At 58.4% G+C, this 56735-nt stretch carries 52 protein-coding genes and 1 tRNA gene (2 of these 53 only partly in view); 35 read left to right on the top strand and 18 right to left on the bottom strand.

Annotated features, from left to right (window positions below; all coding sequences use genetic code 11):
- Positions 1-98: the start of a LysR family transcriptional regulator gene (locus tag JFU37_RS02625; RefSeq protein WP_201112546.1), read on the bottom strand. 796 nt of this gene lie to the left of the window's left edge; the window shows 98 of its 894 coding nt (coding positions 1-98); its start codon is at positions 96-98; the stop codon falls past the left edge of the window.
- Between the two features lie 121 nt (positions 99-219).
- Here JFU37_RS02625 and JFU37_RS02620 point away from each other — a divergent pair, with 121 nt between their 5' ends.
- From JFU37_RS02620 to lldD, 3 genes are all read left to right on the top strand, one after another.
- A complete protein-coding gene (locus JFU37_RS02620) occupies positions 220-1866 on the top strand; it encodes a GMC family oxidoreductase (RefSeq protein ID WP_201112544.1) in 1647 nt (548 codons plus the stop codon).
- 198 nt (positions 1867-2064) lie between these two features.
- A complete protein-coding gene (locus JFU37_RS02615; RefSeq protein ID WP_201112542.1) occupies positions 2065-3687 on the top strand; it encodes an MFS transporter in 1623 nt (540 codons plus the stop codon).
- Positions 3688-3888: 201 nt separating this feature from the next.
- Positions 3889-5031, top strand: a complete 1143-nt coding sequence (lldD, locus tag JFU37_RS02610) for an FMN-dependent L-lactate dehydrogenase LldD (protein WP_201112541.1) — start codon at positions 3889-3891, stop codon at positions 5029-5031.
- 36 nt (positions 5032-5067) lie between these two features.
- Here the strand turns inward: lldD and JFU37_RS02605 are convergent, their stop codons facing one another.
- Positions 5068-5436 carry a DUF427 domain-containing protein gene (locus JFU37_RS02605; protein WP_201112539.1) on the bottom strand — a complete coding sequence of 123 codons (369 nt, stop codon included), beginning with the start codon at positions 5434-5436 and terminating at the stop codon, positions 5068-5070.
- A gap of 412 nt (positions 5437-5848) precedes the next feature.
- Here JFU37_RS02605 and JFU37_RS02600 point away from each other — a divergent pair, with 412 nt between their 5' ends.
- From JFU37_RS02600 to JFU37_RS02575, 6 genes are all read left to right on the top strand, one after another.
- Positions 5849-8077, top strand: a complete 2229-nt coding sequence (locus JFU37_RS02600) for a C1 family peptidase (protein ID WP_201112537.1) — start codon at positions 5849-5851, stop codon at positions 8075-8077.
- 209 nt (positions 8078-8286) lie between these two features.
- Positions 8287-10236 carry a DNA topoisomerase III gene (locus JFU37_RS02595; protein ID WP_201112534.1) on the top strand — a complete coding sequence of 650 codons (1950 nt, stop codon included), beginning with the start codon at positions 8287-8289 and terminating at the stop codon, positions 10234-10236.
- A 274-nt stretch (positions 10237-10510) separates the two neighbouring features.
- Positions 10511-10954 (top strand): potassium channel family protein, encoded by a 444-nt coding sequence (locus JFU37_RS02590; RefSeq protein WP_201112532.1) that lies wholly within the window; start codon positions 10511-10513, stop codon positions 10952-10954.
- A 170-nt stretch (positions 10955-11124) separates the two neighbouring features.
- Positions 11125-11628, top strand: coding sequence for a GNAT family N-acetyltransferase (locus tag JFU37_RS02585; RefSeq protein WP_201112529.1), 504 nt, complete (start codon positions 11125-11127; stop codon positions 11626-11628).
- 519 nt (positions 11629-12147) lie between these two features.
- A complete protein-coding gene (locus JFU37_RS02580; protein WP_201112526.1) occupies positions 12148-12477 on the top strand; it encodes a hypothetical protein in 330 nt (109 codons plus the stop codon).
- A 139-nt stretch (positions 12478-12616) separates the two neighbouring features.
- Complete coding sequence (locus JFU37_RS02575) at positions 12617-12919, top strand: hypothetical protein (protein ID WP_201112523.1); 303 nt, start codon at positions 12617-12619, stop codon at positions 12917-12919.
- Here JFU37_RS02575 and cynR read toward each other — a convergent pair.
- Positions 12905-13792, bottom strand: coding sequence for a transcriptional regulator CynR (gene cynR / locus JFU37_RS02570; RefSeq protein WP_201112521.1), 888 nt, complete (start codon positions 13790-13792; stop codon positions 12905-12907). The genes JFU37_RS02575 and cynR overlap by 15 nt on opposite strands.
- 122 nt (positions 13793-13914) lie before the next feature.
- On the opposite strand from cynR, the gene cynS reads away from it, so the two are divergent.
- The 6 genes from cynS to JFU37_RS02540 all read left to right on the top strand — a co-directional run bounded on the left by cynS (position 13915) and on the right by JFU37_RS02540 (position 20749).
- A complete protein-coding gene (cynS, locus tag JFU37_RS02565; protein WP_201112519.1) occupies positions 13915-14382 on the top strand; it encodes a cyanase in 468 nt (155 codons plus the stop codon).
- Positions 14383-14582: 200 nt separating this feature from the next.
- Entirely contained in the window at positions 14583-15242 is a 660-nt protein-coding gene (locus JFU37_RS02560; protein ID WP_201112517.1) for a carbonic anhydrase, read from the top strand.
- Between the two features lie 290 nt (positions 15243-15532).
- On the top strand, positions 15533-15736 hold the full coding sequence (locus JFU37_RS02555; protein ID WP_201112515.1) for an HvfA family oxazolone/thioamide-modified RiPP metallophore: 204 nt from the start codon (positions 15533-15535) through the stop codon (positions 15734-15736).
- Between the two features lie 58 nt (positions 15737-15794).
- On the top strand, positions 15795-16310 hold the full coding sequence (locus JFU37_RS02550; RefSeq protein ID WP_201112513.1) for an HvfX family Cu-binding RiPP maturation protein: 516 nt from the start codon (positions 15795-15797) through the stop codon (positions 16308-16310).
- 54 nt (positions 16311-16364) lie between these two features.
- Entirely contained in the window at positions 16365-17063 is a 699-nt protein-coding gene (locus JFU37_RS02545) for a dienelactone hydrolase family protein (protein ID WP_201112511.1), read from the top strand.
- Positions 17064-17260: 197 nt separating this feature from the next.
- Positions 17261-20749, top strand: a complete 3489-nt coding sequence (locus JFU37_RS02540) for a hypothetical protein (RefSeq protein WP_201112509.1) — start codon at positions 17261-17263, stop codon at positions 20747-20749.
- A 767-nt stretch (positions 20750-21516) separates the two neighbouring features.
- Here the strand turns inward: JFU37_RS02540 and JFU37_RS02535 are convergent.
- Positions 21517-22137, bottom strand: coding sequence for a cell wall hydrolase (locus tag JFU37_RS02535; RefSeq protein ID WP_201112658.1), 621 nt, complete (start codon positions 22135-22137; stop codon positions 21517-21519).
- Between the two features lie 201 nt (positions 22138-22338).
- Here JFU37_RS02535 and JFU37_RS02530 point away from each other — a divergent pair, with 201 nt between their 5' ends.
- Together JFU37_RS02530 and chrA are read left to right on the top strand one after the other, a co-directional pair.
- Complete coding sequence (locus JFU37_RS02530) at positions 22339-23190, top strand: CAP domain-containing protein (RefSeq protein WP_201112508.1); 852 nt, start codon at positions 22339-22341, stop codon at positions 23188-23190.
- Positions 23191-23390: 200 nt separating this feature from the next.
- Positions 23391-24749 carry a chromate efflux transporter gene (gene chrA, locus JFU37_RS02525; RefSeq protein WP_201112505.1) on the top strand — a complete coding sequence of 453 codons (1359 nt, stop codon included), beginning with the start codon at positions 23391-23393 and terminating at the stop codon, positions 24747-24749.
- A 50-nt stretch (positions 24750-24799) separates the two neighbouring features.
- Here chrA and JFU37_RS02520 read toward each other — a convergent pair whose 3' ends face one another.
- Positions 24800-25588, bottom strand: coding sequence for a DeoR/GlpR family DNA-binding transcription regulator (locus JFU37_RS02520; protein ID WP_201112502.1), 789 nt, complete (start codon positions 25586-25588; stop codon positions 24800-24802).
- Positions 25589-25918: 330 nt separating this feature from the next.
- On the opposite strand from JFU37_RS02520, the gene JFU37_RS02515 reads away from it, so the two are divergent.
- Both JFU37_RS02515 and JFU37_RS02510 read left to right on the top strand, forming a co-directional pair.
- The gene (locus tag JFU37_RS02515) at positions 25919-26728 is read left to right on the top strand and encodes a DUF2092 domain-containing protein (protein ID WP_201112501.1); all 810 of its coding nucleotides are present in this window, start codon (positions 25919-25921) and stop codon (positions 26726-26728) included.
- Positions 26725-26937 (top strand): hypothetical protein, encoded by a 213-nt coding sequence (locus JFU37_RS02510; RefSeq protein WP_201112498.1) that lies wholly within the window; start codon positions 26725-26727, stop codon positions 26935-26937. The genes JFU37_RS02515 and JFU37_RS02510 overlap by 4 nt, the downstream gene beginning before the upstream one ends.
- A gap of 68 nt (positions 26938-27005) precedes the next feature.
- Here the strand turns inward: JFU37_RS02510 and JFU37_RS02505 are convergent, their stop codons facing one another.
- The gene (locus tag JFU37_RS02505; RefSeq protein ID WP_201112495.1) at positions 27006-27674 is read right to left on the bottom strand and encodes an ATPase; all 669 of its coding nucleotides are present in this window, start codon (positions 27672-27674) and stop codon (positions 27006-27008) included.
- A 178-nt stretch (positions 27675-27852) separates the two neighbouring features.
- Positions 27853-27927 (bottom strand) — tRNA-Gln (locus JFU37_RS02500).
- A gap of 254 nt (positions 27928-28181) precedes the next feature.
- Here JFU37_RS02500 and JFU37_RS02495 point away from each other — a divergent pair.
- Entirely contained in the window at positions 28182-28565 is a 384-nt protein-coding gene (locus JFU37_RS02495) for a hypothetical protein (protein ID WP_201112493.1), read from the top strand.
- 98 nt (positions 28566-28663) lie between these two features.
- On the opposite strand, the gene JFU37_RS02490 is transcribed toward JFU37_RS02495, so the two are convergent.
- The 3 genes from JFU37_RS02490 to JFU37_RS02480 are packed head-to-tail and all read right to left on the bottom strand — an operon-like array spanning position 28664 to position 31728.
- The gene (locus JFU37_RS02490; RefSeq protein WP_201112491.1) at positions 28664-29761 is read right to left on the bottom strand and encodes an extracellular solute-binding protein; all 1098 of its coding nucleotides are present in this window, start codon (positions 29759-29761) and stop codon (positions 28664-28666) included.
- Position 29762: 1 nt separating this feature from the next.
- The gene (gene aguB / locus JFU37_RS02485) at positions 29763-30671 is read right to left on the bottom strand and encodes an N-carbamoylputrescine amidase (protein ID WP_201112488.1); all 909 of its coding nucleotides are present in this window, start codon (positions 30669-30671) and stop codon (positions 29763-29765) included.
- 4 nt (positions 30672-30675) lie between these two features.
- On the bottom strand, positions 30676-31728 hold the full coding sequence (locus JFU37_RS02480) for an agmatine deiminase family protein (RefSeq protein WP_201112656.1): 1053 nt from the start codon (positions 31726-31728) through the stop codon (positions 30676-30678).
- Positions 31729-31875: 147 nt separating this feature from the next.
- On the opposite strand from JFU37_RS02480, the gene JFU37_RS02475 reads away from it, so the two are divergent.
- Positions 31876-32748, top strand: coding sequence for a LysR substrate-binding domain-containing protein (locus JFU37_RS02475; RefSeq protein ID WP_201112486.1), 873 nt, complete (start codon positions 31876-31878; stop codon positions 32746-32748).
- On the opposite strand, the gene JFU37_RS02470 is transcribed toward JFU37_RS02475, so the two are convergent.
- The 3 genes from JFU37_RS02470 to JFU37_RS02460 form a co-directional block, all read right to left on the bottom strand.
- Positions 32741-33754, bottom strand: a complete 1014-nt coding sequence (locus JFU37_RS02470) for a GlxA family transcriptional regulator (protein ID WP_201112483.1) — start codon at positions 33752-33754, stop codon at positions 32741-32743. The genes JFU37_RS02475 and JFU37_RS02470 overlap by 8 nt on opposite strands.
- 196 nt (positions 33755-33950) lie before the next feature.
- A complete protein-coding gene (locus tag JFU37_RS02465) occupies positions 33951-36530 on the bottom strand; it encodes a bifunctional diguanylate cyclase/phosphodiesterase (RefSeq protein ID WP_201112480.1) in 2580 nt (859 codons plus the stop codon).
- Between the two features lie 268 nt (positions 36531-36798).
- Positions 36799-37179 carry a RidA family protein gene (locus JFU37_RS02460; protein WP_201112478.1) on the bottom strand — a complete coding sequence of 127 codons (381 nt, stop codon included), beginning with the start codon at positions 37177-37179 and terminating at the stop codon, positions 36799-36801.
- 192 nt (positions 37180-37371) lie between these two features.
- Here JFU37_RS02460 and JFU37_RS02455 point away from each other — a divergent pair, with 192 nt between their 5' ends.
- The 7 genes from JFU37_RS02455 to JFU37_RS02425 all read left to right on the top strand — a co-directional run bounded on the left by JFU37_RS02455 (position 37372) and on the right by JFU37_RS02425 (position 44351).
- Positions 37372-38682, top strand: coding sequence for a flavin-containing monooxygenase (locus tag JFU37_RS02455; RefSeq protein ID WP_201112476.1), 1311 nt, complete (start codon positions 37372-37374; stop codon positions 38680-38682).
- A gap of 21 nt (positions 38683-38703) precedes the next feature.
- Entirely contained in the window at positions 38704-39120 is a 417-nt protein-coding gene (locus JFU37_RS02450; protein WP_201112474.1) for a RidA family protein, read from the top strand.
- A 163-nt stretch (positions 39121-39283) separates the two neighbouring features.
- Entirely contained in the window at positions 39284-39961 is a 678-nt protein-coding gene (locus tag JFU37_RS02445; RefSeq protein WP_201112472.1) for a DUF1028 domain-containing protein, read from the top strand.
- Entirely contained in the window at positions 39958-41109 is a 1152-nt protein-coding gene (gene argE / locus JFU37_RS02440; protein ID WP_201112470.1) for an acetylornithine deacetylase, read from the top strand. Before JFU37_RS02445 ends, argE begins: the two co-directional genes overlap by 4 nt.
- Before the next feature lie 334 nt (positions 41110-41443).
- Positions 41444-42859 carry a purine-cytosine permease family protein gene (locus JFU37_RS02435; RefSeq protein ID WP_201112468.1) on the top strand — a complete coding sequence of 472 codons (1416 nt, stop codon included), beginning with the start codon at positions 41444-41446 and terminating at the stop codon, positions 42857-42859.
- Between the two features lie 323 nt (positions 42860-43182).
- Positions 43183-43419, top strand: a complete 237-nt coding sequence (locus JFU37_RS02430; RefSeq protein WP_201112466.1) for a hypothetical protein — start codon at positions 43183-43185, stop codon at positions 43417-43419.
- A 191-nt stretch (positions 43420-43610) separates the two neighbouring features.
- On the top strand, positions 43611-44351 hold the full coding sequence (locus tag JFU37_RS02425) for a hypothetical protein (protein WP_201112464.1): 741 nt from the start codon (positions 43611-43613) through the stop codon (positions 44349-44351).
- 34 nt (positions 44352-44385) lie between these two features.
- On the opposite strand, the gene JFU37_RS02420 is transcribed toward JFU37_RS02425, so the two are convergent.
- The gene (locus JFU37_RS02420) at positions 44386-45189 is read right to left on the bottom strand and encodes a hypothetical protein (RefSeq protein WP_201112462.1); all 804 of its coding nucleotides are present in this window, start codon (positions 45187-45189) and stop codon (positions 44386-44388) included.
- Between the two features lie 601 nt (positions 45190-45790).
- Between JFU37_RS02420 and JFU37_RS02415 the strand changes: the two genes are divergently transcribed.
- The 3 genes from JFU37_RS02415 to JFU37_RS02405 all read left to right on the top strand — a co-directional run bounded on the left by JFU37_RS02415 (position 45791) and on the right by JFU37_RS02405 (position 47368).
- Positions 45791-46081, top strand: a complete 291-nt coding sequence (locus JFU37_RS02415; RefSeq protein ID WP_201112460.1) for a fructose-bisphosphate aldolase — start codon at positions 45791-45793, stop codon at positions 46079-46081.
- Between the two features lie 203 nt (positions 46082-46284).
- On the top strand, positions 46285-46647 hold the full coding sequence (locus tag JFU37_RS02410; RefSeq protein ID WP_242485691.1) for a hypothetical protein: 363 nt from the start codon (positions 46285-46287) through the stop codon (positions 46645-46647).
- Positions 46634-47368: a zeta toxin family protein gene (locus JFU37_RS02405; protein ID WP_201112458.1), complete on the top strand. Its 735-nt coding sequence runs from the start codon at positions 46634-46636 to the stop codon at positions 47366-47368. Before JFU37_RS02410 ends, JFU37_RS02405 begins: the two co-directional genes overlap by 14 nt.
- A gap of 335 nt (positions 47369-47703) precedes the next feature.
- Here the strand turns inward: JFU37_RS02405 and JFU37_RS02400 are convergent, their stop codons facing one another.
- From JFU37_RS02400 to JFU37_RS02385, 4 genes are all read right to left on the bottom strand, one after another.
- On the bottom strand, positions 47704-48252 hold the full coding sequence (locus JFU37_RS02400; RefSeq protein WP_007895886.1) for a cupin domain-containing protein: 549 nt from the start codon (positions 48250-48252) through the stop codon (positions 47704-47706).
- Positions 48253-48526: 274 nt separating this feature from the next.
- Positions 48527-49810, bottom strand: coding sequence for an NAD(P)/FAD-dependent oxidoreductase (locus JFU37_RS02395; RefSeq protein WP_201112456.1), 1284 nt, complete (start codon positions 49808-49810; stop codon positions 48527-48529).
- Positions 49811-49862: 52 nt separating this feature from the next.
- Positions 49863-51353: an aldehyde dehydrogenase gene (locus JFU37_RS02390; protein ID WP_201112454.1), complete on the bottom strand. Its 1491-nt coding sequence runs from the start codon at positions 51351-51353 to the stop codon at positions 49863-49865.
- 178 nt (positions 51354-51531) lie between these two features.
- Positions 51532-52908 carry a glutamine synthetase family protein gene (locus tag JFU37_RS02385; protein WP_201112452.1) on the bottom strand — a complete coding sequence of 459 codons (1377 nt, stop codon included), beginning with the start codon at positions 52906-52908 and terminating at the stop codon, positions 51532-51534.
- Between the two features lie 280 nt (positions 52909-53188).
- Here JFU37_RS02385 and JFU37_RS02380 point away from each other — a divergent pair, with 280 nt between their 5' ends.
- The 4 genes from JFU37_RS02380 to JFU37_RS02365 all read left to right on the top strand — a co-directional run.
- Positions 53189-53950: a gamma-glutamyl-gamma-aminobutyrate hydrolase family protein gene (locus tag JFU37_RS02380; protein WP_201112450.1), complete on the top strand. Its 762-nt coding sequence runs from the start codon at positions 53189-53191 to the stop codon at positions 53948-53950.
- 369 nt (positions 53951-54319) lie between these two features.
- Entirely contained in the window at positions 54320-55462 is a 1143-nt protein-coding gene (potA, locus tag JFU37_RS02375) for a polyamine ABC transporter ATP-binding protein (RefSeq protein WP_201112448.1), read from the top strand.
- Positions 55463-55491: 29 nt separating this feature from the next.
- Positions 55492-56373 carry an ABC transporter permease subunit gene (locus tag JFU37_RS02370; protein WP_201112653.1) on the top strand — a complete coding sequence of 294 codons (882 nt, stop codon included), beginning with the start codon at positions 55492-55494 and terminating at the stop codon, positions 56371-56373.
- On the top strand, positions 56370-56735 hold the start of the coding sequence (locus tag JFU37_RS02365) for an ABC transporter permease subunit (RefSeq protein ID WP_201112446.1). The gene runs 519 nt beyond the window's last position; only the first 366 of its 885 coding nucleotides appear in the window; the start codon lies at positions 56370-56372; its stop codon lies off the right edge, out of view. The genes JFU37_RS02370 and JFU37_RS02365 overlap by 4 nt, the downstream gene beginning before the upstream one ends.

Raw genomic sequence — 56735 nt, 5'->3', positions numbered from 1 at the left:
ACCGTGGCGTGGGTCGTATTTAAACGGCGGGCAGCGGTCAGCAAACGCCCGCTCCGCTGTAATTCGAGAAAAAACCGCAGGTCATTCCAGTCAAACATGAACCGTCCTTAGGGCTGCGCTGTTTAAAAACGCACAGCAGCTGCGTAAAAACTAACATTCTTTTAACGAAAGCTAACAACTAGGATGACTGACAACAAGAACAACAAGACGAGGTCAGGGATGCAGACTTCACTGGATGAATACGACTACATCGTGGTCGGCGCCGGGCCGGCAGGCTGTTTGCTGGCCAATCGACTGTCGGCCAATCCGCAACACCGGGTGCTGCTGCTCGAAGCCGGCGGTCGGGACAACTACGCGTGGATTCACATCCCCGTGGGTTACCTGTTCTGCATCGGCAACCCGCGCACCGACTGGTGCTTCAAGACTGAAGCACAACCTGGCCTGCAAGGTCGCGCCCTGAGCTACCCACGCGGCAAAGTGCTGGGCGGTTGTTCCTCGATCAACGGCATGATCTACATGCGCGGCCAGGCCAGCGACTACGACGGTTGGGCCGCCGATGGCAATCCCGGTTGGCGCTGGCAAGACGTTCTGCCGCTGTTTAAACAAAGCGAAAATCATTTTGCCGGCGAATCGGCGTTTCACGGCGCTGCCGGCGAATGGCGGATCGAGCGCCAGCGTCTGTCGTGGCCGATACTGGATGCCTTCCGCAGCGCCGCCGAACAAAGTGGCATCGCCAGCATCGATGACTTCAACCAGGGTGACAACGAAGGATGTGGCTACTTTCAGGTCAATCAGAAAGCCGGGATTCGCTGGAATGCGGCCAAGGCGTTTCTTAAACCCATCCGTCACCGCTCCAATCTCACCGTGTTGACCGACGTCGAAGTCGACCGCGTACTGCTGGAAAATGGCCGTGCCTCTGCGGTCACCGCACGCTGGCAAGGCCAGGCGAAATCCTTCAAGGCGCGCAAGGAAATCGTCCTTTGCGCAGGCTCCGTCGGTTCGCCAACCATTCTCCAACGCTCCGGCATCGGCCCTCGCCCGCTGCTGGAAAAACTCGGTATCGGCGTGGCGCATGAACTGCCAGGGGTGGGTGGCAACCTGCAGGATCACCTGCAACTGCGGCTTATCTACAAGCTCGAAAACGCCCGCACCCTGAACCAGATCGCCAACAGCTTGTGGGGCAAGATGGGCATGGGCCTGCGCTACCTTTATAACCGCAGCGGGCCGCTGTCCATGGCGCCGAGTCAGCTCGGTGCCTTTGCCCGTTCGGGGCCGGAGCAGACCTCGGCGAATCTGGAGTATCACGTGCAGCCCTTGTCGCTGGAACGTTTCGGCGAGCCGCTGCACGCTTTCCCTGCCTTCACTGCATCGGTCTGTGATCTTAGGCCGTACAGTCGGGGCCGAGTGGAAATCCGCAGTGCCGACCCACAAGCGGCACCCCTTATCCAGCCCAACTATTTGAGCCACCCAGAAGACTTGCGCGTCGCTGCCGACGCGATTCGCCTGACCCGCCGCATCGTCGCCGCGCCGGCCCTGCAAGCCTTCAAACCGGTGGAATACCTGCCCGGTGACAGCCTGCAAAGCGAGGAACAACTGCACGAAGCCGCCGCGCGGATCGGCACGACGATTTTTCATCCGGTCGGCACCTGCCGCATGGGCCATGACGCGGGCGCCGTGGTCGATGCGCAACTCAACGTCCACGGCATCCCCGGCCTGCGCATCGCCGATGCCTCGATCATGCCGCGCATCACCTCGGGCAACACCTGTTCGCCTACGTTGATGATTGCCGAAAAAGCCGCGCAACTCATCCTCAACCCCAACACAAGAATCATCACCGAGAAAAAGGAACGGGTCACCCACACTTGAACCCGGACACGGAATCTGTAGGAGCGAGCTTGCTCGCGAAGGTGTGTCAGTTGACACCCATGCAGCTGACACACCTTCGCGAGCAAGCTCGCTCCTACAAGGAACAAGTACACCCGATACATTGAAGTAGCGGCGCCAACCCACAAGGCCGGCGCCGACAGTGGAACAACAAAAACAATCACTGTGAGGGATAACGATATGTCAGAACATGTTCAGCCTCTGGAAGCCGTGCGCAGCGCAGGCACCAGCCATGACACACAAAAAGTCATCTTCGCTTCGTCACTCGGGACGGTGTTCGAGTGGTACGACTTCTTCCTCTATGGCGCGCTGGCTGCGGTGATCAGCAAACAATTTTTTGCCGGGGTCAACGACACCACCGCGTTCATTTTTGCGCTGATGGCCTTCGCTGCCGGTTTCATCGTCAGGCCATTCGGCGCACTGGTGTTCGGTCGGTTGGGGGACATGATCGGGCGTAAATACACCTTCCTCGCGACCATCATCCTCATGGGTCTTGCGACGTTCTGCGTCGGGTTATTGCCGACCTACGCCAGCATCGGCATCGCCGCGCCGATCATCCTCGTGGTGCTGCGCATGCTTCAGGGCCTGGCCCTGGGCGGTGAGTACGGCGGCGCTGCCACGTATGTCGCGGAACACGCGCCGATCGGCAAACGTGGCTTTCACACCAGCTGGATTCAATCCACCGCGACCCTCGGGCTGCTGCTCTCGCTGCTGGTGGTGCTCGGTTGCCGCTACTTCACCGGTGACCAATTCGAAGTCTGGGGCTGGCGGATTCCGTTTCTGTTTTCGATCATTCTGCTGGGCATTTCGACCTGGATTCGCCTGAGCCTGCACGAGTCGCCTGCGTTCGTGAAAATGAAAGAGGAAGGCAAACTCTGCAAATCGCCACTGCGCGATTCCTTCGGTAAATGGGAAAACCTCAAAGTCGTTTTGATCGCCCTGTTCAGCATCAACGCCGGGCAAGCGGTGACGTTTTATGCAGCGCAGTTCTACGTGCTGTTCTTCCTCACGCAATTCCTGAAAATGGACCCGGCCCTGGCCAACAGCCTGCTGATCGTCAGCGTGATCATCGGCGCGCCGTTCTTCATCTTTTTTGGCTGGCTCTCGGATAAGGTCGGGCGCAAACCGGTGTTGATGATCGGCCTGCTGCTGGCCACTGCACTGTACTTCCCGATCTTCAAAACCCTGGCTCACTACGCCAACCCGGCCATCGACCAGGCGAGCCGTCAGGCGCCGATCACCGTCATGGCCGACCCGGCCACGTGCACCTTCCAGTTCGACCCGGTGGGCAAGGCTAAATTTGATAGCCCGTGCGACAAGGTCAAAACCTTCCTGGTGAAACAGGGCCTGCCCTACTCCAGCGCGGCCGCACCTGCCGGCAGCGGCGTGCAGGTCAGCGTCGGCGACGTCAAGCTCGATGGCTTTGACGAAGCGGCCCTGCGCGGCGCGGTGACATTGGCCGGGTATCCGTCACAAGCCGACGTGCAGCAGATCAACAAACCGATGATTGTCGCGCTGATTGTGGCGCTGATCATCATCTCCGCCATGTGCTACGGCCCGCTGGCGGCGCTGATGGTCGAACTGTTCCCGACCCGCATCCGCTACACCTCGATGTCCTTGCCGTACCACATTGGCAACGGCTGGTTTGGTGGGTTCCTGCCGACCGTGTCGTTTGCGTTGGTGGTGTACACCGGGGACATTTTCTATGGGCTTTGGTACCCGGTGGTGATTACCGGGGTGAGTCTGGTGGTCGGGCTGATCTGCTTGCGTGAGACCAAGAACGTGGATCTGGATACCAACTGACATCAACCGCCCACTGTACTGTAGGAGCGAGCTTGCTCGCGATGGACTCAAGAGCGCCGCGTTTAGCCAGTAAACACGCGTTATCGTTAACGACCATCGCGAGCAAGCTCGCTCCTACAGTGATCGGCATGATCGCAAAGCGGGCCATTTTCGCTAATCTGACCTGATACATCGCCCCGACACTCACCAGACCGAGGCACCATGATCATTTCATCCGCATCTGACTACCGCGAGGCCGCACGCCGCAAACTCCCCCGCTTCCTGTTTGACTACATTGATGGCGGCGCCTATGCAGAGCACACACTGAGGGCTAACAGCGCCGATCTGACAGACATCAGTCTGCGCCAGCGCATTCTGAAAAACGTCGAAACCCTGAGCCTGGAAACCACCCTCTTCGATCAACCCCTTTCAATGCCAATCATATTGGCGCCCGTTGGCCTGACCGGCATGTTCGCCCGCCGTGGCGAAGTGCAGGCTGTCAAAGCGGCAGAAAATAAAGGCATCCCCCTCTGCCTTTCAACCGTCTCGGTGTGTTCGATCGAAGAAGTCTCGACCCAAAGCCAACAGTCCATCTGGTTTCAGCTGTATGTGCTGAAGGACAGAGGGTTCATGAAAAATGCACTGGAGCGTGCAAAGGCCGCCGGTGTGAAGAACCTGGTGTTTACCGTCGACATGCCCACCCCCGGCGCCCGTTACAGGGATGCGCACTCGGGCATGTCAGGCCCTTTTGCGGCATCGCGGCGAATTTTCCAGGCCATGACCAAACCCGACTGGGCATTCAATGTCGGCGTCATGGGACGCCCACATGACCTGGGCAACATATCGAAGTACCTCGGCAAAGCCGTCACGCTCGAGGACTACATGGGCTGGCTGGCCAATAACTTCGATCCTTCGATCAGTTGGAGCGATCTGGAATGGATTCGTGACTTCTGGAAAGGCCCGATGATCATCAAAGGCATTCTCGACCCGCAAGATGCCAGAGACGCGGTCAGCTTTGGCGCGGATGGCATTGTGGTGTCGAACCACGGTGGCAGGCAGCTGGACGGCGTGCTCTCCACCGCCCGGGCATTACCGCCCATCATGCAAGCGGTGGGTAATGATCTGACGGTGCTGGTCGACTCGGGAATCCGCTCGGGGCTTGATGTGGTGCGGATGTTGGCGCTGGGCGCGAAAGGCGTATTACTGGGGCGTTCGATGGCCTACGCGCTGGCCGCCGATGGCCAACGCGGGGTCGAAAACATGCTGGACATTTTCGCCAGGGAAATGCGCGTGGCCATGACCCTGACCGGTGTGACCTCGATTGGTCAGATTGATGAGTCCACGCTGGTGAAAGCTGTTCGATAAGAACCGCAGCTTCTTTATCGGCTGAAAAAGCGAGTGTCAGACCTCCGAGTCGAGGAGCTCGAACTTCACCTGATCAGGGTAAAACGCCACGTAACCGCGAATCTGATCCACGGACACCTTGGGGTCCTCATAACTCCACACTGCATTGGCGCCTTCATGCCCCGGGACTTGCAAGCTGAAATAGGTGGCATCGCCCTTGTAGGGGCAATAACTGGTGTGATCGGTGCGGGCAAAGTACTTTTCGTCGATATCCTCCCGCGGAACGTAATACACCGGCGGATAGTTGGCCTCAAGCAACACCAGCGCCCGTGCAGACGCGGCCACCTGGATACCGTGAAATTTCACCAACAGGCAGCCTGGCTGCTCGGCGATGGTAATGACAGGACTAGGAGCGGAGGTTTTCATGGAATACGTTCCTCATGATGCTAATGAACCTGCAGGTAGGAGCGAGCCTGCTCGCGAAGGACTTGAGAGCAACGCGTTTATTCAGGAAGAACGCGTTATCGTTAACGTCCTTCGTCGGAACGCCGCCCGGAGCAAGCTCGCTCCTACACTCCAGGGTGAACAGACTAGAAGCAATGCCCGCGATGGCTGCGCAACAGCCCCAAAACCTGAGACCACGACTGTCAGGTATAACCCAGATTTCGCAATCACGACTGTTTCGCAGCCGAACGGGGTGGCACGCTCCTGGAAACCGGCGAAACACTCGAACCCGGTAAAACTTCGTCTACGATCTATAGCACCGTTGACACCCCTACTGGGCAGTTGAGCAGTCGTGGCGTGGGGGTACGAGTCTCAACAGCTTGAGGGACCCCACATGCCTGCCACACAGTTCGCTCTCGATCAAAAGATCATCACCCTCGACGCCCGTCCGGATCGCCTGGATCTGCGTGATCGCATTTTCACCCCGCGAGTCCAGTCACTGCCGCCCTCCTGGCCCGCCGACAAAAGTATTGCGACCGAGCTCTCGGCTTACCTGGGTAAAGGCATGGTGCTTTATCAGGGCAACGAAGGCGCGTGCACCGGGTTCGGGTTGGCGGCGGTGGTCAACTATCTGTTGTGGCGGCGGGACCGGGCCTCCACCCAAACCAGCCCGCGCCAGCTTTATCATTTGGCCAAGCTGTATGACGAGTGGCCAGGTGAAGACTACACCGGCTCCAGTTGCCGGGGTGCCTTGAAGGGATGGCATAAGCATGGCGTCTGCGCGCAGGCGCTGTGGCCGTATACCGTAAAACCCGACGGCTCGGTGCCGGATTTCGAAGCGCCGGCCGAGAATTGGGCAATTGATGCGATGACTCGACCGCTGGGGGTCTATTACCGCGTCGAGAAAGACGATATCACCGCCATGATGGCGGCGCTCTACGAAGCGGACGTGCTGTACGTTTCCGCCAATGTGCATCAGGGTTGGGCGCTGATGCAGCCCAAAGCCAAAAAACGTCCGCCCGTGGTGTTCAAGAGCATGTCTCAGCTTCCCGTCATCAAATGGCCGACAAAGCGACAGGGCGGTCACGCGTTTGCCTTGATCGGCTACACCCATCAGGGGTTCATCGTGCAGAACTCCTGGTCAACCGATTGGGGATTTTCAGGCTTCGCCATCCTCACGTTCGAGGACTGGCTGGCCAATGGCACCGACGCCTGGACCGTGGCCCTCGGCGTGCCGATCGAACACGGTGCGCTATCAAATAGCCCGTCGTCACGCGCCAGGGCCGATGCTCGATCGCCGTTTCGCAACGCGCTGTCGAGCGCCAGCGCCAAGCGCGAAGGTGTCTCGCTGTTCACCGCCAGCGCCCGCGATCTCGACCGCAAAGGCCCGCCGTTGTTGACCATGGACCAGGCCTATGGACTGACCATCGTGATGGAAAACAACGGCAGCATCGGCCCCCGACTCACCGACGTGGAAAACGTCCAGGCGGGCGTCAAGCGCATCGTCTACGAATCCCCGCGCGCCTGGTACGACAAGCTGCCGGCAGCCAGCAAACCGGTGGTGCTGAGGATCGCCGTCATTGCCCATGGCGGGCTCAATTCAGAGCAAGACTCCATCAACCGGATTTGTGCGATGGCGCCCTACTTCCTCGAGAACGGCATTTACCCGCTGTTTGTCACGTGGCGCACCGGCGCGCTGGAAACGTTCGCCGACATCGTTCAAGACACCCTGCCGGGACTGTTTCCCGGAGCAGGCAGCCTCAGTGATGTGTTGAAGAACATCAAGGACAAGGCCCTGGAAGGCCTGGACCGCACGGTGGAGCTGGCCACCAAGAAACTCGGCGGCGATCAGTGGAGCCAGATGAAACAAAACGCCGACGCCGCGTCCGTGGCAGGCTTCACGCCGCGCGGGCTGGTGGAAATGGCGAATAACCTGAAAACCCTCGTCGCCGACATGGGCAAGAAAAACGTCGAGTTGCACCTGATCGGTCACTCGGCGGGCTCGCTGATCAATGGCCATTTGATTCAACTGTTGTCGGCCAGGAGCTTGTCCATCGAAACGTCGACGCTGATGGCCCCGGCCTGCACCCTCGATTTCGCCAACCAGACCTATCGCAAAGTCATCGAGGCCGGTGGACTCAAGCGCGATGATTTCCACATCCACATGATGTCCGACAACCGCGAACAGGACGACAACGTCATCAACGTCTACCACAAGTCACTGCTGTATCTCGTGTCCCGAGCCTACGAAGAATTGCAACGCATGCCGCTGCTGGGCATGGCCAAAGCCCTGGATAAAGACTTCCAGGACTTCAGCGACCCGGATCTGTCCGAGTGGAACATTGCCGCGAAAAGCATGACCGAACAGTGGAATCAGTTTTACTGGGGGAACACCATTCCAGCCGGTTTTGCCGCAACAGGCCGCGGGCTGCCTGACAAATTCGCGAAAACCCTGCACATCTTCAACGATCCCAAAATGAACTATGGCGCGGGCACCAAGGCGGACACTTCCCACGGAGGATTCGACAACGACGTGAACGTCATTACCGCCGCGCTACTCACCATCCTCAGGCGCGAGCCCGACGCCAAGCTGGACCTGCCAGTGGTGAACCTCAACTATTAAACACAGGACCTTGTAGGAGCGAGCTTGCTCGCGATGAATTCGAAGGCGGCGCATTTTTCCAGACAGTACGCGTCATCGTTAACGACCATCGCGAGCAAGCTCGCTCCCACAAGGGCAAAAAACTGTACATCCATACAGATAAAGATTGCTCCTTCCTTCATCAGCCGCCATTCTGTCCGCCTCTCGACAGTTGATGAGCGATGGTGGTTATGCGGCTGTACCTCTGTGAAAAACCTTCCCAGGCCAAAGACATTGCGGCGGTGCTCGGCGCCAGGCGTCGTGGCGACGGCTGCTGGTTGGGCACGGACGTCACGGTGACCTGGTGCATCGGCCACCTGCTGGAAACCGCGCCGCCGGATGCCTACGACGCACGTTACAAGCGCTGGGTACTGGCGGATCTGCCGATCATTCCAGAAAAGTGGAAGATGACCGTCAAACCGCGCACGGCCAGCCAGTACAAAGCCGTCAAACGGCTGCTTGGCGAAGCCGATGAGCTGGTGATCGCCACTGACGCCGACCGTGAAGGCGAGATGATCGCCCGGGAGCTGGTGGAGCATTGCCGGTATCGCGGGCCGATCCAGCGTCTGTGGCTCTCGGCGCTGGACGATGCCTCCATCCGCAAAGCCTTGGCGGCACTCAAGCCCGGGGCCGAAACCTTCAGTCTTTATCATTCGGCGCTGGGGCGTTCCCGGGCCGACTGGCTGATCGGGATGAACATGAGTCGGCTGTTCACACTGCTGGGGCGTCAGTCAGGCTATCAAGGCGTATTGCCGGTTGGCCGGGTACAAACGCCTACCTTGCGCCTGGTGGTGGATCGCGACCGCAGCATCGCCGATTTCGTGCCGGTGGCTTATTGGGCCATCGACGTGCAATTGCGGCACGACGGCACCGCGTTCACCGCCCAATGGCGCGCGGCCTCCGAGGTTTGCGACGATCAGGATCGCTGCCTCAATCAGGCGCTCGCCCAACAGGCCGCTTCGGCGATGGGCGGTGCGACGACTGCCCGGGTGATCAAAGTGCGCACCGAGCGAATGCGTGAAGTGGCGCCGCTGCCGTTCGATCTCGGCACTTTGCAGGAAGTCTGCTCGAAGAAGCTCGGTCTCGGCGCGCAAGAAACCCTCGATATTGCCCAGGCGCTCTACGAAACCCACAAAGTCATCACCTATCCCCGCAGCGATTGTGGCTATCTGCCCGTGAGTCAACACAGCGAAGCGCCCAGTATTCTGGCGGCGCTGCGCCAGGCTGACCCGACGCTGAATGCCTTGAACGATCACCTGGAACCGCAGCGACGCTCGCGGGCCTGGAACGACGCCAAGGTCAGCGCGCACCACGGCATCATCCCCACGGCCGCGGCGAAAAACCTTGAGCGACTGGTGGGCAAACAGCGCGCGGTCTACACCCTGATCCGCGCGCGTTATCTGGCGCAGTTTCTACCCAACCATGAATACGACCGGACCCAGGCCGACTTCGACTGTGCAGGCGAAGCCCTGCGCGCAGTGGGCAAGCAGATCGTCGAGCCCGGCTGGAAACGTGCCCTGCCCGAGGCCCTTGCCCCGACAAAGGGCCGCGAAGCACCGGCGCCGCAAACACTGCCGGCCTTGGCCGAGGGCCGCGACTGTGCGGTGGTCGACGTGAAACTCAAAGACCTGTGGACGCAACCGCCGAAGCCGTTCACCGAAGGCGACCTGATAAAGGCGATGAAGAACGTTGCCAAACTGGTGGAAGATCCGTTGCTCAAGCAAAAGCTCAAGGACACCACCGGCATCGGCACCGAGGCGACCCGCGCCTCGATCATTCAGGGTTTGCTCGACCGTGGTTACCTGATCAAGAACGGCAAGGCTCTGGCCGCGACACCGGCGGCTTTCAGCCTGATCGATGCCGTGCCGCGCGCCATCGCCGACCCCGGGACCACGGCGATCTGGGAGCAGGCCCTGGACATGGTGCAGAGCGGTGAAATGAGCCTGGAAGAATTCGTGACCAAGCAGGCCGCGTGGATGAGCAAACAAGTCGCCCGTTGCGCCGGCCTGAGCCTGACCATCAGCGGGCCGGCAAGCCCTGCCGGACGCGGTGCGACACCGTGGAAGAACAAACGAAAACCGGCCAAACGCAAGCCATCGGCAGGCACCAAACGCGCCGCAAAACCGGCGAGCAAGGCATAGCTTTTCATTTTGACCTGAAACTTTTTCAGCCATTTTGAAATTCTATGAGGCATTACGCACAGCAGATTGCGGATTCGAATTTCCGAAAAATACTTTCCGAAAGCAGACGACTTTCACGCGTCCTGGTTGCCTGGTAGTCAATCAACTAGAGTGAAGTGACAGCTCTTGCTGCAACTGCCGGGTCCCTGGATCAATGTGCTGAAACTACCGCGGTAGCGCATGGCCTCGAGGTCATCCAGGGGCCACATCGGGTTGAACTCCTTGAGGAACACCGATGCCTTCAAACATCCTTTTCGCTTGGGGGCTGGCGGCCAGTACGGTGATCGTACATGCCGTCGGTATCGCTCTGATGCTGAGGGCTCTGAATCGCTGGGCAAGAACGTATCCGACGATCCTTTGGGCCATTAGCTGGAGGTTGGTTTGGGTGGCTTGTTACCTGCTTTTGCTCCATCTGGCAGAAATTTCGATCTGGGCAGCGTTTTATCTGTGGCAGAAATGTCTGCCCGATCTCGAAACGGCACTTTACTTCTCCGGCGTGACTTACGCGACGATTGGTTACGGAGAGGTGGTGATGGCGAAACCATGGCGGTTGCTCGCGCCGATCGAGGGCTTGACCGGCATCCTCATGTGCGGTTTATCCACAGGCATCTTCTTCGCGATGGTTAATCACATTTACCAGATGGCCCACACCGAAACCAACGACGATCACAAGTCCTGATGTATTTTTAGTGGGTGGCGCTCCTGGTTCCTCAGGTGAATTGCGCAAGCTTCTTCTTCGATGTGACCCACAAAATACTACGGCAAAGCGTGAGGCCACTTCGAATGGACGAGGGAGTCTAGAGTGGGGCTATTCACTGATTAATCCCGCTTGAACAGGAGCCCGTCAGCATGCCTTCGATAGCACTGCACGCCGCCCAGCGCGACGAGTGGGAGACGATTGAAAATCTGATGCAGTTCTATGTGTACGACTTCAGCGAGTGGCTGCCGCTGAAACTGGCTGAGCATGGTTTTTTCAACGTCCAGCCCAAACCCGGTTACTGGCGCCACCCCGCGACCCAGCCGTATCTGATCCGCGTCGACGGCGAGCTCGCCGGCTTTGTGACCGTGGATAACGACACACACCTGGACGGCGCCGAACACAACATCGGCTACCTGTTTGTCACTCGCCGCTTTCGTGGCCAAGGTGTCGGGACGTTTGTCGTGTCTGCCCTCTTGAGTCGAATCCCCGGTCAGTGGCAAATTTTCCACATCGATGCCAACCTGCCTGCGCGGCGGTTCTGGGCCCGGGTCATGCCCGAACTGGTCGGTATCGAGTGCTCTCTACATCAGCGAGAGGTGGACGGCTATCCGTGCACCTTCTACCGCTTCCAGGCCCCGCCCCCTTTGGCCTGACCAACGCTTCCCCCTACTTTTCTAATTCCAAACGGCTTTGTCCGACAATATGTAGTGACTGAAAATATTCACTACAAAACCGTTGACGCCTCCGATTTGCCCTTGCATGATGCAGACATCTCCCCGATCGGGAGTACAGCAACATGTTTGAGCAAGCTCGTCTGACCGCCGAGCTGTTTTCCCCCGGATACACGCTGCCCACAAGGCAGATTGAAGAAGCTGACCTGGCCCGAACGTCCAGTACAAGGACGAGAAGCGCTGGCGATCAATCCTCATGAAGCTTGTGGCCGACACTGAAAAGGTCGGCAGTGGCCTCCAGGTTTTCGCTGCTTCTCTTCGTTGTGACGCTATTGCGTAGCAGCTATTCAACAAGACTACATGCAACAGACGCGGGACCTCGCCAATTTGGCGGCTGAACGCTGACGTCCTGGTTTCGGTGCCAGGGATCAACTAACCGATGGGCTACTTGTATTAGCGAATCAACTTTGAAAGATCACCAAATGGTCAAGGGGCTTTATTATGAATCTGAACAATCAACCCACTATCGATGAACTGGCTCGTATGTTCGCTGCCCAAAAAGACAGCCATGACAGCCATATTCTGTGGATCAGCAAGTCGGGCCAGGTTCATATCGACTGCCTGTCGCCTCACGCCCATGAAGCGGAGTTCGACAAGAACAACCAGCACCTGCTCGCCCGACTGAAGATGTACCGTCGCGGCCAGGGCTATGTCGGCAAGAAAGCCGCGGCCGACAAGGACTTCATCGGTAATGTTCTGCAAACGCTGAAACAGGCGTGGGCATCGATGCAGAACCACAACGAAGTTCGGGTGATTGACCGGTTCTATTGATTGCTCAATGGGGGTTTAATCCCTCCCCCCTCAATAAAGAAGGCCCCGCTCGTCACATCGAGCGGGGCCTTTTTGTTTTTCTCGTGCTCATCAAACCTAGCTATCGTTAAGTCTATCCACTGACCATTGGAGGCTTGCGATGAAAAGTACCCTGACGCTCATGCTGTTGTTGGCACTGGTGAATGTTGCTTACGCAGACAGTACGCCCGGCATGCCCTCCTTCGATGTCGACTGCCCCGGTAAAATCCCCGTCCACGCGGATCAGGACGGGCCGGTGTTGATCAACGGCAAAGAAGCCGAGAGCAAAGCCATCGACGATCACCACTTCGAAGCCAAAGGACAGGGCCTCACGCTGTCGATCTTCCTCGACGCTGACGACTCGGTGATCGTGACCCCTATTGGCAAGACTCCCAATAACCCGTGCCTGTCAGTGGATGATTGATTTCGCGCCCAGCACCAGGTCCATAAAGGCCAGCGACGCCGCGCTGTGATAGTTATTTTTGCGTCGTAGTAGAGCGGCGCCACGCCTGGGCGCCTCCCCCAGCAGCGGAATTTTACGCAGCGCACGGTCCTGGGTGGCGATGGCTTCCGGAAGAATAGTGGCAATGGCCGTGTGCCGGATGACTTCCAGCAACGTGTTCACCGAGTTGACCTCAATCACCACCTTCGGCGTGATCTGTGCGTGGGCAAAGTACTCATCGATGCGGGTGCGAGTGACGAAGTCCTGGGCCAGCAACGCAAACTCCAACTGCGCCACGTCCTCGGCGGACAACGCACTGTGGTTTTCATAGAGTGGATGATCGCGCCCGACCATCACCCCCAACGTTTCGGTAAACGCCGGGATCGATTCGATGTCGGCACTGCGCACCTGGGAAAACGCGATGGCGATGTCCAGAGAGTCATCCGCCAACCTGGCCTCGATGTCGTCCATCGACAACTCGAAAATCTCCAGATGGATGTTCGGAAACCGCGCTACGTAATCGCGCACCAACGGTCCCACCAGGTACGCCATGAAGGTCGGCGTCATGGCCAGCCGCAACGAGCCCCGGGACAAGTCCTTCACGTCATGCAGCGCGCGTTTGCCGGCGGCCAGTTCCACCAACACCCGTCGGGCGCACTCGATGTAGGCCTCGCCGGCATCGGTGGGCTTGACCGTACGCGAGGTTCGGTCGAACAGGCTGACGCCCAGGGTTTCTTCCAGTTGCCGGATCTGTTGAGACAGGGTCGGCTGAGAGACGTGCAGCGCCTCGGCGGCGCGGGTGAAACCGCCGTGGTCGGCGACCGCCAGCAAATAGCGCAGATGTCGGAGCAGCATGGGGGTCACCATCCATAGGCAGCACTTATGCGTTGCATTGTATATCGGTCTTGGACGCTATGGATCAAACGGCAGAAGATTGCTCCACACCCAAGCGATACCCACCCGATAGGAGCAACCCCATGCAACAGTCGCACGCTTACAACGACCCAAGCCTGGCCCTGACCACGTCGATCCTCGACGCCAAGGCGCGCAAAAACCTGTCCTGGCAGGACCTGACCGACGGCACCGGCCTGGGTCTGGCCTACGTCACTGCAGCCCTGCTCGGTCAGCACCCCTTGCCGGAAAGCGCCGCCAAAGTGATTGGCGAGAAACTCGACCTGGACGCCGACGCCGTAGCCCGTCTGCAGATCATTCCGCTGCGCGGCAGCCTCTCGGGTGTCCCGACCGACCCGACCATCTACCGTTTCTACGAGATGATCCAGATCTACGGCACCACCCTCAAAGCCCTGGTTCATGAACAATTCGGCGACGGCATTATCAGCGCCATCAACTTCAAGCTCGACATGAAGAAAGTCGAAGACCCGGAAGGCGGCTCCCGCGCCGTGATCACCCTCGATGGCAAGTTCCTGCCATTGCGTCCTTTCTAAGCAGATACCGGCCGTTAAGACACGCAATCCCCTGTAGGAGCGAGCTCGCTCGCGAAGGAGGTTAACGATAACGCGTTCTTCCTGAACAAACGCGTTGCTCTTAAATTCTTCGTCGGAACGCCGCCCGGAGCAAGCTCGCTCCTACAGGGCTCGGCAGCTGCTACGGGAACATCATTTGAATCACGTATAAGGAAACCACCATGAAAGCGCTCATCGACGGTTTTTTGAAGTTCCAGAAGGAAGCCTTCCCACAACGGACCGACCTGTTTAAACACCTGGCCACCACGCAACACCCCGGCACGCTGTTCATCACCTGTTCCGACAGCCGTGTCGTCCCGGAACTGCTGACCCAGCAAGAACCCGGTGAACTGTTTGTGATCCGCAACGCCGGCAATATCGTGCCGTCCTACAGCCCGCATCCGGGCGGTGTATCGGCCACCGTCGAATATGCGGTCGCGGTACTGGGGGTCACCGACATCGTGATCTGCGGCCATTCGGATTGTGGCGCCATGACCGCTGTCGCCCAGTGCAAATGCATGGATCACCTACCCGCCGTCAGCGGCTGGTTGCAACACGCAGAGTCGGCGAAAGTCATCAACGAGTCCCGCCCTCACGCCAATGACGCGGCAAAAGTGAGCTCGATGGTCCGGGAAAATGTGATCGCCCAACTGGCCAACATTCAGACCCACCCGAGCGTGCGACTGGCTCAGGAAAAAGGCCTGCTGAACCTGCATGGCTGGGTCTACGACATCGAAACCGGTTCGGTCGATGCGCTGGACGCCAACAGTCGCCGTTTCAAGTCGTTGGCTGAGTACCCGAACACCTGTGCCGTTTACAGCAAAGCGGTTGAAGCCGCGTAGGAGCCAACGAAACACCCATTCCCACGAATCAATCCCATACCCCGGTAGGAGCTGCCGGAGGCTGCGATCTTTTGATTTTGCTTTTAGAAACGAAGATCAAAAGATCGCAGCCTTCGGCAGCTCCTACAGATGTACGTATCAAAGTGTGTACAGCCCTGCTTCTGACACACCGCCCTTATAAAACCCCCTGCCAAAGACACATCGCAGATACAGCTGCTTGATGAAATGTGCCTGTCGATTGGCCAAGCCGATCAAAGCGCTCAACTCACTCAATGCTACGGAGTATCACCATGTTCAAACGCTCGACTGCTTCCCTGACCCTCGGCCTGATCATCGCGGGTGGCCTGGCGCTGTCCAACGTCGCTTCGGCCTCCGAGTCCGAAGCGTTCAGCATGAAACAACTGGCCCACGGCTACAGCCAGGCCCAGGCCGATACGGCGGAAAAACCGGCTGAAGGCAAATGTGGCGAAGGCAAGTGCGGCGCCAGCGAGTAACCCATTGCGCGGGGCACGCCGTTTGTCCCGCATTCCTGACTGAACGGAGACCTAGCCCATGAACACTGCAATTTCGTCGGCCGTGAAAGGCCTGCACCTGAACCTCGATCGTGCCGGTAGCTGGCTCGCCCCCCTGACCTTGCGGTTGTTCATCGCCTGGGAGTTCTTCGAGTCAGGTCTGGAAAAGTGGAACGGTGAAAACTGGTTCGCCGACATCCAGGACCGCTTCCCGTTTCCGTTCGACCATGTGTCGGCCACCCTCAACTGGGAACTGTCGATGTGGGCCGAGTTGATTTGCGCCCTCGCCATCCTGGTGGGTTTGGGCACGCGAATATCGGCCATTATTCTGATCGTGGTCACGGTTGTTGCGACGGCGGCCGTTCACTGGCCGGCCGATTGGTCTACATTGAGTGAGCTTGCTCAGGGTTACGCCATCACCAACAAGGGCCATGGCAACTTCAAACTGCCGTTGATCTACCTCGCCGCCCTGATGCCATTGTTGCTCTCGGGTGCCGGCAAGCTGAGCCTTGATACACTGCTGACACGATTTTTCTGGCGCCGTAACAATCGTTGAAATGTTACCGTGGCAAGCTTCATCCCCACCTCACTTGCGTAGACAGGAGCCACCATGGCCGTGACCACCCAATGGATCGAAATCGACAGCGCCGAAGGTAAATTCGGCGCTTACCTGGCGATTCCTCATACCCAAAAAGGCCCGGGGATCGTATTGATCCAGGAAATCTTCGGCGTCAACGAGCACATCCGCTCCGTCGCCGAGCAATACGCCGCCGACGGCTATCTGGTGATCGCACCGGACCTGTTCTGGCGCAACGGTCACCGCATCGAACTGGGCTACGACGAAGCCGGCTGGAAACGCGCGGTCGAGCTGATGAATGCCACCGACATCAAAAAAGCGCAGACCGACATCGAACTGGCCATCGACGCCCTGAAAGCTCAACCGGGCCTGGATGGCGGGATCGCGTCCATCGGTTATTGCTTTGGCGGCTTGCTCTCGTACCACACCGCCGCCAACGGGCTGGTGGACGTGGCGATCGCTTATTACGGCGGCGGGATCCAGAATTATCTGGATCGGGCCGATGAGATCGAAGTGCCGCTGCTGATGCACTTCGGTGAACAGGACAGCCACATTTCATTGGAAGCCGTGGAGAAAATTGCCGAACGTTTCGATACCAACGATAACGTCGAAATTGTCGTCTATCCGGAAGCCGAGCATGGCTTCAACTGCTCGCATCGCGACAGCTACAACCAACGCGCAGCGGCTGAAGCCCACGGCAATACGCTGATCTTTTTGGGCATGGAACTGTAAAACCGCCGCCCACGCAAAAGGCACCTTCGTCAAACGATGAAGGTGCCTTTTTTTATGGGCGGCGCTTACATGAGCAAAGCAATGCGGTAGATCGGGTCGTCCGCCGTGCTGTTGGCCAACTCGCCCGCACGGTGCGCCTCCTTTAATACGTCTATACATAACGTTAAGCAGTTGGCCGAAAACGCGAGGTCCAGGCCATGGACAGCAAGGGTTCAGGCACTAATCTGGCGTTCTGGCTGCCAGGCAGTGCGGTCATCCTCAGTCTGGTGGTATCAATGTTCGCCCTCAACCGCGAGCCTTTCCTCGAACCGCGGCCCATCGGTGCACAATTTCAGGCGCAACTGCCCATCGAAGCGCGACTATGGCAGGACCCTTTCGATGCGGTGGAGCGTTATCGCAAGAAGCTCGCCGACAGCAAGAACCCGGACGCCGAAAATGTGTGCAGTCCTGATATATCCCCCCTGTCCGGAGCAAAACAGGTGCCCGACATCATGGTGGCGCTGGTCGAAGGCGGCCCTTACGCCGACGAAGTTGAACGCCGGCGACGCATTCGTTACGCCTTGTTGGCGGGATTCAAGAACTCCCACCGGGTGCCGGATCAGGAGCAGTACATCCATTGCTTGAGACTCGCCACTAACCTGTCGGTCGACGCCCCGCAGAAAACCGGTTTCGTCGATGCACCTTATGAAATCTTCGTGTCCAATCCATTCGACCCGCCGACAGCCCTCGAAGGGGCCGCGCCACCGCCGGACCGAACGATCGTGTTCTGGTTGAAACAGGACGCGCTCGGCTCAACCCCGCTGCAACTGCTCGAAACGTTACGCACCAGCCTCAAGCAAAAAATCGCGGCGGCGTGTTCTCCAATGCCGTGTTCCGAATCACCCGGCAATGCCGTGCTCAAAGTCATCGGCCCTTCGACCTCGACGGTCCTGCGCGACATGTTCCAGGACCAGGACATCGGCAAAGCCACGCCCACTGTCGAAATCTACTCACCGCTGGCCACAGCCGACAACGAGACGCTGGATCGCGGCTACACGAAACTTTCGCCGCCTCTGGCAAACCGCGAACCCATGAAGTTGCTGCGCACCGTCAGCGACGACGGCACCATGACCCAGCTGATGCTGGAGGAATTGAAGCTGCGCCGTGTTGACCCGGCCAGCGGCGTGCGGTGCAGCGAAGGCAAACTGCGACGCATCGGCTCATCGTGCACCCGCGACCTCCGCCGCAGCGGTAATCGCATCGCCTTGATTTCCGAGTGGGACAGCTTCTACAGCCGCGCGTTGATCGAAAGCTTCAAGGCGCAGGTGGCCAATGACGCCCGCCTGGGCAACGACGAGAAAAACCAGCGGGCGGTGGTTGATCAATGGATTTTGCGCTTCAGCTATTTACGCGGCCTGGACGGGCGCCTGCCGGAGGAGTCCGCGAGCACGGATAAAACCGCCAACACCGATACCAGCAAAAACAGCAACGGCGCGGGTCAAATCGATCTCAGCCCACTGGAGAAATCCGACGGCAACTCCCAGCTCGATTACCTGCGACGCCTCGCCGACCACATCGCCAGCGAGGACGCGGCCTACCGACGCAACGGCGAAAGCGGCATCGGCGCTATCGGCGTACTGGGCGTGGACGCCTACGACAAGCTGTTGGTGCTGCAGGCGCTCAAGAGCCGGATGCCGTACAAACTGTATTTTTCCACGGACCTCGACGCCCGCATGCTGCAACGGGGCCAGGCGCAAACCACCCGCAACCTGATACTCGCCGCACCCTATGGACTGACGCTGACACGCGCCCTGCAACAAGACGTGCCGCCGTTTCGCGACAGTCTGCAAAGTGCGGTGTTCATCTCGGTACTGGCCGCCCTCGCGCCGCAGTCCTTCGACGCCAAGCGCGCGAAGTTCGACTATTCCAAATCGGAGTTGCTGTCGCCGGGGATCTATGAGGTGGGCATCAGCGGCTTCATACCCTTGGCGAGCCGCCTGACCGCCTCGCGTCCCGCCAACTGCGAAGCCCCGACGCAATCGCAGTCCGATCTCGGTATACGTCCGCACGACCTGATGGCACTGCGCTGCCTTCAAGACCCGTCGCCACCGCCCTACCCTGAACCCTCCCAGTCCATCCGTGAGCGATTCAAGCAAGTTCAATCCTTCTACTGGGCCGGCCCGCTGACGATTACGCTGCTGATACTCGCCGGGTTTATCGTCTGGTGGCGGATCGAAGGCCCACAGGATGACCGCGACACCCCGCTGGCCTGGGTGCGCGGCGTGCCAATGACCTTGTACATGGTGGCGGCGGCCTGCGCCTTTATCGCCACGCGGTTCTGGCACGCGGAATTCCTCTGGTTCACCTTCGTGCTGATCCTGTTGGGCATCGTCTCTTCGAACCTGGTCCGGCGTTCCGCCAGGCAACTGGTGTTGGCCGAGGATTCGACGGGCAGCACAACCTTGTACGACTCCTGGGCGTGGTACATCGTGGTGCCGCTCGTGGTGTTTATCCTCGCATTGATGCTGGCGTACCAGATGCGCAGCACCTTGACCGACAATGGCCTCGGTGAGCCGATGTTCCTGATGGAAGGCATCAGTGCCTGGCCGACCGTGGCGCTGCGGCTGCTGGCGGTGCTGATTTCCATCTCGGCATTGGCCTGGGGCTGGCGCAGGCTACGCATCAACCGGGCCGAGATCGAAACCGCCTACCATCTGAGCCTGCACATGCGCAAATACGAGATGACCTTGTGGGGCCAACTTCGACGCTTGATCCGCAGAGGCAAAGACTGGACGTTTCGTCGTTGGTGCAACGAACTGGGTCACTGCCTGCTGAAGATTTTTTTCCCATTGCTGACCACCAGCGACGACTGGTCTAAGAACTGTGAAGCCGTCCAGGCCAACTGCACCGACGGACGCAAGATGATCTCCATTGCGCGCTTCTGGGGTGAGCACTGCGTCTGCGGTTCGCTCGGCGCGCGAATGCTGCGGGCGATGCTTGCCACCTGGGTTTACGTGGTGGTCACCAGCGTGTTGTTTGTTGTTTGGCCCATGGAGGGAATCCCCGTTCGCGGCGAGTCTTCTATGGGGTGGATGCTGAGTTGGCTGATTCCAACCCTGGTGTTCCAGTTCCTGGTGTTCTGGGTGGTGGATGCCAATCTGCTGCTGACACGATTCATTCGCCATCTCAGCGAACATCATGCGATCTGGCCTGGCTCGTTGCAGATGGAGCACAAGAAAATCTTCGGCATGCTCAAGCATCCGTGCATCGACGAGTGGGTGGATTTACAGCTGATCGCCAAGCGCACCTCGGCCGTCAACCGGCTGATCTATGCGCCGACGGTGGTCATGCTGATCCTGGTGGCATCGCGAAGCAGCGCGTTCGATAACTGGCCGTCACCGCCCAGCCTGATCATTTCATTCCTGCTGACGGCGCTGGTGCTGCTCATCTCTGCGTTGTCGCTGCGGCGTGCAGCGGAAAAGGCCCGCACGCTGGCCTTGCAACGTCTTGATGCTTACCTGCTGGTAACGCCCGAAACGGTGCCTTGCTACGGTAAATTCAAAATGATCCGCGAGCGGGTTGCGCTGCTCAATACGGGGTCGTTTTCACGTTATTCGGAAGATCCGCTGATTCGGGCGTTGCTGCTGTCGCTGACGGGTATTGGTGGGTCGGCCATTGTTGATGCGTTGAATTATGCGAAGTTTTAGCGGGACGTCCATGACCTTGCCCAGGGGTGCATATCCGTTTTTTTGGTAGCGGCCGCTATTGGTTCCGCTCTTACAGCGGGTCACTTTGAAAAGCGCAAAGTAACCAAACGCTTCTGCCCCTTTCGTTCGGTGCCTCGCCTAGGCTCGGCATGCCCTCGCTCCGGTCCTGCTCCGTGGGCCCGCCGCCATCGGCCATCCATGGCCGGGGGCGGCTAACCCGGCATCCATGCCGGGTTGCCCACTGCGCAGAACCTCCACTCGGCCTCTCGAGGGGGCGGTGCATCGAGATCAAAAGCTGCAGGCGAGCTAACGCTCGGCCTGTTGAGTGGTGAACAGCCAAAGCGATACGCCGATCTGCTTTTTGTAGGAGCGAGCTTGCTCGCGATGGACGTGAACGATAACGCGTACTGTCTGGAAAAATGCGTTGCCTTCGAATTCATCGCGAGCAAGCTCGCTCCTACAGGGGGAGTGCGTACGCTCTGTAGGAGCTGCCGAAGGCTGCGATCTTTTGATCTTGATGTCGCTTTAGATGTCGATCTGCCGCCCCTTTCCCAGAGGCCGAACGCAGGCGTTGCGCAGGAGGCACCGCGGCAAGGATGCCGCGGTAGCCGCCCCCGGCCATGGATGGCCGATGGCGGCGGGCCCCCGGTCCATACAGGCGTTTGGAAAAGGGACTCGCTGTAAGAGCGAAACCGCCAGCCGCCGCTACCGCAAAAACGGATATGTACACAATCCAAAAAACCCCCATCCGCAGCGATGACCAACACCTACTTCGCCGCCCCCTCATGCGGCTTATAAAAGAGAAACTTCTTGGTCTCGGTAGTCTTGATGTACTCCTTGGCCCAATCCGGCTTCACATTGCGGTCATGGAAATACATGGCGCCATGGGTTCGGTCGGTCAGTTGTTTGTTGAGCGCTTTGCGGGCGATTTCCTTGGCAATCACGTATTGGGACTCTTCCTGGGCTTTATCGGAACGCCCATCACACCACCACGAAAACTGGCATTTCTTTTTCTCGGAGCCTTGCTTGACCACGCCACACACCGTATCCGGAAAGCCCTCATGGCCCAGTCGATTCATGACCACACTGGCGACGGCTTCCATGTCTGCCGACTCCCCAGTTTTGGCTTCCCAGTAAATGGAACGAGCCAGGCAGGTGATTGCATCGTCCATCGGCGCTTTTCCTGCCGGATCGACTGCCTGCACTTCAGAGGTCGTGATGGTTTCGGCCTTGGGCACCACCACGTCGCTGCCCTTCTCCGCGGCTTTCTGTTCCAGGACCTGAGCCTTGTCTTCGGCCACTTCTTTTTTTTGTGCCTGGTCATCCGCCAACACGTGACCAGTGAGAAGGGTTAATGCAAGGCAGGTGACTGTCCAAATAAATCGCATGATCGACCCTTCTGAGTGAACTGCGTTTGAACCACCAAATGTCGACGCTGTAACGCGTTTTATCGGCGATCTGGCTTGATTGTAGTAGCCAAAATTCATTCCAACAGACGGCGAATAAACTGTATTTCGGCGCGAAAAGGCATTGCGCTCACGGGGGTGAAATCGCGCATCATGGGCGCAGTCAGCTCAAGGGGGATTTCCATGCGTTTGATTTCATCCATTCCACGTTTTGCCGCGTTGTCACTGGCTCTGTTATTCGCCGGCCAGGCGCTGGCGGCCGACGAGAAACAACTGATTGACTCGATCAACCTCTACCGCAGCCAAGTGCAGCGTTGCGCGGGTCAGCCGGCGGGAGAGTTGCCGCCGCTGGCGGGCGATCCACGTCTGGCGCTGTCCGCCACCAGTGTTGGCAATCTGCAGCAGGCCATGCAGAGCGCGGGGTATCCGATGGTCAACGTGCAGGCGATCAGCCTGTCCGGGCCGCGAGATGCGCCAGCGGCAATGAAGGCGATTCAGGAAAGTTTTTGCCAAGTGGTGCTGGACCCGCAATTCGTCGATGTCGGCGTCAGTCGGGATGGGCGTGAGTGGCGCATTGTGCTGGCGCGTCCGTTGTTGAGCGGACGTCTGGGCGACACGCAGGCAGAAGGGCAAAAGCTGATGGCAGCGCTCAACACCGCCCGCAGCCAACCCCATCAATGCGGCACACAATCCTTCGCCGCTACCACTCCGCTGGCCTGGAATGCCATGCTGGCCACCGCAGCGGAGGGCCATTCACGGGCCATGGCCAACAACAACTTCTTCGATCACAAGGACCGCGAGGGTCGTACACCGGGTGACCGCGCTGAACTGGCGGGTTACGTCGGCCAGCAAATTGGCGAAAACATCGCCGCCGGACAAGACACCGTAGGCAAGGTGGTCAGTGGTTGGCTGGACAGTCCGGGGCACTGCGCTAATCTGATGAACCCGCAGTTCCGGGAGTTGGGGGCGGCGTATGCGGTGGATCCGAAGAGTGACGCGGGGATTTACTGGACGGCGATGTTTGGCACCCAGTGAGTGACAGGTTGTCATCAATTTCCTTGATCCTTTAAATCATGAAGCCGAATTTTTTATTTTTTTCCGACCTGTTCAAGATGGCTGCACTTTTGATATATCGGGCGAAAACTTCATGAATCTCAATTTTGCGTTTGCGTGCATGATCGTCGTCTCGTTTGCGATCGCACTAAGCCACAGCTGAATCGCTAAGGAGCAGCCGCTTGAGCGACACACCCTCGTCGGCCACCGATCTGAATCAAACAACACCCGAGCCGGTCTCCCTGCGAGAGGCCTTGCGCTTCTGGCTCAAACTCGGGTTCATCAGTTTCGGTGGCCCGGCCGGGCAGATTTCGATCATGCACCAGGAGTTGGTCGAGCGCCGACGCTGGATATCGGAGCGGCGGTTTCTGCATGCCCTCAACTATTGCATGTTGCTGCCTGGGCCTGAGGCTCAGCAGCTGGCGACCTACATCGGCTGGTTGATGCACCGCACGTGGGGTGGCGTGATTGCCGGCGCGCTGTTTGTGCTGCCGTCGCTGTTCATCCTGATTGCGTTATCCTGGATGTACATCGCCTTCGGTGAAGTGCCGGTGGTGGCCGGATTGTTTTACGGGATCAAGCCGGCCGTTACGGCGATTGTGGTGCAGGCGGCGCACCGGATCGGTTCCCGGGCGCTGAAAAACAATACGTTGTGGGGAATCGCCGCCGCGTCATTTGCGGCCATCTTCGTGTTCAACGTGCCCTTCCCGCTGATTGTGCTGGGGGCGGCGGTCATCGGTTATGTCGGTGGGCGTCTGGCCCCCGAAAAATTCAAGACCGGCGGCCACGGCGCCGCCCGGAAATCCTTCGGGCCTGCGCTGATCGATGACGACACCCCAACCCCGGACCATGCCCGCTTCAGCGGATTGAAACTGCTGCGCCTGGCCATTATCGGCGCAGCCTTGTGGGCGTTGCCGATGGGCATCCTCACCGTGCTGTTCGGTTGGGAAGGCACGCTGACCCAGATGGCCTGGTTCTTTACCAAAGCGGCGTTGCTGACGTTTGGCGGTGCGTACGCGGTGCTGCCGTATGTGTATCAAGGTGCGGTCGGCCACTATGGATGGCTGACGCCGACCCAGATGATTGATGGTTTGGCGCTGGGCGAAACCACGCCCGGACCGCTGATTATGGTGGTGGCCTTCGTCGGATTCATTGGCGCCTATGTGCGCCCGGTGTTCGGACCTGATCAAGCATTTCTCGCCGGCGCACTCGCCGCCACGCTGGTGACCTGGTTCACCTTCCTGCCTTCGTTCCTGTTCATCCTCGCTGGCGGACCGCTGGTGGAATCGACGCATAACGAACTCAAATTCACGGCACCGCTCACGGCGATTACCGCGGCGGTGGTCGGTGTGATCCTCAATCTGGCGTGCTTCTTTGGCTACCATGTACTGTGGCCGAAAGGCTTCAGTGGCCATTTCGACTGGCCTTCGGCGCTAATCGCCATCATCGCGGCGATAGCGTTGTTGCGCTTCAAGCGCGGGGTGATTGAGGTGCTGATGGGCTGTGGACTGATGGGGTTAGCGGTGCATTTTCTTCGTTAGAAAGCGTCCGAAAGCGCGGCGGAAACAGACGTCGTGGAGCGCCTTGCGCTTCAGACGTCGGCCTGCACCACCTCGATCCCCAACCCTTGATAATCCTCGACGCTCCCCGAAGCCACATGGCGCTCAGTGATCAGCGTATGCACCCGAGAACATGGCGCGACAACGAACGGCTCCACGGCCCCCAGTTTGTCAGCCGTGGTGACGGCCACCACGTGGGAGGCACTGGCGAGCATGGCTTGCTTCACCGGCACCTCATCGAAATGCAGCGAGCTGATGCCAACTTCCGGGTGAATCGCGCACACCCCGGTGAACAGCAGGTCAGCCTTGATGCTCTCGATCAGACGCAAGGTTTCATGCCCGCTGGAAGACATCGTCGCGGGATTGAGCTGGCCTCCCGCCAGAATGACCTTGATGCCTTTGTATTCGGCCAGGGTGATCGCGATCATGGGTGACGCAGTGACTGCCGTGATGGAAATGTCCGAGGGGAGCGACCGCGCGATTTGCAGCGTTGTGGACCCTGAATCGAAAACGACAATCTGGCCATCCTGCACGTGGCGAACGGCGAGTCGGGCCAGCTGGGTTTTCACCTCATCGGTTTCGTCGACGCGAGTGAAGAAATCCTTCCCGGTGTCTTTGGGTCGCGGCAGCGCCCCACCGTGTACACGCTGTACCAGGCCAACCGTGGAAAGCTCGGCCAGATCCCGACGAATTGTGTCTTCAGAGACCGCAAAATGCTGGCTCAACTCGGAGGCCATGACCTTGCCGTCACGCTCCAGGATCAAGAGGATTTTCTGCCGGCGCAGATGAGGGAGCTCAGCAGCCGAATGCTGGTTTTGCATGTTTATGCCTGTTTTTGCGTGTTTGTGCGAGGTTACCTAAGCCAAATTACAAACACAATCGAACGCCGCGCTGCTTCCCAACCTTCGGGCTGTGTCTCGCGGTGAGCCTGCTCCGTGGGCCTCTCGAGGCTGCGATCTTTTGATCTTGCCGTTGCTTTGGCTTCAGATCTGCCGCCCCTTTCCCAGAGGCCGAACGCAGGCGTTGCGCAGGGGGTACCCCGGCATGCAGGTCAGATGAGTGGTCATTCAATAAGCGGCGAAATACCGGTGATGGGACTAGCGTTATAAGTCCGCGCTGGTCCCCCAGCATTCTTGCAGTGGTGAACTTCCATGGAAAAGATCGCCCGAAAGTTAAGTGAACTCGCTGCCATCCGCGTCGCTGGCGCGGGGTTGGCATTAGTTGTCGGTTTGAGTAGTCCGATCACCGTACACGCCGATGAGGCCACTGCAAAAAGTCTGCTCAAGAACATGTCCGACTACATGTCAGCGCAAAAAAACATATCGTTTAACTACGACACTGACCTTGAAGTCGTCACCAAACAAAATCAGAAACTCGCACTGGCCGCGTCCGGCACCGTGGTAATGAACCGGCCTGACAAAATCCGCAACACCCGTACGGGCGGATTTGCCGATGTCGAGCTGCTGTTCGATGGCAAGACCCTGACCCTGTTCGGCAAGAACGCGAACGCCTATACGCAGGTTGAGGTGCCCGGCACGCTGGATCATTTGATTAATGAGCTAAGGGATAAGTACAACCGACCGTTACCCGGCGCAGACCTGTTTGTGTCCAACCCTGAAGCAGAACTGATGGACGGGGTGAACGACATCAAGGATTTGGGCAGTGGCGTGATCGGCGGCGTGGAATGCGATCACCTGGCCTTTCGAACCAAGGACGTCGACTGGCAAATCTGGATCGCCCAAGGCGACCGACCTTATCCTTGCCGCTATGTCATCACGACTAAACAGGTGAACGGTGGGCCGCAGTACAGCATTCAGTTGCGGGACTGGAAAACCGGCGATGAAGTGGCCGCTGACGACTTCGCGTTCAACAATTCGACGAATGCCAAAAAAATCGAGCTGAAAGACCTGCCCAACGGAGATGACCTGCCGAAGAATTTTGTGCGAGGAAAACTCAAATGAACCTCTTGATGAAAACCGGCGGTTTCCTGGTGTTCGGGTTCGTCCTGATCGGCGCGCTTGAACTCGGTGAAACCCTGTCGATCCCTGGCGTGCACAGCGTTATTTCACCTGCTGAGGCGATTGTCGGGCGCCCTCTCACGCCGGTCAGTGTGGCCGGGGTAGCACGGCGTACGGTGCGACGTTGCGCGGTGGGGGTTTATAACTGCTAGCGGTCGATTCGCTGTCACCCAAAAATTAACGCCCACTTACGAGTGGGCGTTTTTTTTTACTGACTGCGTTAGTTGCTGGCAACCTGAGCCCCGTTACCCGATGTCACGAGCGCCTTCAGCGACGCATCAAACTGCTTCAAAGCGTTCACTTGCAGTTCGGTTTGCTGGTCGATTTGCGCCGCGATCTGCGGCGCTGCTTTGCCATGAACCCAAACGGAAGGCATCTGTTGTTCACGCGAGCCTTCGGCTTTGCCGATGTATTGCAGGTTCGAGTCGTAGAACTTGGCCATGAAACGCGCTTCGACCTGATTGTTGCGCTTCGACACCAGACGGTTGTAGGTGTCCAGCATCACCACCACGTCCGGATGAGCTTGCACCGCCGCGTCGAGGTTGTCGTAGACCGTCACCGAGGCGAACTCTTTCTGCAGTGAACCCATCAGCCAGTTGATCGCCAGTTTTGGATCGGAGCTGTTGACGAAGGCGTTGCTGATGCGCGAATCCATCTCGGGATTCTTCGCGCCGTTCAGCGCGACAGCGTGGTATTGCTCGAGGTATTCGATCGTGCCGAGGGTGTTTTCGCTGTAGAGCACGCCCACCGATTGGGCATGCTGCAAGTTGGCGGCGCTGTCGCCCATTGGCAAGAAATGGCAGGACGGGGCGGCGGCATAAGCCGGCACAGTCACGGCAACGCTGCCGATCAATACGGCGACCAGGGCCAGCAAGGTAGGCATTCTCATCGCGCAGGTTCCTTCAAAGGCGAGTTCGGTATGTCGCTATCCTCCTCCCTTGCCGGAAAAACAGAACTTGCGTTTCTTGATGGTGGTTATTGATCAAACGAATGATTGCGCAAGGCGCGCCCCACACAAAAAAACGCCAGACCGGATCGGAATGGCGTTCTTCGTAAAGACAGGAAAATGGCAGGGGCGGCTGGATTCGAACCAACGCATGGCAGGATCAAAACCTGCTGCCTTACCGCTTGGCGACGCCCCTGTAACTTGCGCGGAAATTTATCAACTTTCGCCTCGTCCGGGAAGCCCCTACAAAACATTTTTTTGTTTTAAAACAGCCACTTATCACTAATCACATTTTGACACAAGCCTCCAGGAGACTTTGAGCCGACCAGCGGAACCTGAAACCCCCAGCGCCTCCTCTACGCTGCTCGACACCAGCACACCCACCACGCCCCGTATTCAACTACGATTTGACTACGGATAAAGTCCCCTCCAACAGCGGAGTGAAGTCACATGACACAGATATTGTTCATCGGCCAGACGGTGGAAACCGTGGATTTCTCCGATCCAGCCTTACCCCCCGGTTTGACGGTCGAAAAGATTCAAGCAGGCATAGCGATTGCCATGGCATCCATGGCGGACCGGGGATGGCAGGCTGACCTTTTTTTGGTCCCTCCCGACAAAACCGCCGGTCCGTTGCTGGACAAACAGCTAGCTAGAAAGTCCTACAACTGCGTCGTCATCGGGGCAGGTATTCGCCTTCCGCCAAAGAGCTTGCCCCTGTTCGAAGTGGTTATTAACGCCGTGCATAAAGGCGCGCCCAACGCAGTCATTGCCTTCAACACGGGACCAGAGACAACCGCCGACTGCGCCGCTCGCTGGTTAAAACAGGACTAAACCAACGGCGGGTGTCCCATTGATCACGAAGTCGTTGATCCAGCCGGCAGCGAAGTCAGGGTTGTCGTGGTTGAACGGGCTCTTGCGCGGATTTGAAGTCAGTTCGCAGTCGCCGTCTTGAACTTGGTCCAGGTTCGCATGCGCGCCCGCATATCCGCCTGGGGAATGTCCTTGCCAGGAATCAGCCGCGCATACGTGGCCTCATCGAGGTAAATATCCGGATTGTTGCGCATAGACGCATCGACATTCGGACGCGCCTTGGCATTCGAGGTCGGGTAGCCGGTGAAGTTACTGATGGCGGCCATGTTCTCTGGACGCATGACGAAGTTGATGAACGCATAAGCGTATTCCGGATGTCTGGCGTCGACCGGAATCGCCATGGTGTCCATCCACACCGTGGTGCCTTCGCGGGGAATGCGGTACTGGAACGTGGTTTTCTTGCCGGCGCTATCCGACGTCCGTTGCGCCTGGGTCATGTCGCCGCTGTAGCCGAGTGACACGCACAGGTTGCCATTCACCAGGTCGGTCACTGGCTGCGACTGAAACTTGCGAATGTACGGCCGCAGTTTCAACAGCAACTCACTCGCTGCGGCCAGGTCCTCGGGCTTGGCGCTGCGTGGCTCACGCCCCAGGTAGTTGAGCACCACCGCCAGTACCTCGTCCGGCGAATCGATCATCGAGATGCCGCAGTCGGCAAATTTGGCGGCCAGTTCCGGTTTGAACAACAGGTCGAGGCTATTGACCGGCGCATCGGGCAAGCGCTGTTTGATCTGTTCGGCATTGTACGTCAGCCCGATGGTGCCCCAGGTGTAAGGGACGGTGGCCTGGCTCGAATGTTCATACTGTTTGCGCAGCGTCTGCAAACCGGGCTCGATGTCAGCCATGGCGGTGAGTTTTGAGCGGTCCAGCGGCAGCAGACTGCCGGCGCGCATCAAGCGCTCGGCAACGGTGTCGCCGGGGAAGATGAGGTCATACCCACTGCCGCCGGCCAGCATCTTGGCTTCCAGTGTTTCACTGCCATCCATGACGTCGTAGATCACCTTGATCCCGGTTTCGGCGGTGAATTGGGTCAACGTGTCTTCGGCGAAATAGTCGGCCCAGTTGTACAGCCTGAGGGTTTTCTCTTCGGCGTGCAGCGATGGCAAGGCACAGGTCAGTGCCAAGGCACCGACCAACACTCTGTTGGCAATACGCATATCAAACTCCTTGAGTGGCCCAGCGTGAGTGAAGGTGACGACCGTCCTGACTTAACAGCGCCCCATACATCTCCGGGCGACGGTCGCGGTAGATGCCCCAGCTCAGGCGTTCTTCGCGAATCGCGTTCAAGTCCAGGCTGTGAACCAGCACGCCGGTACTGTCACGGCCTGCTTCGGCGAGCAATTTCCCCTTGTGGTTGCAGATAAACGACGAGCCGTAGAAGCTCATCTGCAAGCTCGGATCGAGGGTCGCTGTCTCTCGGCCGACGCGATTGGCGGCCACCACCGGCAGAATGTTCGCGGCGGCATGACCGCGCATGGTCATCTGCCAATGGTCGCGGGAGTCCAGCGTTGCGCAGCCAGGCTCAGAGCCGATGGCCGTGGGAAACAGCAAGACTTCGGCGCCCATCAACGCCAGGCAACGGGCGGTCTCGGGGAACCACTGATCCCAGCAGATCCCCGCACCGATGCGTCCGAAAGCCGTGTCCCAGACACGGAAACCGGTATCGCCGGGGCTGAAATATTCCTTCTCCTGATAACCGATGGCGTTGGGAATATGGGTCTTGCGGTACACACCCAGCAGGCGTCCATCGGCATCAGCCACACTCAAGGAATTGAAGTAGGCATTGCCGGCCTTCTCGAACCAGCTCAGCGGCAGCACCACGCCCAACTCCTTGGCCAATGCGGCGAAGCGCTTGAGTACATGGCTGTCTCGGTATTCTTCGGCCAGCGCCAAGTGTTTATGGCTTTGTTCGATGCAGAAATACGGCGTGGCAAACAGCTCTTGCAGCAGGATGATTTGGGCGCCCTTGGCCGCCGCCTCTCGCACCAGCTGTTCGGCCTGATCGAGGTTATGTGGCAGGTGCCAGGTGCAAGGCATCTGGGTGGTGGCAATCGTCAACAAAGTCATGGCATCAGCCCTCCACTGGCCAGGCGGGCTGTTGCTGGGTGATGCAATGCACCCCGCCACCGCCATGGGCCAGATGATTGATTCGGACCGGCACCACTTCTCGCCCGGGGAACGCCCGGGTCAGCACGTCGGCAGCCGCCTGATCGGCCTCAATGCCATAAGCCGGCATGATGATCGCGTCGTTGGCGATGTAGAAGTTGGTGTACGAGGCACAGAACACTTCGGCGTCGGTGTCCACGGCATCGGTGGCTTCATACAGATCGATCAGTTCGAACGTGCGCCCTCGGGCATCGGTAGCCAGTTGCAGCGCACGGCGGTTTTCCCGGACCACTTCGGCATACACCGACTGCTTGTCGTGGGTCGCGTCGACCAGCAACACGCCGGGGCGTGCGAACGCGCAGACGCCATCGACATGGCCATCCGTCATGTCGCCGGTCACGTAGTCCGGATCGCCCGGTAGCCAGATGGTTTTTTTTACGCCCAGCAGACGCGTGAAGATGTCTTCCATCTCCGCCTTGCTCATGCCCGGGTTGCGATTGGCATTGAGCAGTACCGATTCCGTGGTGATCAGCGTGCCCTCACCGTCGACATGAATCGCGCCGCCCTCGTTACTCAGCGGCGTGCCAAAACATTGCACACCGAGGTGATTGAGTGCGCGGCGCGCCAGGCTTTCGTCCAGGTCGTGCGCCGACTTCCCGCCCCACGCGTTGAAGCGCCAGCTCACCCCGGCCAGTCCTTGTTGCGGATGGCAGACGAAGCTCGGGCCGGAGTCCCGGCACCAACTGTCGTTGACCGCCAACTCGATCAGTTCGATGTTGGGTCCGCACAGTGCCCTGGCACTCGTGACAGCAGACGGGTCGACCACCATTTTCACCGGTTCGAAACGGGCAATGGCGTTGGCCACCCGGGCGAAATCGGCCTGCACCAGCGGCAACGTCACGTGCCAACCCGACTCCCAAAGGGCCTGATTGTGCGGCCAGACCATCCAGGTCGCGGCGTGCTTTACCCACTCTGCCGGCATCCACCAGCCACTGTTTTGTCGTTCGTTTTGCTGCATGACATGCGGCATGATAAAAACCCCTTTAGTTAAGCCATTGTGTTCAACGAAAACTGCCTTGGCGGTCTTGGCATGCATGCTACGGCTGTAAAAACGGGCCAACAAACGATGGTTTTAGCAGAAAAGTGATTAGAGGAACTTATCAATATGCTCAAGCACTGGCCCCCGCTCAGCACCCTTCGCGGCTTTGAAGCGGCCGCTCGGCTGGGCAGTTTTCACAAGGCCGCCGACGAGTTGCACCTGACCCAGTCAGCCATCAGCCAGCAGATCCGCAGCCTTGAGGCGTACCTTGAACAGCCATTGTTTTTTCGCAGTGGACGCAGTGTCAGCCTGACCGATGCCGGCCACGATTTGTTCAGCACCACCCAGGCGCTATTGCAGCAGCTGGCCGTGGGCATTCGCCGACTCGGGCAATACCAGAAACCCAACCAACTGGTGCTCAACACCACGCCGACGTTCGCCCGGCACTGGCTGCTGCCACGCCTTGGAGATTTTCGCCGTCAGCATCCGGAAGTTGATCTGTGGATTTTCAGCACCGATGAAGTCCCGGACATGACCACCCAGACCATCGACCTCGCGGTGCGTGATGACATCAGCTCCCAGGCCGAGTGCAGCTTCAAGGTGCTGCACGCAGACCGCCTGTACCCGGCCTGTCACCCGGATGTGCTGGCAATGCCCATCGAACAGCGCACCACGCTTCACGGCGAGCGGGAAATGGATTGGAGTCACTGGGCTGTGGAGGCTGGCATCGACGTCGGCCAGAAGGATCAGGGCCTGAACTTTTCCGATCCCGGCCTGCTGCTGGACGCTGCGTGCGCGGGGCTCGGCATCGCGCTGGTCAGCCAGTTGCTGAGTCAGCCAGCGCGCGCCAGCGGACTGTTGCACCCGTTGGTGGACGACACCATTCGCGGCCCGAACTGGGCCTTGCTGACCCATCGCGACAGTGAAAACAATCCGTTGGCGCGAAGCTTTATCGAGTGGCTCCTGGGTAACCTGGACGCGACCGGAATGGCTATTTGACGAGTCGCGTTTCCTTGGACGGCCGGTAGCCAAAGTATGAGCTGTAGCACTTGCTGAAATGACTCGGCGACACAAAGCCGCACGCCACCAACACATCCACCTGGGACAGTTCGGTGTGTTGAAGCAGTCGCCGCGCCTCGGTAATCCGCAGCTCCATGTAATAGCGCTGCGGCGTCGTGCCCAATTGCTCCTTGAACAGACGCTCGAGTTGTCGACGTGAACGGCCGGCATAGACCGCCAGTTGCTCCAGCTCCAGAGGTTCTTCAAGGTTGGCGTGCATCAGTTTCACCACCTCGCGCAGAGGCGCGCTGACACAGATATTTTCAGTCGGTTTTATGCGCCGATAGCGGGACTCCTCGAACGCCAGGATGTCCTCGATTCCCTCGACGAGGGCTTTGTCGTGCAAGCCTTTGATCCAGTCCAGCGCCATGTGGAATGCGCCTGACGGACTGGACGCCGTGAGCCGGTCTCGGTCGATGACGTAGGGCTCACTGGTGACCTGGGCAGCCTTGGCAATTTCTGCGAGTGCGGGACGATGTTCGGGGTGAATCGCACAACGATAGCCATCCAACAAGCCTGCGCTCCCCAGGAACCATGCACCGTTCCACAATCCGGCCAGAGTGACGCCGTGATCGGACGCGTTTCTCAGCAAACTGACCAACTCATCAGTCGCCTTCAGCTCTGTCCTGTAGCCGCCACACACCACCAGCAGATCCAGGTCCTGAATCGCGGCACTATCGATCCGGGCATCCGGCCGAATGATCAGCCCCAGGTCGCTGACCACTTCTGCGTCATTCAAACCGAACGTTCGGGAAGAGAACAACCTGGGCCGTAGCAGGTTCGCGGTGACAATCGTATCCAGTGCTTGCGTAAACGCAGGCAGCGAAAAATGTTCGAGCAGCAAAAAGCCTGTCCGTGTCATTTGAACAGGCTCGTTGGGGTTCTCGTTCAGATAGCGAAGGTTTTTCCCCTTCATGCCTCCGCTAAATTGGCGTCTTTCGATCAATGTTTGAGCCACTTGTTTACGTTAACCAACCTATAGTTTGGCACATCGGAATTTCGTAATGAGGTCTACGTTCCTCCTGTCGACCCATAGGGAAACACCGTCATGATCCGCGCCCTGCTAACCGCTTCCTTGCGCAATTGCGCAGCAATCGTCAGGACGCGGTGGGCAGTGACGTGGATCAAATGAATAGCCAGCCTTAAGCGTTGGAAGCTGTAGTTTCTCTAACGCCCAGCAACGCATTGAACGCGGGCGTATCAAGCGGGCGGCTCAAGTAATAGCCTTGGCCTTCGTCGCACGACACTGCTTTCAACAACTTCAAGTGGTCGGCTGTTTCAATACCTTCTGCGGTAACAGTGAGCGATAACGCACGGCCCAACCCCACGATCGCCTGGATAATCGACTTGTCATCCTCGCTGCCATGCAGCCTGTTCAAAAAACTTCGGTCTATTTTCAGGCCATCGAAAGGAAAGGTACGCAGGTAGCTGAGCGAAGAATACCCGGTGCCAAAGTCGTCCATGGCGATGCGCACACCAAGACGTTTGAGTGTGTGCATTATCTCAAGCGCGCCTTCGGCATCCTCGAGCATGACGCTTTCGGTAATTTCAAGCTCCACTCGAACAGGATCGATTCCAGAGTCGAGTAATATTTTCTGGAGGCGCTCTACCAGATTGCCTCGCTTGAACTCGATGGGGGAAAGGTTGACTGACACGAACAGACCATCCGACCACTGTGCGGCGTACTTGCAGGCGGTATCGATTACCCAGTCACTCAAGGAGAGTATCAGCCCGCTTTCTTCCGCGATGGGGATAAAGGTGTCGGGTGACAGCAAACCGCGCTCGGGGTGTTGCCACCGCACCAAGGCTTCGGCTCCGACCATCTGGCCGTCCGCAATGCGATAACGCGGCTGGAAATGCAACCGCAGCTCTCCGTGTTTGATCGCAAAACGCAGGTCACTTTCCAAACGGCGGCGCTCAATGATCTTGGTGTTCATATCACCCGCATAAAAGCGCCACGTGTTACGCCCACAGGTCTTGGCCTCGTACAACGCGATATCCGCATAACGAAGCAACTCGGTAGCCTCACAAGCATCATTTGGCGCCATCGCAATGCCGATACTGGCGCTGACGAACACTTCCTGTTCATCGATCGCTATAGGCCGCTCGATCGACTCGATCAGGCGACGACAGAGTGCCTCGACCTCTTCCTGGGAGCTGACATCGCTGAGGATCAATACAAATTCATCCCCGCCAATTCGGGCAACAAGGTCGCCGTGGCGAATGCAGTCAGCCAGGCGACTCGACACCTCGTTAAGCACCAGATCCCCTGCCGCATGCCCCAGCAGGTCATTGACCGGCTTGAATCGGTCCAGGTCCAGGCTGAGCATGACCAGTGGTTGATCCACCGTCGGCAAAGCCTTGAGTTTACCGTCAAGAAATTCCTGCAACCGCGTCCTGTTAGGCAACCCGGTCAGCGCATCATGCTGCGAAAGAAATTCAATTCGCCGACGGGCTTCGACTTCTTCCGTGACGTCAGTTGCAGTGCCCCGAAATCCTCCACAGGCCATTTCTCGTGCCGAAACACGAGTGATTCGCTCTCGACCCATCGTATCGACGTAGCGGCACTGGACACTGATATCGGGTCGACGATTCGGGATGCTGAGCCACTGAGATACGTTGCCCAATTCGGTGTGCAGCAGCTCATCCATCGCCGCACCAATCCAGCGGCCCCTCAAGAGACCTGTCACATCCTCAAATCGCTCGGACAGATAGGTGAAACGCCAGTCAGCATCTATTTCCCAGACCCAGTCCGAGCTGGCTTCAACCACATCGCGAAAGCGAGCTTCACTGGTGGAGAGGGCAGCCTGACTGCTTTGCAGCGATGCAAAGCTGGCGTCAAGCGCCTTAGCTGCGGCGGTGGTGCGACGTAAGATGGCCCAAGTCATCAGGCACACCAACAGCGCAGCGACGCCGATCAATGGCAGCCCTATCCCCAACAACTTCAGACCTGGCCTGGAAGGACTCCAATGCAAACTGCCAGCAGCACCGACCTCGCCCAATGGAAAGATTGACGTTTCGTTACTTTCGTCGGAAGTGGCGACATGCAGGCCATTTACCCCGAACTCCTTACCTATCAACTCAAGTTTGGCGCTGTCCAGAACATCTACAAAAATCAACACCGACGGCAGCCTGTCATCAGGTATCACGGTCGGGTCGGTTCCCGGCGTAATGGCAGCTGCAGCAACCAGGGCGGGGACTCCGCCGAAATCAATGAAAGCGGTTACCGGCGTTTCTGCTCCCGCCCCTTCACGAGCCTTGGCAAGAATGGCGTCAATCGGCTGCTTGAGCCACTTCTCGACTTCAATCGATTTCAGCTCCCCCTTGACCACAGAATAAACAGTGCGATTGTCGTCGTTGACCACAAATAATCCCGGCAGGCCAAATTCCGTATAAAGCGTAGTCCCCATGTTTTGTCGTACATATGCCCAGTCAACGTCCACTTCAGCATGCAGGTGCCTGTAAGCATCGCCCCAAAATGCGTAATCCTTGACGGTAGACCGCAGGGATTTTTCCAGCGATTCAACTGCCTTCTTCGTGTAAAAAGCAGTTTCGACCTCTTCGGTTCGGTCTAAATCATGCGCCAGGTAAACAAGTGCGTAACTGGTCAGTAGAAAAACGCCCGCCAAGAGACCCACAAACTTGAATAGAGAGGTACGCGCCAGTGCCACGCTTGAGCGATCAATCGAAGAGCGGGTGATTAAGGGAAATTTTTTCGGCATAAGCTCCGCTCGTCGTTGAGACAATTCGATTGCATGGCAATGCTATCGGCCGAAGTAACAAATTTGTGAATATCGAGGTCAAAACCCACGAATTCACAAGCCTAGACTACTACGCCAGCGTTACCACTCCGGCGCAGTAGTCGACGTCTTGGTTGATGAACCTGACGGGGCCTTCACCGTTTTGATGGCGGGTTGCTGCGTGCATCAGCGGTGGTAGAGCTATCCAACGTGCGCTTACTGAACGAGGCCACCGGATAAATCCGCCCATTCAGCCCTTGGCCGCCATCGCAGTCACTTCCACACGCATGCCTTCAACCGCCAATGCAGCCACACCGACAGCCGCGCGAACTGGCCATGGCTTGGCAAAGAATCGCTTATAAACCTCGTTGAACGCAGCACGGTCGGCCATGTCGGTGAGGTAGATGGTCAGGTGCAAAACCCGGTCCATGGAACTGCCGGCGCGCTCCAGCGCCACCTTCAATGCCTGCAACGTGCACTCGCTCTGTAGGGCGATGTCGCCCAGCTCCAGGCTGCCATCGGCGCGGGTCGGGATCTGGGTGGAGACCAGAATGCCACCGAAACCGGCGACGTCGGAGGAGATGGAATCCGCGTCGGGATCGGGAGTAAAAGCGATGTCTTGATTTGCCATGGGGAGCCCTTGGTTGAGGTGGTAAAAAGTGCGGCCAGTTTACAGCCCCGCCGAATCAAACGCTCTGCATCAGTTATTTATACTCAAATGCCAGCTTAATAATATTTTACCGATACCAGGGTGATCCCTAGTCTTGAGCCCAAGAAATGGCAGGCCGTTAGCGACCTAACTCCAACTTCGAAGGGTATTGAGATGACCACTGAAAAAATAAAAACAGATACGCTGATTGTTGGCGCCGGTCAGGCTGGCGTGGCCATGAGTGAACACTTGAGCAAACTTGGGGTGCCGCACCTGGTGCTGGAGCGCAACCGTATTGCCGAGCGCTGGCGCACCGGCCGCTGGGATTCGCTGGTCGCGAATGGCCCGGCCTGGCACGACCGGTTTCCCGGTCTTGAGTTTGACGACCTCAGCCCCGACGGCTTTGCCCCGAAAGAACGTGTCGCCGATTACTTCGAAGCCTACGCGAAGAAATTCAACGCCCCGATCCGCACTGGCGTGGATGTGCTGAAAGTGGAACGCAACATCGGCCGCCCGGGTTTCACCATCGAAACCTCTGAAGGCGTGATCGAGGCCAACCGCGTGGTGGCTGCCACCGGGCCTTTCCAACGTCCGGTTATCCCGCCGATTGCACCGAAAGATCAGCCTTTCATGCAGATCCACTCAGCCGACTACCGCAATCCGGCGCAATTGCCTGAAGGCGCTGTTCTGGTCGTTGGCGCAGGTTCTTCCGGCGTGCAGATCGCCGATGAATTGCAGCGTGCGGGCAAAAAGGTTTACCTCTCCGTCGGCGCTCACGACCGCCCTCCTCGCGCCTATCGCAACCGTGATTTCTGCTGGTGGCTGGGTGTGCTCGGCGAGTGGGATCAAGTGGCGATGAAGCCGGGCCGTGAACACGTCACCATCGCCGTGAGCGGTGCCCATGGCGGTCGCACGGTGGACTTCCGTGGTTTGGCCCATCGCGGGATGACGCTGGTCGGCCTGACCCAATCGTTCAACGGTGGCGTGGCCACCTTTCAGCCAAATCTGGCCGACAACCTGGCGCGCGGCGACGAGAACTACCTGGCACTGCTCAATGCCGCTGACGCCTACATCGAACGTAATGGCCTGGACCTGCCGGAAGAACCGGAAGCGCGCATTACCTTCCCGGACCCGGACTGCGTGACTAAGCCGATTCTGCAACTCGACCTGGCCAAGGCCGGCGTGACCGCGATCATCTGGGCCACCGGTTTTGCCACCGATTACAGCTGGCTCAAGGTGGGTGCCTTCGACGACAACGGCAAGCCGCAGCATCAGCGCGGTGTGTCGAGTGAGCCTGGCGTGTATTTCCTCGGCCTGCCGTGGCAGTCCCGTCGCGGGTCGTCGTTCATCTGGGGTGTTTGGCACGACGCCAAGTACGTGGCTGATCACATCGCCATCCAGCGTTCATACCTCGACTACCACGATGCGGCGCAGCGTCAGGCTGAAACCGTTCCGGTCGCCCACAAAACCACTGTCAGCGCTTAAGTCATTTTTCAGGAGCTTCAAATGTCCACGCCAACCCATACCCGTATCCGCATGTTCAACACCAAGGAAACCTACCCGAACCAGAGCCTGGACAACGACCTGTGCCAAGCCGTTCGGGCGGGCAACACCGTTTATGTTCGGGGTCAGGTGGGTACTGATTTTGAGGGCAATCTGGTGGGTCTTGGTGACCCACGTGCCCAGGCCGAGCAGGCCATGCGCAACGTCAAGCAGTTGCTGGAAGAGGCCGGCAGCGACCTTAGCCACATCGTTAAAACCACGACTTACCTGATTGACCCGCGGTATCGCGAGCCGGTTTATCAGGAAGTGGGGAAGTGGCTTAAGGGTGTGTTTCCGATTTCGACCGGGCTGGTGGTGTCGGCATTGGGGCAGCCGCAGTGGTTGATGGAGATTGATGTGATTGCGGTGATTCCTGATTAAGCAGGTTCACCGAGTCGCGGCCATCGCAGGCAAGCCAGCTCCCACAGGTTAGGCGTCGTACACAAATTTTGTGACCACTGCAGATCCCTGTGGGAGCGAGCTTGCTCGCGATGGCGCCCGCCCAGACGCCCACTATGCCAAGGCAAAACCAGGAGCAAAAACCATGACCTTCTCCATCGCCGCCCGTTGCCCCGAAACCGGTCAGTTCGGCATCGCGATCAGTTCCTCCAGCATCGCCGTCGGCGCCCGCTGCCCGTGGTTGCTGCCGGGCGTTGGCGCGGTATCGACGCAAAACATCACCCTGCCATCCCTCGGCCCGGAAGTCCTCGCCCTCATGGAGCAAGGCCTCGCGCCCTTTGATGCGCTAGACAAAGTCCTGACCCGCAACGGCTACAGCCAATACCGCCAGATCATTGCGATTGACCACCTCGGCCAAACCGCACATTTCAGCGGCGCGCAAACCCTCGGCAACCACAACGCCGTGTCCGGCGAGCAATGTGTGGCGGCCGGTAACATGCTCGCGGACCGCTCCGTGATCGAAGCCATGGTCGAAGCATTCGAACACGGCGAAGGTCAACTGGCCGACCGCCTGCTCGCCGCGATGAAAGCCGCCATCGCGAAAGGCGGTGAAGCCGGGCCGGTGCATTCGGCCGCGATGGTGGTGGTCGGCGAACTGACTTGGCCGATCATCAACCTGCGGGTCGATTGGGCTGACGAAAACCCGATCGGTCAGCTTGAAAAACTGTGGGACGCCTATCGCCCACAGGTTCAGGACTACATCGACCGCGCGCTCGCCCCTGACAAATCCCCTGGCTACGGCGTCGCCGGAGACGACCGATGAGCACCAGCCGCGATTTGCTGAAAACGTTGGTGGCGTTCGACACCACGAGCCGCGAATCAAACCTGCACCTCATCGAATTCGTCCGCGACTACCTCGCCCGCTTCGATGTGCCTTGCGACCTGGTCTACAACGAACAGCGCAGCAAGGCCAATCTGTTCGCCACCATTGGCCCGGCGGATAAGCCGGGCATTGTGCTGTCGGGGCACACCGACGTGGTGCCCGTCGACGGCCAACCGTGGAGCGTTGCGCCGTTTGAACTCACCGAGCGCGACGGCAAACTGTACGGTCGCGGCACGGCGGACATGAAAGGCTACATCGCCTGCGTGCTCGCCCTTGTCCCTTCACTGGTGAACGCGTCGCTGCGGCTGCCGGTGCACATTGCGCTTTCGTACGATGAAGAAGTCGGCTGCCTCGGCGTGCGTTCGCTGCTGGCCGAGTTGGAACAGCGTCCAGTCAAACCGATGCTCTGCATCATTGGCGAACCGACCGAACTGAAGCCGGTGCTCGGCCACAAAGGCAAACTGGCCATGCGTTGCGATGTTCACGGTGAAGCGTGTCACTCCGCCTATGCTCCGCTCGGGGTCAACGCGATTGAATATGCCGCCGAACTGATCGGTGAACTGGGGCGGATCGGCAACCGGCTCAAAGCGCCCGAGCATCACGATGCACGTTTCGATCCGCCGTTCAGCACAGTGCAAACTGGCGTCATTTCTGGCGGTAAAGCCCTGAACATCGTTCCCGCCGATTGCCGCTTCGACTTCGAAATACGCGCGTTGCCCTCGCACGATCCAAGCGACGTGGCGCAGGAATTGAAGGCCTATGCCGAGCAGCAGGTATTGCCGCGCATGCGGGCCGTGAGTGAACAGAGCGAGATCCGCTTCAGTGAGTTGTCGGCGTATCCCGGCTTGGCGACTGATGAGCAGAGCGAAGCGGCTGAACTGATCGCTGCATTCTCCGGCTCCCGCGAGTTCGGCACCGTGGCGTTCGGCACCGAGGGCGGCCTGTTCGACGCCGTCGGCATTCCCACCGTCGTCTGCGGCCCCGGCAGCATGGACCAGGGCCACAAACCCGACGAATTCGTCAGCCTCGCACAACTCACAGCGTGCGACGCCATGCTGCAACGGATGCTGTCATCTATCTCTGACTGACACGGCATGCCCCCCTGTAGGAGCGAGCTAGCTCGCGATAGTGTGCCAGTCACATTGATGTCTACTGACACACCATCGCGAGCAAGCTCGCTCCTACAGGTTTTGTGCGCATAACTGACTGGCATTCAGGCCCGTCCGCTGCCGCGCGGACGCTGGAAAACCGGCCATCCACCCGACTCCACCAACCTACTTTTTTTAACGTCTATACCCACAAACTTACTAATTTATCTATCCCACCCCACCGCACATCATCCACTCCAACAAGAAAAGCGTCGCCCCCGCTGCGGCGCTCACCGAAGTACGTCCACGTACTCAAATCGCCTTGGAGTCCGTCATGGTTACCGCAGCAACAACCACCGCCCCGCTCATCGAAAAACACACCATCGGCTACGTGCCGCCCGAAGATCGACACGGCAAAACCCGCGACCTGTTCACCCTCTGGTTCGGCGGCAACATCGCCCCGCTGCCCATCGTCACCGGCGCCCTCGGCGTGCAACTGTTTCACCTGAACCTGGTGTGGGGCATCGTCGCCATCCTCGTCGGCCACCTGGTCGGCGGCGTGCTGATGGCGCTGCACTCGGCTCAAGGTCCGCAGATGGGCATTCCACAAATGATCCAGAGCCGCGCCCAGTTCGGCTCGCTCGGCGCACTGCTGGTGGTGTTAATCGCCGGCGTCATGTACATCGGCTTTTTCGCCTCCAACATCGTCCTCGCCGGCAAGTCGCTGCACGGCGTGGTCGACAGCGTCCCGGTACCGGTGGGCATCGTCATCGGCGCCCTCGGCTCGGGCATTATCGGCATCATCGGCTACCGCTTCATCCACGTGCTCAACCGCATCGGCACCTGGGTGCTCGGCGCCGGCATCGTGCTCGGCTTCGGCTACATCTTCACCCACGTGCAGACCGCTGACTTCCTCACCCGCGGCAGCTTCAACATCTCAGGCTGGCTCGCCACCGTCTCGCTGGCCGCACTCTGGCAAATCGCCTTCGCGCCCTACGTCTCCGACTACTCGCGCTACCTGCCCGCCAACGTGCCCGTGGCCGCAACGTTCTGGACCACGTATCTGGGCACCGTGCTCGGCTCCAGCCTCTCGTTCATCTTCGGCGCCGTCGCCGTCCTCGCCACGCCCGTGGGCATGGACACCATGGACGCCGTCAAACTCGCCACCGGCTCCATCGGCCCACTGATGCTCGTGCTGTTCCTGCTCAGCGTCATCAGCCACAACGCCCTCAACCTCTACGGCGCCGTGCTGTCGCTGATCACCCTGATCCAAACCTTCGCCTACCGCTGGATCCCGACCGCCAAAAGCCGCGCCGTCCTGTCCATCGTCGTCCTCGGCGGCTGCTGCTTCGCCGCCGTCGGCGCCTCGGCCAACTTCATCGGCCACTTCGTCGACATGGTCCTGGTGCTGCTCGTGGTGCTGGTGCCATGGACTGCGATCAACCTCATCGACTTCTACGCCATTCACAAAGGCAAGTACGACATCGACTCGATCTTCAAGGTCGATGGCGGAATCTATGGCCGATACAACCCGCAGGCGTTGTTGGCCTATGCGATCGGGATTGCGGTGCAGATTCCGTTCATGAACACCCCGCTATACGTCGGGCCAATCTCCGAACACATCAACGGCGCTGACCTGTCCTGGCTAGTAGGCCTGCTAATCACCTCACCGCTCTACTACTGGCTAGCCAACCGCGACACTGCCTACAAACGCCGCCTCTCAACCGGAAAACTGGCCAACTCAATCTAACTAAACCCCCAATTCCCTGTGGGAGCGAGCTTGCTCGCGATAAGGCCCTGACAGTCAATATTGCTTTGCCTGACAGACCACCATCGCGAGCAAATCCGGCCTAAACCGAATTGAACCGCACACCTCTTGGCGTTTCCGCGCTTGATACGTCCCTGATACGTCCCCCCGATTGTTCTGTTTCCTGCGTGTTACCTCACCGCCCCAGTTGTCACTTCTGCACCGAACGCCAGGCCAATAGAGTAGGGCCTTCGGTGTGTTGCGGGGACGTGAACGCTGTCGGCCCTGCCCTGCACCGATCCCCCCATCACGGAAGAGGTGAAACCATGAGTTTCGTTAAAGTGGAAAAAAATCAGAGCAGCGCCCCGTCGGAAGTCGAGATGAAAAAGGCGATGATTGAATCCGGCGGTGAACCGGGCGAGTGCACCGGGACCAACGCCGCCCGAACCCTGACCTACACCGGCCAAGTCAATCACACAGTGTATGAGAACAAGCTGATCGAGATTGCCAAGGGCAAGCGAACCAGCTGGAACTTCGTCTGGGCCGACGCGAAGGCAGCCTGAGGCCATGGTGGGGCGACCCTTCGGGCGCCCCACTGTTTCATCTGTTTGATACAACCGGTTACCCGCCTGTAACGCCAAGACACTTAGCCACCCTGCTCCATGAACCTAGAGTGAAGTCCTCAATGGACTGACCGGGTTGACTGCCCGCCGCCCATTGATTGCCAAACACACCAACAAGGAAGAGGGAAACCATGAGCAAATCAATCGCTGTCAGCCAAAATAGCCAGCAGCTTCACAATGACGTGCAAGAAGCGGTCAAGTCGATCCTGAGTGCCCCAAAGGCGCTGAAAACATCCGACTACAGCAAGGTATTGAGGTCCGCCCTGGCGGCTTCGCAAAAAATAGTCACGATCGAAATCGCCGCCGGCGACCTGACCCTGCTCAAGAAGTCTGGCTACAAGCTGTGCTTTGCCAAAAAAGTCGGCACCGAAGACTACAACGTGGTGTGGCAGTCCTATGACGCGTACCTGAGCAATAACGAATTCAGCTGGACGCCGCAATATCAGCTGTTCGCCTCCAACGTATTCAAGGAAAACGTACAAGTCAAAGTCTCGACCAACATCGTCAATATTGGTCTTGGGCAAACCTCGACACTCGATGAACACGGCCTGTTGAGCTCGGCGGTAACGGGCGGTCCGGACGTTTCCATGACTTTTGTGAACGACTACGCGCCCATCCATCCGGGGATCAACCAGCTATCCACCGGCATCGATGGCAATCAGGTCAGCACCCCAATTTACGTTGCGGTGGACCAGGTGGTCACCGGTAAAACCGTGCTGACCCCCGTCGAAACCATCCTCGTGTGGTTCGAACAGAACGTACAGACCAGCACCATGTTCAGTACCTCACGCTCCAAGGCGATCGAAATCGACCTGACCTTCGATAACACCGCAGGTCGCCTTTACGAAGGCGGTCAGTGGAAAACCGTGTAACGGGTACATTGGGGCAACCTCGCGGTTGCCCCTCTTATTCGTCGATTGCGTCCTTGGCAAAATACCCCGTCAGCGACAGACAGATGGACGCCGCCAAATCCTCTTGGGTAGCGATGCCATAAGGCTGATTTCGATCAAACTGCGCCGACCAGCGAATCCGCCCCTGCGCCACATCCACCAGTCGTAACGACGCCCGCACCCGTGCTGACTCGACCCGCACGCTGCCTTCCAGGCAATAGCTGTAACGCCCGCCGCGTCCGATCTCCGCTGTTTTTACGCTGCTGCGCGGCACCTTCATCAACACATGATTGGCGCCGGTCTGCGTTTGCTCGAACGACTCGAACAACCGACAACTCAACTCCTCGCACAAGCCCCGGGCAAAGTCCTCGCCATCACGGGTGATGCAGGTAAACGGCTGGACCTGCAAAACCGGATGATGCGTGCCAACTCCCTTGAGCCGCAGCCGCTGATACGCCAGGCGATAACAACCGGCCGGAATGCTCAGTCGCACCGGGTCCTGCTGACCGTTGGTGGCGTAATGTGTCGCAAGCTTACGACGCAATCGCCCCACCTGCACCCGCACTACCGGGTCATCGCCCGTGCAATACACCGCAGGATCACGACGAAACACGGCGATGCCTATGGCGTGCTCGGTTAGCGATGTATTGGAAAATTGCAGGTCGTGCTCGACCAGAAAACGCAACAAACTGCCCATCCGCCTGGACTTGGCAAACAAGGGACTGGCTAGCAACGTCGCCAGCACCTGCTCTATCTCTTCACGATCGAGTGGGTCTGGAACCTCGTCCGCACTCGATTCGACCATGCGCTTGATCTCCATCGCCTGCCTCCGTGCAGTTTAACGACAGGAATAGAAGTTGTACTCCATGCTGACGCTCGCAACGCGAGCCAAACAACGCTCGGCCGCTGCAACGACGAAGCTTAGCAGCCGTGATGGAATGGGCAGGCAAATGCGGTGATAGCAACCTGACATCCGACGAACGTTAGATTTTTGATCTGTAAAAGCTGTAGGACATTTCCCAGTGTTGCGAAGGAGCTTGCTCCCGCCGGGCTGCATTCCTGCCGAACCTTTAAACAACACCCAAACCCTGTAGCAGCTGGCGAAGCCTGCGTCCGGCTGCGCAGCAGCCGTAAATCCATCCTATAGCGTTCAACTGACACACCGCGACTTCCAATACTGCGACTGCTACGCAGCCGAACGCAGGCTTCGCCAGCTGCTACAAAAACCGTGCTGTCGTCCTACACCCTCATTTGCGGACACCAAAATCGCCGCTTATAGTTCCCCAGTCGCTGACATTGTCGGTGGCAGGGATTCGCAGCCCAAGAAGAAAACCACCCAGTAACGTCAGGCACAACACAGGCAATTTTCGTCTGTTGAACGGCTCAATGACGTTGTTGTTTATCTTTTAGGACTAGAACCCATGACAACCCAAAACCCGCCCCGCCGCTTCACCCCCATGTCCCAATTCGCCACCGACTACGCCGTCCTACTCATCGACAGCCAAGCCCCAATCCGCGAACTCCACAACGTCGTCAGCGAGCGCCTCAACGCCGTCCTCCCCTACCTTCAGCTCATGGGCTGCACCAGCCTCCCAGACTATGCCGAAAACGACATCAACACCGTCGCCAACATTGCACGGATCCTGCTCCAGGATGTAAGCGATGTGTTTCGGGTGATTGAGCAGCGAGGGTTTGAGGCACCCAAGGGATAGTCACCAGCTCTTGAACCGCAGCAACCCTCGTTGTTGCGGTTTTTTCACTTCAACACACGTTGTAACGGTCGTTTTCTTTTCAGTGAACAGGTTTCAGGAGATCGTTACATATAGCTATCGGGCAGAAGGAACCTGCATCTCAAGGTGGAAAATCTGTCCCTTCACACAGTAGTCAAGGCGCGTACACTACCGAGGAAATTCATATGGACCTGATGACGTTCGAAAGCCCGCCTAATGCAGTACTATCCGGGCTAGAAGCACTAGAGCGCTCGCTCACGCGGAGAATCCCGATGACTTCAAAACCCAAAAAGCTTTCGGATAAGGAGATGGATGCTCTGGAGCTCCAGATACCCGAGCTCGCTCAAAGAGCCACCGAGGCTGCTTACGCTCGCGCATTGTTAGTGAGCGATAGCGTACTTTGCGTCGACTCTGACGATCTGGTAAGGATCTCACTTGATGGCAGCAAGACCGTTATAGCCAAAGCCAAGCCGCGCCGCAAAGTCAAAGTAGGTGAGGTGATCACAGTGCGCCGTATCGACGATCAAACGGCTGGTGATCGTGCCTAGGTTTCGGGTATTTGCGGGGCCGAACGGGTCAGGAAAAAGCACCATTAAGGGAGAAATTGACCCCGCCCTTATCAAAATGTACGTGAATGCCGATGACCTTGAGAAGGAAGCAAAAGCTAGCGGCTTCATCGACTTGGCTACCTTTGAAGTGACCACTACACTGTCCAAGTTACTCACGTTCCATACCGAACACTATCTGATAAAAAACAAAGAGCTCAGCAATCAAGTCAAACAAATTGGTTTGCTGGGTACTAAAGTTGATTACAGAAATGTCGAGGTCAATTCCTATCTAGCTTCCGTGATATCGGACTTCATTCGCCAGCGCCTGCTTGAAAAAGGTGTGAGTTTTACCTTCGAAACGGTGATGTCACATCGCAGCAAGGTCGACTTCATGGGAGAGGCACAGGCTCGCGGTTATCGGACATACCTTTACTTCGTTTCGACTGAAAACCCGGCTATCAACATAGACCGCGTAGGAATCAGAGTACGCGAAGGTGGACATCCCGTGGCACCTGAAAAAGTGAGCGAACGGTATCACAAATCTCTGGGCCTTCTGCCAGACGCCATTGCCGTCAGCAACCGGGCGTACATCTTCGATAACTCCGGCGACAGTACGGTTCTTCTGGCGGAGATTACAGATGGAATAAGCCTTGAATTTCGCACAGACGAAGTCCCGGATTGGCTCTTCGAGTCTTATGTCGATAAAGTCGAAACTATTTAAGAACTTAGAAAAAAAAGCATGGAAAATTTAAAAAAACCAACTGGAAAACGGTGACAGATCTACTTGTTAAATAGATCTGCCACCTTTTTTTCGTTACTTGGCAGTAGTTATATTTTACAAAAAAGGAGCCTGATTTATTTTTATGAAGTTTGCGATCCGCTGCCAAGCGAGGTATGACAGGTAGGCGAACGCAGCCACGAGGTTAATGCCGTTCAGTTAAGGACTGTAGGAGCGAAAGAGCGTCGCGTTTAGCCAGTAAACACGCGTTATCGTTTACGACCATCGCGAGCAAGCTCGCTCCTACAGTAGGCATTAGCCATCGAGGCGGCTTTACATTAGAAGTTAGCCGGGGTGTTAGCGCTGATGATCTCCGCCTCATCCGCCCCAATATTCCGAAACCGATGCGGCAACGTCGTCGGAAAGTAATACCCATCCCCAGCATTCAGAACACTAATCTGCCCATCCACAGTCAATTCAACTGTGCCACGAGTGACGAGCCCACACTCCTCCCCTTCCGAGTGCACAATCGGCTCTTCCCCCGAACTCGCCCCAGGCGCGTACTGCTCGCGCAACAATCGCATCTGCCGACTCGGCACCGAAGCGCCAATCAGCAGCAACCGCAACCCATGACGGCCAAGATCCGGCTGTTCGTTAGCCCGAAACACGTACTGATGCTCACGCGGCGGCTGATCAAAGGTAAAGAAATCCGCCAAGGACATCGGTATGCCTTCGAGCAGTTTTTTCAGGGAGCTGACGGAGGGACTGACGCGATTCTGTTCGATCAGGGAGATGGTGGCATTGGTGACGCCGCTACGCCGGGCCAGCTCGCGCTGGGAGAGCTTGTAGCTTTCGCGTACTAATTTGAGTCGTGAGCCCGTGTCCATGACAGCCTTATGCGAGAAAAAACTTAAGGGTTATGGGGGTGGATGGCGGGCGACTTTTGGCCGCGAAAACACCGCTTCCCTGTCCCGGAAATTTGAAAGGCGGGTATTAAATCACGTTTGGTGGTGTTGCTGTAGGAGCGAGCTTGCTCCGGGCGGCGTTCCGACGATGGTGTGTCAGCTACAGAGACGTTCACTGGCATACCATCGCGAGCAAGCTCGCTCCTACAGGGGGTGTGTGGCAGCCAGGCTTTTAGGTGGCCACCGACTGGGCTGATTAGATCCCGAAACGATCGCGCAGCGCGTAGTACGCGGCGCCCATGGCGGTGAGTGGGGCCTGGAAGGTGCGGCCGCCGATCATTGGCATGTGCGGTAGCGAGGCGAAGGCGTCGAAGCGTTCGGCGTCGCCGCGGATCATTTCCGAGATCAGTTTGCCGGCCAGGTGCGAGCAGGTGACGCCGTGGCCGCTGTAACCCTGCATGTAGTAGGCGTTTTTCTCGATGCGGCCGAATTGCGGCATGCGGGACATGGTCAGCAGGAAGTTGCCGGTCCAGCGGTAGTCGATTTTCACGTCCTTCAGTTGCGGGAAGGTCTTGAGGATTTTCGGCTTGATCAGTTGTTCGATGTCGTCCGGCTCGCGCGCACCGTAGACCACGCCGCCACCGTACAGCAGGCGGTTGTCGGCAGTGAGGCGGTAGTAGTCGAGCAGGTAGTTGCAGTCTTCGACGCAGTAGTTGTTTTTGATCAGGCTACGCGCAACCTTTTCGGACAACGGCTCGGTGACGACGATTTGCGAGCCGCACGGCATGCTTTTGCGCGTGACGCGGTTGTCGAGGTCCTGCGGCAAGTAGGCGTTGCCGGCGATCAGCAGGTACTTGGCGCGGACCACGCCTTTGGCGGTGCGCACGGTGATCGGTTCGCCGTAGGTGATTTCCACGGCGGCCGATTGCTCGTAGATTTTGCCGCCCAGGCCGATGATGGCCGAGGCTTCGCCCAAGGCCAGGTTCAGCGGGTGGATGTGGCCGCCCTGCATGTCGAGCAGGCCGCCAACGTAGTTGTCGCAACCGACTTCGCGCTTGATGTCAGCGGCGTCGAGCATTTTCAGGTTCTTGTTGCCGTAACGTTCCCAGCTGCTTTTCTGCTCGGCCAGGCCTTTGAGTTGCTTTTTGTTCAGCGCGGCGAAGATGCCACCCGGGCGGTAATCGCACTGGATGTCGTAGTGTTGTATGCGCTGACGGATGATGTCGGCGCCTTCGAAGATCATGCTGCCGAGGACTTCGGCGGTCTTGTCGCCATAGCGCTCTTCGATCACATCGACGTCGCGGCTGTAGGAGTTGACCAGTTGGCCGCCGTTGCGACCGCTGGCGCCGAAGCCGACTTTGGCGGCTTCGAGCACGGTCACGCTGTAGCCGGCTTCGGCGAGGAACAGGGCCGAGGACAAACCGGTGTAACCGGCGCCGATGATACAGACGTCGCATTCCACCAGTTCTTCAAGCACCGGGAAGTCGCCGGTGAAGTTGCGGGTGGCGGCGTAGTAGCTGTTTACATGTGCTTGTTTCATAGTTTTCTCCGATGGCCGCCAGCACCTGCCGGCGACCGCCGTTGTAGAAGTATTAGAGCTTGATCCAGGTCGCTTTGAGTTCGGTGTATTTGTCGAACGCGTGCAGCGATTTGTCCCGACCGTTACCCGACTGCTTGTACCCGCCGAACGGCGCGGTCATGTCGCCGCCGTCGTACTGGTTGACCCAGACACTGCCGGCACGCAAGCCGCGAGCGAAGGTGTGGGCCTTGCTCAGGTTGCTGGTCCAGACGCCGGCGGCCAGGCCGAAGATGCTGTCGTTGGCGATGGCCAGCGCTTCTTCAGCGGTGTCGAAGGTGATCAGTGACAGTACCGGGCCGAAAATTTCTTCACGGGCGATGGTCATGGCGTTGGTCACGCCGTCGAAAATCGCCGGTTCCACGTACAGGCCGCCCGTGTCTTCGAGGGTGCGACTGCCGCCCGCGATCAGTTGCGCGCCCTGGTCTTTGCCGACCTGGATGTAGCGCAGCACGTTGTCCAGTTGACGCTGATCGACAACCGCACCGACGGTGGTGGCCGGATCGAGGGCATGCCCCGGTTTCCAGGCTTGCAACGCTTCCACCAGCAGCGGAATGAACTGCTCGCGAATCGAACGCTCTACCAGCAAGCGCGAGCCGGCGGTGCAGACTTCGCCCTGGTTGAAGGCGATCGCACCCGCCGCCGCTTGTGCTGCCGCGCGCAGATCCGGCGCGTCGGCGAACACCACGTTCGGGCTCTTTCCGCCGGCTTCGAGCCAGACGCGTTTCATGTTGCTTTGCCCGGCGTAGATCAACAGTTGCTTGGCAATCGCGGTCGAGCCGGTAAAGGCCAGCACGTCGACGTCCATGTGCAACGCCAGTGCCTTGCCGACGGTGTGGCCGAAGCCCGGCAGGACGTTGAACACGCCTTTCGGGATGCCCGCATCCAGCGCCAGTTGCGCGATGCGGATCGCGGTCAGTGGCGACTTTTCCGATGGTTTGAGGATGAACGAGTTGCCGGCGGCCAGGGCCGGGGCGAATTTCCAGCTGGCCATGATCAGCGGGAAGTTCCACGGCACAATGGCGGCGACGACGCCCGCCGGTTCGCGGGTGATGAGGCCGAGTTGGTCGTGGGGCGTGGCGGCGACTTCGTCGTAGATCTTGTCGATGGCTTCGGCGCTCCAGCGGATCGCGTTGGCGGTCGCCGGGATGTCGATGTTCATCGAGTCGTTGATCGGCTTGCCCATGTCGAGGGTTTCGAGCAGGGCGAGTTCTTCCTGGTTGGCCAGGATCAGGTCGGCGAAGCGAATCAGGATGCGCTTGCGCTCGGCCGGGGCCAGATTGGCCCAGATGCCGGAGTCGAAGGTGCGACGCGCGACGGCGACGGCGGCATTGGCGTCAGCTTCGTCGGTGCTGGCGACGTTGGCCAGGAAGCGACCGTCGACCGGGCTGATGCACTCAAAGGTGTCGCCACTGAGTGCGGAACAGTATTGGCCATCGATGAATGCGCGGCCTTCAAGTGTTAGGGACTGGAAGCGTTGTTCCCAGTCGCTGCGAGTGTTTGTCATTGTTGTGACTCGACGCAGAGGAATAAGTGATCGTCAGGCTGGCGCCTGTCATTTAAAACCTGGAATGCAATCCCCTGTAGGAGCTGCCGAAGGCTGCGATCTTTTGACTTTGCTTTTTTAAGATCAAGATCAAAAGATCGCAGCCTTCGGCAGCTCCTACAGGGTTATTCACCAGTCGTTAGACGGTGTGCAGGTACCAGTTGTACTCAAGGTCCGAGATGGAGTTCTCGAACTCGGCCAGCTCGCTTTCCTTGCACGCCACGAACACGTCGATGTACAGCGGGTCGATGTAACGGGCCATGACTTCGCTGTCGTCCAGCTCGCGCAGTGCATCGCGCAGGTTGTTCGGCAGGCTCTGCTCGTTCTGCTCGTAGCTGTTGCCTTCAACCGGTGCACCCGGCTCGATTTCGTTGGTCAGGCCGTGGTGAATACCGGCCAGGACCGACGCCATCAGCAAGTAGGGGTTAGCGTCGGCGCCGGCAACGCGGTGCTCGATGCGCACCGAGTCGGCAGAACCGGTCGGCACACGTACCGCAACGGTACGGTTGTCGATGCCCCAACTCGGCGAGTTCGGCACGTAGAACTGTGCGCCGAAACGACGGTAGGAGTTGACGTTCGGGCACAGGAAAGCCATCTGCGCCGGCAGGGTCTCGAGCACACCGCCGATCGCGTGTCGCAGCGCGGCGTTCTGCTCGGGATCCTCGCTGGCAAAGATGTTATTGCCTGCTTTGTCGAGAATCGAAATGTGCACGTGCAAACCGTTGCCCGCCTGGCCCGGATACGGCTTGGCCATAAACGTGGTGTCCATCTCGTGGTCGTAGGCGATGTTCTTCACCAGACGCTTGAGCAACACCGCGTAGTCGCAGGCCTTGATCGGGTCATTGACGTGATGCAGGTTCACTTCGAACTGCGCCGGGGCGCTTTCCTTGACGATGGCGTCGGCAGGAATGCCCTGCTCTTTCGCGCCTTCGAGGATGTCTTGCAGGCAATCGACGTATTCGTCGAGGTCGTCGATCAGGTAGACCTGGGTCGACACCGGACGCTTGCCCGATACCGGCGAACGTGGCGACTGCGGACGACCGTTCACGTTGTCCTGGTCGATCAGGTAGAACTCCAGTTCGAACGCCGCACAGATGGTCAGGCCAAGTTCGTCGAACTTGCGCACCACATTGGCCAGCACTTCGCGTGGATCGGCAAAGAACGGCTCGCCTTCCAGTTCGTGCATGGTCATCAGCAACTGAGCGGTTGGGCGCTTCTGCCACGGCTCAATGCTCAGGGTGCCAGGGATGGGGAAGCAAATCCGGTCAGAGTCGCCGATGTCCAGACCCAGGCCGGTGCTTTCCACCGTAGAACCGTTGATGTCCAGAGCAAACAGTGACGCCGGGAGGTTAATGCCTTTTTCGTAAACCTTATGAAGACTGGTGCGCTCGATGCGCTTACCGCGCACCACACCGTTCATATCCGCAATCAGAAGGTCGACGTACAAAACCTCAGGATATTTCTTAAGGAATGCGTTTGCTTCGTTGAGTTGAACGGCACGCAGAGGGACCGACATGATGCACCTATTAGCTGTTAATTATTATGTTCACTACCCTTTCACGAGCCCAGTCAATCCGAAAGGCAAAGTGAAGTCAATAGCGAACACTTGGCCTTTCAACCTTTATTTTCGGGCCTCTTTTGGGCACGAGAGTGCCAGATAAGTCTTGCGCACCGCGTAAATACTGAGCTTCGGACGTATGGCGTTTAGAATTTTTTACATGAGAGTTGTTAATTAAAATCAACAAGGCTAAGCTCCGGAAAAGCTCGTTCAAGTGTGAAACTTCGAGGTGATAAAAATGGCACTCAAGCCATTGATCGGCGTTACAGCGTGCGTCAAACAGATTGGCCTGCACCCCTACCACATCAGCGGCGACAAGTACTTGCGTGCTGTCAGCGTCGCGGCTTTGGGGCTGCCCGTCATCATTCCTTCCTTAGGTGATCTGACCGAAATCGATGATCTGCTCGCGCAGCTCGACGGTCTGTTGCTGACCGGCTCGCCGTCGAATGTGGAACCTTTCCACTATCAAGGCCCGGCCAGCGCTCCCGGCACGGATCACGATCCGGCGCGGGACGCCACGACCCTTCCTTTATTGCGTGCAGCCATTGCGGCGGGCGTTCCGGTGCTCGGCGTCTGCCGGGGCTTCCAGGAAATGAACGTGGCGTTCGGTGGCAGCCTGCATCAGAAGGTGCATGAACTGCCGGGCATGCTGGATCACCGCGAAGCGGACAGCCCGGAGCTGGCGGTGCAATACGCACCGGCGCATGCGGTGACTGTGCAGCCGGGCGGTGTGTTCGAAGCGCTGGAGTTGCCGGTCGAGTTCAGGGTCAATTCGATTCACAGCCAGGGCATCGACCGCCTCGCGCCGGGCCTGCGTGCCGAAGCGGTTGCGCCGGACGGTTTGATCGAGGCGATTTCGGTGGACCACAGCCCGACGTTCGCCGTCGGCGTGCAATGGCACCCGGAATGGCAGGTGCTTTCGAATCCTCCTTATTTGAGTATTTTCCAGGCGTTCGGTGATGCATGCCGGCGACGGGCCGCGCTGCGTAGAACGCGCTGACTTAACACACCAACAATCAATTTACTGCCCCCGTGAGCCAGGCGGGCGTGCCCTTGCGCGCCCATCCCTCACGACAACGACACACCGCGATAACAACAAGTACCACCCAGGCAGCCAGGATGGCGGCGCCGAATAAGCCCGACTGGAATGGGCCAGTGATTCAACCGCAAATCCCTGTGGGAGCGGGCTTGCTCGCGAAGACGGAGTGTCAGTCGACATCCTCGTCGCAGATACACCGCTTTCGCGAGCAAGCCCGCTCCCACAGGGGGACCGCGTTTCGATTGACTGGCACCGTATGCCCCGGGCTTGCAATCAACTATTAAGTCAGGCCGCGTTGGCCCGACGACTGAAACCTGTTGGGAGTTTCACATGGCAAACGCCTCCAGCATTTACAGGAAGGCTCTTGAAGGTCACCAGGCACCGAAAAAGGTGTTGGTGAAAATCGATCGCGTCACCAAGAAATTCGACGAAACCACCGCTGTGGATGATGTCTCGCTTGAGATCCATCAAGGCGAAATCTTCGCCCTGCTCGGCGGTTCCGGCTCGGGTAAATCGACCCTGCTGCGCATGCTCGCAGGCTTCGAACGCCCGACCGAAGGCCGGATTTTGCTCGACGGCGTGGACATCACCGACATGCCGCCCTATGAGCGGCCGATCAACATGATGTTCCAGTCGTACGCCTTGTTCCCGCACATGACCGTGGCACAGAACATCGCCTTCGGCCTGAAGCAGGATCGTTTGTCCAACAGTGAAATCGACGCCCGCGTTGAAGAAATGCTGCGCCTGGTGCACATGACCCAGTACGCCAAGCGCAAGCCGCATCAGTTGTCCGGTGGTCAGCGTCAGCGTGTGGCACTGGCTCGTTCCCTGGCCAAACGTCCGAAGCTGTTGCTGCTCGACGAACCGATGGGTGCCCTGGATAAAAAGCTGCGTTCACAGATGCAACTGGAGTTGGTGGAAATCATCGAACGCGTGGGCGTGACCTGCGTGATGGTGACCCACGATCAGGAAGAGGCCATGACCATGGCCCAGCGCATCGCGATCATGCACCTGGGCTGGATCGCCCAGATCGGCAGCCCGGTCGACATTTATGAAGCACCGGTCAGCCGCATGGTGTGCGAATTCATCGGCAACGTGAACGCCTTCGATGGCACGGTGGTGGAAGACCTTGAAGGTCACGCGATCATTCACAGCCCGGACCTGGAACAGAAGATTTACGTCGGTCACGGTGTCAGCACCTCGGTGCAGGACAAGACGATCACCTACGCGATCCGCCCGGAAAAAATGCTGGTCAGCACCACCAAACCGGACACTCGCTACAACTGGTCCCAGGGCAAAGTGCATGACATCGCCTACCTTGGCGGTCACTCGGTGTTCTACGTGGAATTGCCTGGCGGCAAAGTCGTGCAGTCGTTCATGGCCAACGCCGAACGTCGTGGCGCGCGTCCGACCTGGGATGACAAAGTCTACGTGTGGTGGGAAGACGACAGCGGCGTGGTACTGCGCTCATGAAAACACTCAATCAGCAGTTTATGCGGCTGATGCCGAGTGGTCGTAAGCTCGTCATCGGAATTCCGTTCCTGTGGCTGTGCCTGTTTTTCCTGTTGCCGTTCTTCCTGGTGATGAAGATCAGCTTCTCGGAAGCGGCGCTGGCCATTCCTCCTTACTCAGAGATTTACACCTACGCCGAGCAAAAATTTCAGCTGTTCCTGAACGTCGGCAACTACCTGCTGCTGACCGACGATGAGCTGTACATCTCGGCCTACCTCGGCTCGCTGAAGGTTGCGCTGTTCAGCACGCTGATGTGCCTGGTGATTGGCTTCCCGATGGCCTACGCCATTACCAAGGCCAACAAGGAAACGCAAAACGTCCTGATGCTGTTGATCATGATGCCGACCTGGACCGCCATCCTGATCCGCGTTTACGCATGGATGGGTATCCTCAGCAACAACGGTTTGCTCAACGCGTTTTTGATGTGGACCGGGCTGACCGATCACCCGATCGAGATCCTCAACACCAACACCGCCGTGTACATCGGCGTGGTTTACGCCTACTTGCCGTTCATGGTGTTGCCACTGTACGCCAACCTGGTCAAGCACGATGGCAGCCTGCTGGAAGCCGCGTCTGACCTGGGTTCGAGCAACTTCAACAACTTCTGGAAAATCACCGTGCCGCTGGCCAAGAACGGGATCATCGCCGGCTGCATGCTGGTGTTCATTCCGGTGGTCGGTGAGTTCGTGATTCCGGAACTGTTGGGCGGCCCGGAAACCCTGATGATCGGTCGCGTGTTGTGGCAAGAGTTCTTCAACAACCGCGACTGGCCGGTGGCGTCTGCGCTGGCGGTGGTGATGCTGTTGATCCTGATTGTGCCGATTCTGCTGTTCAACCGCAGCCAGGCCAAAGAGATGGAGGCACGGGGATGAAACGTTTCGGGTTTTCAAAAATGATGCTGGTGCTCGGCCTGTCGTTTATCTACTTGCCGATGCTGATTCTGGTGATCTACTCGTTCAACGCCTCCAAACTGGTGACGGTGTGGGGCGGCTGGTCGTTCAAGTGGTACGCCGGCCTGCTCGACAACACCCAACTGATGGGCTCGGTGGTGCGCTCGCTGGAAATCGCCTGCTACACCGCGGTGGCGGCTGTGGCGCTGGGGACGTTGGCGGCATTCGTGCTGACTCGCGTCACGCGTTTCAAGGGCCGCACGTTGTTCGGTGGCCTGGTGACCGCGCCGTTGGTGATGCCGGAAGTGATCACCGGTCTGTCGCTGTTGCTGCTGTTTGTGGCG

This window comes from Pseudomonas sp. TH41 (genome assembly GCF_016650695.1).
Taxonomy (GTDB): Bacteria; Pseudomonadota; Gammaproteobacteria; order Pseudomonadales; family Pseudomonadaceae; genus Aquipseudomonas.
This window is presented reverse-complemented; position numbering and strand designations above follow the sequence as displayed.

What these genes read in the sequence shown, in the direction of transcription:
- JFU37_RS02620 (WP_201112544.1), top strand. Translation starts at nt 220, where the DNA reads ATGCAGACTTCACTGGATGAATACGACTACATCGTGGTCGGCGCCGGG.
- JFU37_RS02615 (WP_201112542.1), top strand. Translation starts at nt 2,065, where the DNA reads ATGTCAGAACATGTTCAGCCTCTGGAAGCCGTGCGCAGCGCAGGCACC.
- lldD (WP_201112541.1), top strand. Translation starts at nt 3,889, where the DNA reads ATGATCATTTCATCCGCATCTGACTACCGCGAGGCCGCACGCCGCAAA.
- JFU37_RS02605 (WP_201112539.1), bottom strand. Translation starts at nt 5,436, where the DNA reads ATGAAAACCTCCGCTCCTAGTCCTGTCATTACCATCGCCGAGCAGCCA.
- JFU37_RS02600 (WP_201112537.1), top strand. Translation starts at nt 5,849, where the DNA reads ATGCCTGCCACACAGTTCGCTCTCGATCAAAAGATCATCACCCTCGAC.
- JFU37_RS02595 (WP_201112534.1), top strand. Translation starts at nt 8,287, where the DNA reads ATGCGGCTGTACCTCTGTGAAAAACCTTCCCAGGCCAAAGACATTGCG.
- JFU37_RS02590 (WP_201112532.1), top strand. Translation starts at nt 10,511, where the DNA reads ATGCCTTCAAACATCCTTTTCGCTTGGGGGCTGGCGGCCAGTACGGTG.
- JFU37_RS02585 (WP_201112529.1), top strand. Translation starts at nt 11,125, where the DNA reads ATGCCTTCGATAGCACTGCACGCCGCCCAGCGCGACGAGTGGGAGACG.
- JFU37_RS02580 (WP_201112526.1), top strand. Translation starts at nt 12,148, where the DNA reads ATGAATCTGAACAATCAACCCACTATCGATGAACTGGCTCGTATGTTC.
- JFU37_RS02575 (WP_201112523.1), top strand. Translation starts at nt 12,617, where the DNA reads ATGAAAAGTACCCTGACGCTCATGCTGTTGTTGGCACTGGTGAATGTT.
- cynR (WP_201112521.1), bottom strand. Translation starts at nt 13,792, where the DNA reads ATGCTGCTCCGACATCTGCGCTATTTGCTGGCGGTCGCCGACCACGGC.
- cynS (WP_201112519.1), top strand. Translation starts at nt 13,915, where the DNA reads ATGCAACAGTCGCACGCTTACAACGACCCAAGCCTGGCCCTGACCACG.
- JFU37_RS02560 (WP_201112517.1), top strand. Translation starts at nt 14,583, where the DNA reads ATGAAAGCGCTCATCGACGGTTTTTTGAAGTTCCAGAAGGAAGCCTTC.
- JFU37_RS02555 (WP_201112515.1), top strand. Translation starts at nt 15,533, where the DNA reads ATGTTCAAACGCTCGACTGCTTCCCTGACCCTCGGCCTGATCATCGCG.
- JFU37_RS02550 (WP_201112513.1), top strand. Translation starts at nt 15,795, where the DNA reads ATGAACACTGCAATTTCGTCGGCCGTGAAAGGCCTGCACCTGAACCTC.
- JFU37_RS02545 (WP_201112511.1), top strand. Translation starts at nt 16,365, where the DNA reads ATGGCCGTGACCACCCAATGGATCGAAATCGACAGCGCCGAAGGTAAA.
- JFU37_RS02540 (WP_201112509.1), top strand. Translation starts at nt 17,261, where the DNA reads ATGGACAGCAAGGGTTCAGGCACTAATCTGGCGTTCTGGCTGCCAGGC.
- JFU37_RS02535 (WP_201112658.1), bottom strand. Translation starts at nt 22,137, where the DNA reads ATGCGATTTATTTGGACAGTCACCTGCCTTGCATTAACCCTTCTCACT.
- JFU37_RS02530 (WP_201112508.1), top strand. Translation starts at nt 22,339, where the DNA reads ATGCGTTTGATTTCATCCATTCCACGTTTTGCCGCGTTGTCACTGGCT.
- JFU37_RS02520 (WP_201112502.1), bottom strand. Translation starts at nt 25,588, where the DNA reads ATGCAAAACCAGCATTCGGCTGCTGAGCTCCCTCATCTGCGCCGGCAG.
- JFU37_RS02515 (WP_201112501.1), top strand. Translation starts at nt 25,919, where the DNA reads ATGGAAAAGATCGCCCGAAAGTTAAGTGAACTCGCTGCCATCCGCGTC.
- JFU37_RS02510 (WP_201112498.1), top strand. Translation starts at nt 26,725, where the DNA reads ATGAACCTCTTGATGAAAACCGGCGGTTTCCTGGTGTTCGGGTTCGTC.
- JFU37_RS02505 (WP_201112495.1), bottom strand. Translation starts at nt 27,674, where the DNA reads ATGAGAATGCCTACCTTGCTGGCCCTGGTCGCCGTATTGATCGGCAGC.
- JFU37_RS02495 (WP_201112493.1), top strand. Translation starts at nt 28,182, where the DNA reads ATGACACAGATATTGTTCATCGGCCAGACGGTGGAAACCGTGGATTTC.
- JFU37_RS02490 (WP_201112491.1), bottom strand. Translation starts at nt 29,761, where the DNA reads ATGCGTATTGCCAACAGAGTGTTGGTCGGTGCCTTGGCACTGACCTGT.
- aguB (WP_201112488.1), bottom strand. Translation starts at nt 30,671, where the DNA reads ATGACTTTGTTGACGATTGCCACCACCCAGATGCCTTGCACCTGGCAC.
- JFU37_RS02480 (WP_201112656.1), bottom strand. Translation starts at nt 31,728, where the DNA reads ATGCAGCAAAACGAACGACAAAACAGTGGCTGGTGGATGCCGGCAGAG.
- JFU37_RS02475 (WP_201112486.1), top strand. Translation starts at nt 31,876, where the DNA reads ATGCTCAAGCACTGGCCCCCGCTCAGCACCCTTCGCGGCTTTGAAGCG.
- JFU37_RS02465 (WP_201112480.1), bottom strand. Translation starts at nt 36,530, where the DNA reads ATGCCGAAAAAATTTCCCTTAATCACCCGCTCTTCGATTGATCGCTCA.
- JFU37_RS02460 (WP_201112478.1), bottom strand. Translation starts at nt 37,179, where the DNA reads ATGGCAAATCAAGACATCGCTTTTACTCCCGATCCCGACGCGGATTCC.
- JFU37_RS02455 (WP_201112476.1), top strand. Translation starts at nt 37,372, where the DNA reads ATGACCACTGAAAAAATAAAAACAGATACGCTGATTGTTGGCGCCGGT.
- JFU37_RS02450 (WP_201112474.1), top strand. Translation starts at nt 38,704, where the DNA reads ATGTCCACGCCAACCCATACCCGTATCCGCATGTTCAACACCAAGGAA.
- JFU37_RS02445 (WP_201112472.1), top strand. Translation starts at nt 39,284, where the DNA reads ATGACCTTCTCCATCGCCGCCCGTTGCCCCGAAACCGGTCAGTTCGGC.
- argE (WP_201112470.1), top strand. Translation starts at nt 39,958, where the DNA reads ATGAGCACCAGCCGCGATTTGCTGAAAACGTTGGTGGCGTTCGACACC.
- JFU37_RS02435 (WP_201112468.1), top strand. Translation starts at nt 41,444, where the DNA reads ATGGTTACCGCAGCAACAACCACCGCCCCGCTCATCGAAAAACACACC.
- JFU37_RS02430 (WP_201112466.1), top strand. Translation starts at nt 43,183, where the DNA reads ATGAGTTTCGTTAAAGTGGAAAAAAATCAGAGCAGCGCCCCGTCGGAA.
- JFU37_RS02425 (WP_201112464.1), top strand. Translation starts at nt 43,611, where the DNA reads ATGAGCAAATCAATCGCTGTCAGCCAAAATAGCCAGCAGCTTCACAAT.
- JFU37_RS02420 (WP_201112462.1), bottom strand. Translation starts at nt 45,189, where the DNA reads ATGGAGATCAAGCGCATGGTCGAATCGAGTGCGGACGAGGTTCCAGAC.
- JFU37_RS02415 (WP_201112460.1), top strand. Translation starts at nt 45,791, where the DNA reads ATGACAACCCAAAACCCGCCCCGCCGCTTCACCCCCATGTCCCAATTC.
- JFU37_RS02410 (WP_242485691.1), top strand. Translation starts at nt 46,285, where the DNA reads ATGGACCTGATGACGTTCGAAAGCCCGCCTAATGCAGTACTATCCGGG.
- JFU37_RS02400 (WP_007895886.1), bottom strand. Translation starts at nt 48,252, where the DNA reads ATGGACACGGGCTCACGACTCAAATTAGTACGCGAAAGCTACAAGCTC.
- JFU37_RS02395 (WP_201112456.1), bottom strand. Translation starts at nt 49,810, where the DNA reads ATGAAACAAGCACATGTAAACAGCTACTACGCCGCCACCCGCAACTTC.
- JFU37_RS02390 (WP_201112454.1), bottom strand. Translation starts at nt 51,353, where the DNA reads ATGACAAACACTCGCAGCGACTGGGAACAACGCTTCCAGTCCCTAACA.
- JFU37_RS02385 (WP_201112452.1), bottom strand. Translation starts at nt 52,908, where the DNA reads ATGTCGGTCCCTCTGCGTGCCGTTCAACTCAACGAAGCAAACGCATTC.
- JFU37_RS02380 (WP_201112450.1), top strand. Translation starts at nt 53,189, where the DNA reads ATGGCACTCAAGCCATTGATCGGCGTTACAGCGTGCGTCAAACAGATT.
- potA (WP_201112448.1), top strand. Translation starts at nt 54,320, where the DNA reads ATGGCAAACGCCTCCAGCATTTACAGGAAGGCTCTTGAAGGTCACCAG.
- JFU37_RS02370 (WP_201112653.1), top strand. Translation starts at nt 55,492, where the DNA reads ATGCCGAGTGGTCGTAAGCTCGTCATCGGAATTCCGTTCCTGTGGCTG.